Below are 55,434 nucleotides of genomic sequence, written 5' to 3' on the forward strand. Positions count from 1 at the left end.
GAGTCGATGACGAGCGACCAGACCAGGCCGGCGGCGAGGAAGCCGTTGTACAGGCCCTGGTTGGCGGCGAGGGGTGCCGTGAGGCGGGCGGTGTCCGCGTCGAAGCCGGACAGCGCGCGGCCGGGCGGGCGCTGCCACAGGAACATCTCCAGCACCAGGAAGTACGCGTGCAGGGCGGCGACGACGCCGATGAGGACCTGAGCGACGGTGTGCACGGCCGGCTCCACTTCTCGGAGGACTTGACTTCCTGGACAACTGTACAGGAAGTCAAGTCCTCTGCCGCGGGGCCGGTCAGGCCGGCCGGACCGAGATGGCGGAGACCGGACAGGCCCGCGCCGCCTCGCGGACCAGCGCGCTGCCGCCTCCGTCCGCCCGGCCCGGCAGCACCTCGCCGAGGCCGTCGTCGTCCTGGGTGAAGACCTCCGGCGCCGTCAGGGCGCACTGGCCCGCGCCGATGCAGACGCCGGTGTCGATGTCGATGCGCACGGGGCCGGCCGGCACGCCCCTCACCACGCCACGGGGAGTTCGATCAGGCCCTGGACGGTGTCCCCGGGCTTGAAGGGGATCCGGTCCGGCTCGGCCGCCAGCCGGAGCCCCGGCAGCCGCTCGAACAGCGTGCCCAGCGCGATCTCCAGCTCGGCGCGGGCCAGGTTCTGGCCCAGGCACTGGTGGATGCCGAAGCCGAAGGCCACGTGGTGGCGGGCGGGCCGGTGCCAGTCCAGCACGTCCGGCTCGGCGAACACGGACCCGTCGCGGTTGATGACGGAGGTGGAGAAGACCACCCCGTCGTCCCGGCGGACCGTCACCCCGCCGACCTCGATGTCCTCGGTGGCCACCCGTAGCATCCCGTCCGCGATCGACAGGAAGCGCATCAGCTCCTCCACCGCCCCCGACATCAGGGACGGGTCCGCGCGGAGCTCGGCCAGCTGCTCGGGGTGCCGCAGCAGGGTGAACGTACCGAGGGAGATCATGTTCGCCGTGGTCTCGTGCCCCGCGACCAGCAGGATCGTGGCGAGGGAGACGAGCTCCTCGACGTCGATCTCACCGGTCTCCAGCCGCTGCTCGACGAGCTCGTCGAGCAGTCCGTCGCCCGGGGTGCGGCGCTTGAGCGCGATCAGGTCCCGGAAGTAGGCGTGGAGTTGCCGCAGGGCCTCCTCCACGTCGGAGGCCTCCGGCCCGCGCAGCAGCCGGCGCGACTGGCTTTCGAAGAACTCGTGGTCCTCGTACGGGACCCCGAGCAGGGCGCAGATCACCATCGAGGGCACCGGCAGGGCGAAGTCGCCCACCAGCTCCGCCGACGGGCCCTTCGCGACCATGGCGTCGATCAGCCGGTCCACGGTCTGCTGGATCTGCGGCCGCAGGGCGGCGGTGCGCTTCAGGGTGAAGCGGGGGATCAGCATCCGGCGCTGGACGTTGTGCGCGGGATCGTCGACGCCGAGCAGCGCGGGGCGCAGGGTGCCCAGCGCCCTGGACCGCTCGGTGGGCCGAGGGAACGCCGCGTTCAGCCGGTCCGACGAGAGCCGGCCGTCGCAGAGCAGGGCCCGGGCCTCGGAGTGGCCGGTGACCACCCACACGGAGCGCCCGTCGAAGAGGGAGACGCGGGTGAGCGGGCGCCCCTCCCGCAGGGGCTCGTAGGCGGCCGGGGGGTGGTAGGGACAGGTCCGGTCCTGGGGGAAGGTAAGGGCAGCGGCTTCTGACATGTCGCACCTCGCACGTGCTGGTTCCGTCTTGCCGGACTCCATTACATGCCTGAGGCACCTATCTCATCTATGTCAGTTCCGGCCAGATCGCCCGGGTTCGCCCGAAGGGCTCAGAGACGGGCGTCGAGGAACTCCCGGAACTCCTCGCGCGTCATCGGCCCCTCCTGGGAGGCCACCGCCTCGCCGTCCATGAGGAGCACCGCAGTCGGGGCGCCGGTCACGGCGTACCGCCTGGTCGGCCCGGGGCAGCGGGTCATGTCGGTGCGCACGGCGGTGAACCGGGTGCCGTACTCCTCGGCCAGCTCCGCCACCACCGCGTCCATGGCGCGGCACGCCTCCAGGGCCTTGGGCCAGGACCCGCAGAAGTAGGCGAGGACCGGGCCCGGCGCCATGGCGAGGATGAAGTCGAACTCCTGGTCCTCCAGAGGCTGGTGTACCCGTCGTGCCATGCGTGGTGCTCCTCGTTCGTACGTCCCGCGGATCGGGAGGCGGTCTCCATCATCGCCGCTCCGCCGCAGGTCCCGTTGTCAGTGGTGGCTGGGAAGCTGGGTCCATGGACGACAGGATGCTGCGGCGCCGGGTCTACGGCGCCGACCACGAAGACCCCGACCCCGGCCCGCGCCCCGGCCACGTCTACGGCGAACTCGTGGGCGGGCCCCTGGACGGGCTCCTCCTGGACATCACCGGCTGGAGCGCGCCCCAGCTCGCCGAAGAGGCCCGACTCCCCACGGAGATAGGGCGCTACGGAGCGGGCGGCCGCGCCCACTACCGGCGCCGCGCGGCCGATCCGGGCCGCTGGGACTGGGCGGGGGACAGCCGCTGAACGGCAGGGCCCCCGGTCCGCCGACGTGTGACCGGGGGCCCCGTACCGCTCTTCCGGCGCAGGGCCCGGTCCGGATGCATCAGCGGGCGGCGGCCGCGCGGCTCACCCGATGGGCCCACACCACCAGCGGCACCTGCAGCGGCAGCCGGCCCAGTGCCGCCGCCCGTACGGCGGGGGAGCGGCGCCGGGCGTCGACGGCCATCTTCACGTTCGCCGGGAAGACGCCGACGAAGAAGGCGGCGGCGGCCAGCGCCGCGACGCGGCGGGTCCGCGGATGGGCGACCCCGGCGGCGAGCGCGAGCTCGGCCACGCCGCTCGCGTACGTCCACTGCCGTGGGCTGCCCGGCAGCGAGCGCGGCACGGTCGCGTCGAACTGCCTGGGCGCCACGGCGTGCGCGACCGCGCCTGCGGCCAGCAGGCCCGCGAGCAGCAGGGGGGAAGAGGGGACGCGCGACATGGAGGTTCCTCTCGGGCGGCGGCCTGGGACCGCAGATCCTACTCGCGGGTAAGGGTGGTGGGCGGGCCGGGGGACGACGCACCGGTGGCCGCCCCGGAAAAATCTCTGAAGAATTTCCTGGGAGCTGTCGATCCGGCCGTCTCCCGTTCGACGCAGGGGTGAGAGCAGGGAAAGCCCCCGCCCTCCCGACCGAGGAGTCACCATGCCGCGCTTCCTGACGATGATCCGCATCGACGAGCAGAACCTGCCCACCGAGGGCTTCCCCGCCGACTTCGAGGAGCGCATGGGCGCCCTCCTGGAGGAGATCACCAAGGCCGGGGTCATGCTCGACACCGCCGGCCTGCTGCCCACCTCCGAGGCCACCCGCCTCAGCTGGTCCGGCGGGAAGATCAGCTACACCGACGGCCCCTTCACCGAGACCAAGGAGGTCGTGGGCGGCTACTCCCTGTCCCAGTGCAAGGACAAGGCCGAGGCGATCGAGTGGACCAAGCGGTTCCTGGAGATCCACCCGGCGCACTGGAACGTGAGCGCCGAGGTGCGAGAGATCCAGGAGATGTGATCCCGCGCGGCCCGCGCCGCGTTTGCCCTGCCCGGTCACGGCTGCTCTGATGGGTGGCCGTGACGGCAGTGAGTACGGCCCAGGCGGTCGAAGCGGTGTTCAGGATCGAGTCGGCGCGGATCATCGCCGGTGTCACCCGCATCGTGCGGGACGTCGGCATCGCCGAGGAGATCGCGCAGGACGCCCTCGTCGCCGCGCTCGAACAGTGGCCGCGCGAGGGGGTCCCGGACCGGCCGGGCGCCTGGCTCATGACCACCGCCAAGCACCGCGCGATCGACCTCGTCCGCCGCAAGGAGACCTACGCGCGCAAGCTCGCCGAGGTCGGCCGGACCCTTGAGGACGTGCAGCCGCCCGCCGAGCCGCCGGACCCGGACGACATCGACGACGACCTGCTCCGGCTGATCTTCACCGCGTGCCATCCGGTGCTGGCCACCGAGGCCCGGATCGCCCTCACCCTGCGCCTGGTGGGCGGACTGACCACCCAGGAGATCGCCCGCGCCTTCCTCGCGTCGGAACCCACCGTCGCCCAGCGCATCGTCCGCGCGAAGCGGAGCCTGGCCGCGGCCGCGGTGCCGTTCGAGGTCCCGTACGGAGCCGACCGCGAGGCGCGGCTCGCCTCCGTCCTCGAAGTGATCTACCTCGTCTTCAACGAGGGCTACTCCGCCACCGCCGGCGACGACCTCGTGCGCCCGGCCCTGTGCGAGGACGCCCTGCGGCTGGCCCGGGTCCTGGCCGCCCTCGTCCCCGAGGAGCCCGAGGCCCACGGGCTCGCCGCACTCCTGGAGTTCCAGGCCTCCCGGATCGCCACCCGCACCGGACCCGACGGGGAACCCGTCCTGCTCGCCGACCAGAACCGGGCCCGGTGGAACCGCCTGCTCATCCACCGGGGCGTGGAAGCCCTGCAGCACGCGGGAAGCGGCCCGTACTCCGTGCAGGCGGCCATCGCGGGCTGCCACGCGGCCGCCGTCCGCTACGAGGACACCGACTGGTCCACGATCGCCGTGCTCTACGGACGCCTCGTGCAGCTCGTCCCCTCACCGGTGGTGGAGCTCAACCGGGCGGTCGCCGTCTCGATGGCCGAGGGCCCGGCGGCGGCCCTGCCGCTGGTCGACGCCCTCGCGGAGGAACCCGTCCTGCGCACCTACCACTTGCTGCCGAGCGTACGGGGGGACCTGCTGGAGCGGCTCGGCCGCCCGGCGGAGGCCCGCGCCGAGTTCGAACGGGCGGCGGCGCTGACCCGCAACGCTCAGGAACGCGCCCTGCTCCTGCGCCGTGCGGCCGGGACCGAGGCAGGGACCGCGACCTGAACCGCCCCGGGGCCCGGCGCGCCCCGACAACGGCCGGACAACGGCCGGAACCGGACCGGCCGGGAGGGCGCTCTTGTGCCCGCGCACCGGCCGGTGCACCCTGGCGAGCCCCCACACCCGGTCGACGAAAGGTCCAGGTGCACCGGAGATGAACGCCCCCAGACACGGCCGCCGCCTGCTCGTGTCCGCCGCCCTGCTCGCCGCCGCCACCCTCCCCTTCGGCCCGACGGCCGCCGCCGAACCCGCGCCCGCAGGGGAGTTACAGCTCGCGGGCCCCACCGAGACCGCGGTCCCCGACAGCTGGATCGTGGTCCTCAAGGAGCCCGCCGCGAACCGGTCGGTCCACGAACTGCTCGCCCGGGCGGACGGCGCCCGGCTCGGCCACGTGTACCGGTCCGCACTCCACGGCTTCTCCGCGCGGATGAGCCGCGCCCAGGCGGCCCGGCTGGCCGCCGACCCGCGCGTGGCCCGGGTCCACCAGGACACCCGGATCACCCTGGAGGACCCGGCCCGGCCGGCCCCGGCCGGGCTCACGCCGACGGCGACCCAGCCCGACGCCCCCTGGGGCCTGGACCGGATCGACCAGCGCCTGCTGCCGCTGTCCACCACGTACACCTACCGGACCACCGCCGCGGCCGTCCGCGTGTACGTGATCGACACCGGTCTGCGCACCACCCACACCGAGTTCGGCGGCCGGGCCTCCGTCGGGACCGACACCGTGGGCGACGGCCAGAACGGCAACGACTGCCACGGCCACGGCACCCACGTCGGCGGGATCGTCGCGGGCCGCACCTACGGAGTCGCCAAGGAGGCACGGCCGGTGGCCGTACGCGTCCTCAACTGCCAGGGCTCCGCCAGTACGTCCGGCGTCATCGCCGGCGTCGACTGGGTGACGGCGAACGCGGTCCGCCCCGCCGTCGCGAACATGAGCCTGGGCGGCGGCGTCAGCACCGCCCTCGACGCGGCCGTACGGGGCTCCATCCGCGCCGGGATCACCTACACCGCCTCGGCGGGCAGCTCAGGACGGCCCGACGGGGCCTGCTCCACCTCGCCCGTCCGGCTGCCCGAGATCATCGGAGTCGGAGCCAGCGACAGCCAGGACCGCCGGGCGTCCTCCTCCAACTACGGCAACTGCGTGACCCTGTTCGCGCCCGGGGTGGGGATCCCCTCCGCCTGGAAGGACGGCGACACCGCCACCGCCACCCTCAGCGGCACCTCGGCGGCGACCGCGCACACGGCCGGCGCCGCGGCCCTGCACCTCGCCCTGCACCCGGCGGCCACCCCCGGCCAGGTGAAGCAGGCCCTGGTCGCGGGCGCCACGACCGGCGTCCTGCAGGGCACCCCGCCGGTCGCGCCCGACCGCCTGCTCCACACCCTCTACCGGTAGCGGTAGCGGTACCGGATCCTGCTCAGCGCGGGCGGGCGAACGCCGCCACGTCGAGCGGGGTCCGGACGGGCCGCCGGGGCGGGGTCAGCGCGATGGGCCGGCGGAAGCCGCCGGAGCGCGCGATCTCCTGGACCGTCCCGCGCAGGGCGTCCTGGAAGTCGCCCATGGTGCGGCGGGCCGCCTGCGTGTCGACGTAGATGGAGTTCATGTGCAGGCCGTCCGCGTCCCGCTGGAACCAGGAACAGGCCCCGTTGGCGCGCGCCGACCACACGTGGGACGCGGGCTGCCACTCCTCGTGGCGCTCGGCGCCCCGGCACTTGCGCATGTCGATGTACGAGAAGAAGTTCACCGGGTAGGGCCAGGAGCGGGCGGCGAACTCGGCGGGCGCCAGCAGCTCCCAGGCCCGGACGAACGGCACGTCGATGTGGCCGATCATCTCCGTGAACCCCGCACGGACCGCGGCCATCACCTGGGCGAAGTCCCGTCCGGGGGAGGCGTCGAACTCGATGGGCATGGTGTTCACGAACCAGCCCACCGAGTCCGTCCAGGTCCCCCGGCCGCGCTCGCTGACCGGCATGAACCCGCGGTAGACCCCCGGGCCCCCCGCCTCGCGCAGACAGACGGCGACGGCGGCGAGCACCCCCATGAACGGCTTGCCGTCCACCGTCAGGCAGGCCTTCTCGAACACCTCCGCCTCGGCCGCGTCCAGCAGCATGGAGGCCTCGTTGACGATCGGGTACATCCGCTCCGGCTCGACACCGAGGTCGAGCGGGAAGCGGGGGAAGAACTCCCCGCCGCGCGCGATGAACTCCTTCCAGTAGTCCAGGCGTTCGTCACTCGCGTCGATGGACAGGTACCGGCTGCGCTGTTCCTCGGCGAAGTCGAGGTAGCTCGGAGCCGGGGGCAGCACGGCGTCCTCGCCGCGGCACAGGGCCTCGTACGCGGTCAGCACCTCGTGGACCACGATCGGCATCGACATGCCGTCGCACACGATGTGGTCGAAGGCGAGGTAGACCGTCGCCGAGTCCTCGCGCACGACCGCGCCCATGATGAACAGCGGCCAGGAGAGGGTGTCGATGCTGCGCCGGAACCGTTCGGCGAGGAAGCCGCCGAGGCGCTCCGAGGTCTCGTAGGTGCCCACCTGCTGTGCTTCCAGGCTGAGTCCGGCCGGGTCGAAGGGCTCGCAGGCCAGCTCGCCGGCCAGACGGCGGAACGCGCAGCGCAGCACCTCGTGGCGCTGGACGAACGAGAGCAGGGCCCGGGACAGGGCCGCCTCGTCCAGCGGGCCGCTCACCTCGAAGGTGACCGCGACCCACGAGGCGACGGGGTCGTCGGCGGCCCGGCTCTCCTCGGCGACGGTGAAGTGCTTCTCCTGGTTGAAGGAGGCCCTCCTGCCGGACTCGTCGCACGGTCCTTCCGCCTCCGCCTCGGCTTCCGCCGCCGTGGACCGCAAGCGCCACTCGACCACCCGACCGGGTGCCACGTGGTGCATCTCCAGAGGAAACTGCCGCATACCGTCATCCCTTCGCCCCCCGAGTCAACCCCCAGGCCCTAACGACCTCCGGCCCGGGGAGGTGACGGAACACGGGCGACCGGACACGACACCCCTGCGCGCCCAGCGCGTCCTGCACGCCGAGAACGTCCTACGCGTCCTGAGTGTCCGCATCGTCGCGGCGGACCTCGATGCGGTCGGCGGCGAGGTCGACCGCCACGCGGTGCTCCATGCCCAGGGCCTCCAGGAACTTCTGCGGCAGCTGGACCCGCCCGGTGCGGTCCAGCATCACGTACTCGCGCTCGCTCACCGACTCCGCGCCGTGCTCGTCGGTGACGGTGCGGCGCAGGACCTCGCTGCTGGTGCGGCCGTCGCGGATGGCCACGGTGCGGCGGACCTCGCCCGCGACGAGCGGGTCGTGGGTCACGATGACCACGGTGGCCCCGAGTTCCCGGTTCACGGTGCGGAAGGCCTCGAAGATCGCGGAGCCGGTCTCGGAGTCCAGCTCGCCGGTCGGCTCGTCCGCGAGCAGGACCGCCGGGTCGTTGGCCATGGCCACGGCGATGGCGACGCGCTGCTGCTGCCCGCCCGAGAGCTCGGCCGGCCGACGGCCCGCGAGGTCGGGTATCTCCAGGGCCTCCAGCAGCTCGGCGACCCGCTGCGCCCGGCGACCGGCCGCGCCCCGGGAGCCGCGGCCCCGCAACTGCATCGGCAGGGCGATGTTCTGAGCTGCCGTCAGGAACGGCAGGAGGTTGCGGGCCGTCTGCTGCCACACGAAGCCCACGGCCTCGCGCCGGTAGCGCAGCCGGTCCTTGGCGGACATCTCCAGCAGGTCGTAGCCGCCGACGGTGGCCTTGCCCGCCGTGGGGACGTCCAGGCCCGCCAGGATGTTCAGGAGGGTGGACTTGCCGCTGCCGGAGGCGCCGACCAGGGCCACCAGATCACCTTGGGCGACGGTCAGTTCGAGTCCCTGCAGGGCCTGCACCTCGACCCCGTCGGTGCTGAAGATCCGCACCAGGCGGTCGCAGACGATGGCCGTGCCCGCCCCGGCGGTACGGGGCCCGGCGGCGGCCAGGGCCTGCTGCCGCAACTCTTCGAAGGTCGGCTGGTCGGTGTTCACCGCTGGTCTCCCGCTCTCAACTCGGTCGTGATCTGTCGCCTGCCCGATATCGCCGCCTCCGCGAGGACGGCCGCGGCGACCAGCCCCGCCAGACCGAGCGCCTGGGCGAGCACCGGCCCTGCGTCGAGCCGTAGCCCCACCGGCACCTTGGCGCCGACCAGCGCGGACAGGTCCACGGCCGGGCCGAGCAGCGTCACGGCCGCGCCCGCGACCAGAGCGCCGCCACAGGCGGCGACCAGGGCCTGAGGCAGCGCCTCGGCCAGGATCAGGGCGAGGCCCTGCCGGGGACGCAGGCCCATGGTGCGCAGCCGCGCCAGCAGTGCGGCCCGTTCGGGCGCCGCGCGGACGAGGGTGAGCAGGACGGCCAGGAGGGCGAAGCCCGCGGCCCCCGCCACGGCCGCCCAGAACAGCCGGGCCGCCGAGTGCTGGAGGGGGTCGGCGGCGAGCTGCGCGACGGAGTCGGCGCTGGTCTTGACCCGGTGCTGGTCGGCCGTGCCGGGCGCCGCGGTGGCGCGCACCGCCTCCGCCAGCCGCTCCCCGTCGACCCGGCCGGTCGCGAACCACCGGTTGGGCAGGGCGGCCTGGGAGACGGCGGCGGTGGCGGGCCCGGCGGGGAGCACGACCACGGAGCCGCCCGTGCCCTGCAGGGCGGGTGTGCCCTCGACGACGGCGGCGGCCCGGACCTTCAGCTCCGCGCTGCCGATGCGCAGTTCGAAGGTGTCGGCGGTGGCCCGCGCGGCGAGTTCGCCGCTGAACAGGGCGGGTACGGGGGTTCCGGGTGCGCCGACGGCGAGTGCGTCCGCGTCGAACCGGCCGCGTCCGACGGTCCGGGCCAGTTCCGCGTACGCCACCGGGTCGGCCACGACGACCGTCACCCGGGTGGAACCCTCCTTGGTGCCGAAGAGGAACGAGTAGTCGTCCGTCCACACCGGGACCGCAGTCCGTACGCCGGGCAGTGCTCCGGCGGCGCGGACCAGCTCCGGTGCGAGCGAGGCGCCCGCGGGCGCCGCGATCTGGGCGTCGCCCCCGACCTCGTGCCGGACCGCCTTCAGCCGGGCGGCGTCCACCGAGCCCAGCACCGTGGCCCCGAACCCGCCCGTGGTGACGGCGAGCAGCAGGGCGACCAGCGGCAGCACCGACGGGCGGGTCCGGCGGCCGGTGCCCCGGGCGGCGCGGGCCAGTCCGAGGAAGCCGACCAGGCCCGGCCCCCGGCCCGCGGCCCGGGCCAGTGCGCCGACGAGGGCGGGCAGCAGCCGGGCCAGGACCAGCCCGCCGGACAGGGCCAGCAGCAGAGGGGCGGCGACCAGCAGGGGGTCCACTCCGCCCCCGTCCGGGGCGACCCCGCGGCGGCGGACCTCGAACACGGCGGCGGCGGTGGCGGTCAGGACGAGCAGTTCGGCGACGAGCCGGCGCCGCGGGCCGGGGCTGCGCGGCAGGGACAGCAGGACGGCGGCCCGTACGGGGAAGGCCAGCAGGGCCAGCAGCGTGACGGCCGCGGCCGCGGTCAGGGAGGCCGTCAGGCGCGGTGTGGGCACCAGCAGTACGGCGAGCCAGGTGGCCAGCGCGGACGCCGGGAGGACGGTGACGGCGCCCTCACCGAGCAGGCGGCGCACGAGGGAGCGGCGCGAGCCTCCGCGGGCGAGCAGCAGCCGCAGCTCGGCCTCGCGGCGGTCCCCGGCGAGACCGGCGGCGAGGCAGAAGACCACGAGGGCCACTCCGGCGACTCCGGCCGGGCCGACCGCGGCGAGCGGCGCGGCGGTCCGGCGGCGGGCCTCGGCCTGTTTGAACAGTTCGGGCAGCCGGGAGTTGATCCGCAGGTCGGGCCGGTGGGCGGCGCGCGTCAGTTCGGCCGAGGTGGGACCGGCCACGTAGGCGGCGATCTCCCGGGCGACGGCGGGCAGCCGGTCCGCCCGCAGGACGTCCGTGTCCACCGGCAGCCGCCAGAAGTCCTCGGCGCCCTCGCCCCAGAAGGCGAGCGGGTCGAGGGCGTCCGGGCCGACGACGGCGGCGGTCTCCCAGAAGCGCTGGGGAGGGACCGAGCCGGTGGTGCTCTCACAGGCCTTGGTCAGACAGGGCAGGCCGGTCCAGTAGACGTCGGCCCGGTCGGTGGCGTCGTACAGGCCGACGACCTCGGCGCGGGCCGTGCCGAGGCTGTTGGGCGCGGAATCCAGGACCGTGCCGAGGGGGATCCCGAGGGACTCCGACGCGCTGCGGGACAGCGCAACCGGAACCGGGACATCCGGGTTCTCGGCGTCCGGGCCGCTGCCGCCCGGCCAGCGCCCGGCCACGAGGGATGCGTGCGCGGCCACTTCGGGCAGGTGCACGAGATGGAGCCGTGGGTCGACCCCGTCGGGCCGGGGCAGCCCGGGGTTGGCGAGGCCGCGCGGTTTCACCCCGACGGAGCCGTGCACCGGACCGCTCGCGGCGAGCCGGAAGGCTCCGCCGGTACGGGAGCGCAGCGTGTCCAGTACGGAGTCCAGCTTCTGCGGGCTCTGCTGTCCGTAGCGGGCGGGCGCGGTGGCGAGCAGGCTCGTCGGGCCGGGGCCGCGGTCGTGCAGGAAGGAGCGCAGGGCCTGGTCGGAGGCCTGGTCCGCAGCGCGCGGCAGGGCCGCCGCCAGCAGGACGGCGACGAAGGCGAGGGCCGCGCCGAGCAGCGCGGTCAGCGGAGCGGCGCGCAGCCGGGTCCGCACCCACGGGGCGGGGCGGTGCCCGGCCGGACGCGGTCCGCGCCCCTCGGCGGCGCTCGGACGGGGGCGGGTCACATCTCCTCCAGACGCCGCAGCCGGGCACCGGCGCCCCGGACGGACCGGTCGCCCCGTGCGCCGGCGACGGCCGACAGCAGCGGCACCGCGGCGATCGCCGCGGCCAACAGCAGGGTCCGGCCGCCCGGCAGGTCCACCAGCACCGGGGGAACCGGCGGGCGTGCGGCGGGCGTCAGCACCAGCAGCGGCACCACCAGGTGCACGATGGCTGCGCCCAGCCCCACCCCCACGGCGGTCCCGAGCCCCACCAGCAGGCAGCTCTCTGCGGCGGCCGTCCGGACGAGGCTGCGGCGCGGTGCGCCCAGGGCCAGCAGGACCGCGAACTCCCGTGCCCGCTCCCGCCGGGCCGCGGCGGCGCAGGCCCCGAAGCCGATGGCGGCGAGCAGCGCGCTGGCCACGGCGAGGGCGGCGAGCGCGCTCTGCGGGCCCGCGCTCAGCGGATCGTCCAGCAGCCCGGCGGCCACCTCCTCGCGGACCTCGACGTGCTGGGCGCCAGCTCCTGCGCGCAGCTCGGCGGCGGCCCGCGCGGGGGCGGGGTCGTCGGCGGAGGCCGCGGGCAGCCACCATTCGGCGGCGGCGGGCAGGTCCCGGCCCCCGTCGGCGGCCAGCAGCCGCCCGGCAGCGCCCAGGTCGACGACCAGCGCGGTGTCCCCGGCCACGGGCAGCGATCCGACGGCCGCGGTGATCCGCACCTGCACGGTGGCGCCGCCCAGGGGCACCGGGACCAGGTCGCCGACAGCCGCCCCGACGGCGGCCAGGTAGCGGCGGGTCGCGACGCCGGGGATCTCGGCCGCGGGCGCGGCGCCGGGCAGCAGCCCGATCCGGACGCCGCCGAGGGTGTCGGCGCCGCCGCGGTAGCGCAGCCGCAGCAGGGCCGGGCCGTCCTGGCCGGCCGGCAGCAGTTCGGCGACGGGGGTGCCGCTGGTCAGGGCCGGGGTGTTCAGGCTCCAGGGCCGGGCTTCGCCGGGCAGGGGCACGGGGCGGGCCTCGCCGTCCGGGGCGTCGGCGACCGCGAACCGGCGTACGGTCAGCTCCCCGGCCGCGTCGGGGCCGCCGGGCCCGGGGTTCTCCGTGCCGTACGAGAACAGCAGTCCCGCCACGCTCAGCGGTGCGGCCGCGGATCCGACGGGGGCGCCGGCCAGCGCGTCCACGTCCACGGAAACGGCGCCGTCCCCCGATGAGGGCAGCTGGAGCATCGGCGTCCGGTAGGTCAGGCCGAACCGGTCGCGCAGCAGCAGCCCCAGGCCGGCGCGGCCGCCGTCCTTCGGCGCCCGTACCGACACCTCGACGTCGATGCGCCGCGGGACGCCGGGCAGCGCGATGCCGTGCGGGTCCGGCGCATCGGCCGTGGTGCCCGCGGCGGCGCCGGATGCGGTGGCGGATGCGGTGCCGGCTCCGGCGAGGGGTGCGAACAGGTCCCGTACGGGCCGCCCGTCCCGCAGGTCGGCCCGCAGCGGCACCCGCTCGGCCGCCGCGGCGGCGTCGAGCGCGAGCACCTGGGCGGCCCGCCCGCCCGGCAGCTCCTGCTTCGTCCGGACCACCGGGATCAGCCGCTCGCCGCCGGGCAGCGCCGCGTAACGGCCGCCCCGGCCCAGCGCGGTGAGCTCGCTGCCGGAGATCCGCAGGCCTCCGGCGGTGGCGAAGTCGGCCTGGTCCCGCTGGGAGGCGGACCAGGCGGTGTGCTGTCCGAGCGCCAGCACCCCGCTGGACACGGCGAGCACGAGCAACAGGACCGGTCCGGTGGCCCGTCCGGGACGGCGGGCCAGCTGCCAGCCGACGAGGGCCGGGCCGAGCGCGCGGCCGCGGGCGGCCATCCGTCCGCCCAGCCGCGCGGCGAACGGCAGCAGCCGCAGCACGAGCAGGGTGCCCGCGCACAGGGCCAGGGTCGGCGCCGCGACCAGGACGGGGTCGACGCCGGAGCCGTGGGCGGCCTCGCCCGCGGCCCCGGATCCGGCGCCGTCCCCGCTGTAGCGCGCGAGTTGCTGGTAGGCGAGGACGGCGAGTGCCACCAGCGCCAGGTCCACCCCGGAACGGGCGGCTCCCGCCACGAGCGCCTGCCGGCGCCCGCTGTGGCGCAGGGCAGCGGCCCCCGCGCCGCGCAGCACGGCCGGAAGCGCCGTCAGCAGGACGCAGCCCAGGGCGCAGAGGGCGGCCACCGGCCACAGCAGCCAGGTCCCGGAGGTGTCCAGCGGGATGCGGGCGAGCGGCCCGAACCCGGCCAGCAGACCCGTCAGGGGAGGTGCGAGCAGCGGTGCGAGGAGCGCTGCGGGCAGCGCCAGCAGCAGGGACTCGGCGGCGCCGAGGGCGCCGAGCCGGGGCCGGGAGGCACCCCGGGCGGTGAGCAGGACGCGTTCGCCCTCCTGCCGGTCGGTCAGCAGGCGGGAGACCAGCAGCAGCGCGGCCGAGGCCAGGACGGCCAGCTGGAGCGCACCGACCAGCAGGGTCGACCGGGCGACGGCCTGGCCCGAGCGCAGCTCCCCGAGGAGAGCGTCCAGTTCGGTCTTCACCTGGAACCCGGCCGGGACCTTCAGCTCCGGGCTGCGCGAGCCGGGCGCGAGTCCGGCCGCGCGGACGCGGATCTCCTCGGCCCCGGAGACCCGCACCGAGGAGAAGTCGGCGCCGAGCTGCCAGCCGCGGCTCTCCTGCGGGACCCCTCCGGCGGTGAAGGCGCTGTCGTCGACGAGCAGCGGTCCGTAGGTGGTGAAGCTGGCGACCTGCATCTCGCGGCCCCCCAGCGGGTCGAGCCGCCAGTACGGGTCCTCGGCGTCGGCCGCCTGGTAGACGCCGGTGACCAGCACGGTGAGCGGGGCTCCGCCGTACCGGTCCTCCAGGCGCACCTCGGCGGGCAGCGCGGCCTCCGTCAGCCCCAGCCGGACCAGAGCGGCCCGCGGTACGGCCACGCCCGGCCGGGCCCCGCCGCCCGCGGCGCCGTCCGGACCGCCGGCCGCCTGCGGCCACTGCCCCGCGAGCAGCCGTACGCGCTCCCGGTCGAGGGAGGCCAGCAGGGTCAGGTCGGCGGCGTCCTTGCCGGGGGAGGGCCGGCCGGGCAGCGCGTAGGGACGGCTGCGCGCCAGGGTCTCGACGCCGGTGGGCAGCGGTGCGAACAGCTCGTCCGCGAAGGTCCGTACGGTGCGGTCGTCCTCGGGGCGCGAGGACGCCGTGCGGTCCGCGGTGAGCAGGACCGCGGTGCGCTCGCGGCCCGGACCGCGCAGAGCCTCGCGGAGACCGGCCTCGCCCACGCCGCGCGTGAAGGCGAACAGCGCGGTGAGCACCGTCGTGGTGATCAGAACCGTGAGCAGTACGGCGGCCGCGAGCGGCAGACGCCCGCGCAGCCGACGCACGACGAAGCCGAGCATGTGCCTGTTCCTCCCCCGTCCGGACCATCGGCACCGGATAGCGGACGATGCTGTCATATTCGAACAGGCTGTGGAAGGGACTTGCGCGAATGATGTGACAGGTGAGCAAATGCGAAAAGAAGGCGTCCCAGGCGGCGCCCACCGGCCGATTCCAGGGGGAGCCCACAGCATGACGCAGCACCAGGACAGCCCCGCCGCACCCATGGTGGTGGTGGACGACGTCCACCGCAGCTTCGGCAGCGGCGCGCAGGCCGTGCACGCGCTGCGCGGTGTGTCGTTCGCGGTGCGCCGGGGGGAACTCACCGCCCTCAAGGGCCGGTCCGGCTCCGGCAAGACCACCCTGCTCAACCTCGTCGGCGGCCTCGACACCCCGACCTCCGGCACGGTGTCCGTCGACGGCACCGACCTGGCCGGCCTGGACGAGTCCGGACTGCTGGCGCTGCGCCGGGACCGGATCGGCTTCGTCTTCCAGTCCTTCGGACTGATCCCCGTCCTGACCGCCGCCGAGAACGTGGGCGTCCCCATGCGGCTGCGGGGGCTCCCGGCCGCACAGCGCGAGGAACGGGCCCGCACCCTGCTCGCCCTGGTGGGCCTGGCCGAACACGCGGGCCAGCGCCCCGGCGAACTCTCCGGCGGACAACAGCAGCGCGTGGCCGTGGCCCGCGCCCTGGCCAACGAACCCGACCTGATCATCGCGGACGAACCGACGGGCCAGCTCGACTCCGAGACGGGCCGCTCGATCATGCAACTGCTGCGCGCGGTGGTGCGCAGTGAGGGCGTCACCGCGCTGGTGGCCACCCACGACCCGGCCCTGATCGAGCTGGCGGACCGGGTCGTGGAGCTGCGTGACGGTCACATCGTCGACGAGCACCGGGTGGACGGGGCGGCTATCCGCTGAACGGGCCCCCCGGGACCGGGTGCCGTACGCGGGCCGCGGTGGTCAGCAGGAGGCGGACGGACCGGGAGACGGTGGCCAGTTCTACCCGGCCCCCGCCCCGGGCCCACTGGTCCAGTGCGTGGAGCAGGGCCGAGTCGCAGAAGGTGACCAGCGCCGTGTCGAGGACGAGGCGGCGGGCTCCGCGGTCGGCTCCTTCCCCGAGGAGCCGGCGCAGTGGGGCGGAGGTGTAGTGGTCGAACTCCCCGGCCAGGCTCAGGGCGAGGACGCCGCCCTGGAGCGTGGCCCGTATGCGGGGGAGAGGGTCGGGACCGCAATCCGCCGTGACTTCGGCCAAGGACCCCGGCGGAGCGGCGTCACAGGACAGGGCCGGAAGGTCCGCGGGGGCGTCTGCCGGGGCGTGTATCGGGGCGTTTATCGGAGTGCGCATGACCCCTGCAACGGACCGCGCCCCAGGTGGGAAGCGGAGGGACCCGGTCTTTCACCCGCGCGGGCCGCAGCACTGAGCCGTTCCGGCGATCTTCGTCCTTCCCCCGTGGCGCGGGTGCGCGTCCCTCGTCCGCGGGCGGTGATGACCGACAGTGGGCGGCGTGGATGTCGAAGAGGTCATCGATGCGCTGTACGCGCTGACGCCCGCGCAGTTCACGGCGGCGCGGGACGAGGCCGCGGCCGGGGCGAAGCGGGCGGGGGACCCGGCGGCGGCGAAACGGATCGCGGCGCTGCGCCGGCCCACGCGCGCGGCCTGGACGTCGAACCTGCTGGTCCGGGCGAATCCGGAGGAGGCCGGGCAGTTCTGCCAGCTCGGCGAGGCGCTGCGGGAGGCCCACCGGTCGCTGGACGGGGAGCAGTTGCGCGAGCTCTCGCACGAGCAGCACGTGGTGATCGGCGCGCTGGCGAGGGAGGCGGTGCGGCTGGCCGCGGAGGCGGGGACGCCGGTCTCCGAAACGGTGGTGCGGGAGGTCGAGCAGATCCTGCGGGCCGTCCTCGCCGATCCGGACGCGGCCGAGGCATGGACCTCGGGCCGACTGGTGAAACCTCCGGCCGCGGTGACGGAGTTCCCCGCCCTGGCCCCGGACGCGGCGCGGCCGGCCCCGCCACCGCCCGCGCCGGAGCCGGGGCCCGGTCACCGGGCCGCCGAGGCCGTGGCGGCGGCCCGGGCCGCGGCGCGGGAGGCGGAAGAGGCCGCGCAGACCAGGGAGGAGGAACTCCGGACCGCCGAGGAGGCACACGCGCGGGCGGCCGAGGAGGCGGAGCGCGCCGACGCCGCCCGGGACCGGGCGCACGAGGCCGAGACCACGGCCGCGGAACGGGTGCACACGGCAGCCCGGACGGCCGAGGAGGCCCGCCGCCGTGCGGACACGGCAGCCCGCCACCTCCACGCCCTGACGGACGGACCGATCCCCGAGGACCCCTGACCGCCCACCGCGCGGCTCCGGGCCCGCCACCCGCATGGCGTGAGGGGACGGGCCGAGCCCGGGGACCCTGACCGCCCACGGCGCCGTTCCGGGACCCGCAACCTGCACGCCCTGGCGGATGGGTCGCGCCTCAGGGACCCCTGACCGCCCACCGCCCACCGCGCGGCTCCGGGGCCCGCCACCTGTATGGCGTGAGGGACGGGCCGAGCCCCGGGGACCCCCGCCCGCCACCGTGCGGCTCCGGGGCCCCGGATGAGGGGGACCGGCGTCGGCGGGTTCCGACCTGGTCCCCGCGGGACGTCGGCGCGTACTGCGCCGGGGGACCGTGGAGCCCGACCGGTCGGCGGCCACCGGGCGTTGCCCGGCGACCGGCCCTTCGGCCCGGAGATGGCAGCGGCCGTTACGGTGCCGCAGCGGTGGGCGGCCGCCGCTCGGCGCAGCGGGTGACGAGCTTGTCCATCAGGGCCGTCGGCAGCGAGGGGTTGGAGGCCCCGGCCCGCGCGAGCGCACGGGAGGGTCCCGCCAGCAGGTCTGCGAGGACCGACGGCGCCAGCGCCGGGTGGGCGGCCGCGTACTGCCCCGCCCTGGAATCGGCCAGGCACGGCAGCAGTGCCTCGGCCGTCGCCCGGGGGTGCACGGCGATCTCGTACAGGGCCCGGCGTACGGGTGGCTCGTGGCGGGCCAGCTCCGCCAGCAGGGTGCCCGGCGCGTCCGGGCTGGCGGCGACCCGGGCCAGCACCTGTACGCCGTGCCGCGCGACCATGGCGCGCAGCCGCTCCTCGGACAGGCCCGGGTGCGGGGCCACGGCCTTGACCACCGAGGCGTCCGGGTCGGCGGCCAGCGCGTCCCGCAACTCCGGTGGCAGATCGTGCCGTTCGGCCACCCGCATGCGTACGGCCCCGTGCGGGGACGCGGCCAGCTCCGCCAGCTCGGCCGTCGTGGCGGCGCTGATCCGCGGTAGCGGTCCCGGCCCGGCCGCGCCCACGACGGCCGGCTGCGCGAGCAGGTCCAAGGGCAGCCGGGGGTGCTGGGCGACGCGCCTGCGGACCTCCCGCTCCGGGTCGGCGGCCAGCGCGCGGACCAGGGACTCGCCGATCGCTGGGTTCGCGGCGACCGCGTCCCGCACCTGGGGGGCCGGGTCCAGGGCGAGCCGCTCGTACAACGCCTCCGGCAGATCGGTGCGTTCGGCGAGCTCCCAGCGGACCGGCACCGAGGGGTGCCCGATCAGGGAGGCCGCCGCCTCGGCCGGGGTGCTCGGGTTCCGTGCCGTCCATTGCAGGGTCTCCAGGACGGTCGACCCGTGCGAGCCGTCACAGGCGGCGTCCGGGCGCAGCCGGCAGTCGGGCAGCAGGCAGTCGGGGTCGTGGCGGAAGGGGATCTCCTCCTGGTCGCAGACCAGGCAGGAGGTGGCCGCCGGGAGCCCGTCGCCGGTGATCAGAGCCGCGAGCGCCTCCGGCGGTACGGACTCGTTGCAGGACGCGGCCCGGCGGACCTCGGCGTGCGGGTGGCGGGCCAGACCGGCCGCCACCTCGGCGGGCGCCCACAGCGCGAGCTCCGCGACCACCGCCACCTCCGGGTCGGCGGCCAGGAGAGGCGCCGCCTCGGCCGGCAGGACCGGGCACGAGGCGAGCTTCTCCCGGACCAGGGGGTCCGGGTGCGCGGCGAGGAGGCGGGCCCACGCGGGCGGGGCGGTACCCGAGTCGAGCAGGGCGACCGCGACGTACGGCTGTGCCTCCAGGTCGATGTCGGCCGCCGCCGGCTTCCCCTCGTAGGCCAGGTGCAGAGCGGTGTGCTCCGCGTACGCGGCGAGCGCCACCGTCTGGGCGCGGCTGAGATCGGCGCGGTCGGCGAGCTCGTCCGCGAGCGCGTCCATGAAGTTTTCGTCGAAGTCCTCGTCGAAGTCCTCGTCCCCCGCCCCGGCAGCGGGCCCCGCGGCCAGGAGGGCGAGGAGCCGGTCCGTCAGCCGGGGCGGCAGCGCGGGGTTGGCGGCGAGCCCGAGCAGCAGGGAGTGGTTCACCGGCCGGCTCCGGGCTCCGGGGCGGCGTCCGCGGCGGCAGCGCCGGCGGCGGCGGCGGTCAGGGCCGAGGCGAGGGCCTCGGTGTAGGGCCGCGGGCGGCGCCGTCGGGCGGTGGCGACGCCGATGTGCCGGGCCGGGCGGGGCGCTGCGACCCGTACCGCGACGAGGCCCGGCCCCGGGGCCAGTGCGACCTCCGGGACCAGGGAGACGCCGACGCCCGCCGCGACCAGGGACTGCGCGAAGAAGTAGTCGGTGGTGGAGGCCGCCACCTGGAGCCCGAAACCGGCGAGTTCCGCGTACCGGCGCAGGAAGGTCTCGGTCTTCAGGCAGCCGAGCACCCAGCGGTCGCCGGAGAGTTCGGCCGGACCGAGCGAGGGCCGGTCCGCGAGGCGGTGGCCGCGCGGCAGGACCAGCCACAGCGGGTCCTCCATCAGCGGGGTCCAGTCCAGCCCGGAACGCCCGCCCGCCGGTACCGGCGGCGGCCCGTCGAAGTGATAGGCCAGGGCGAGGTCGGCGGTTCCGGTGCGCACCATCGGCAGTGCCGTCTCCGGTTCGCCCTCCAGCACGGTCAGCTCCACCTCCGGGTGCGCGGCGACGAAACGGGACAGGGCGCCGGGAAGGAGATGCCGGCCGCCGCTGGCGAAGGTGGCGACGGTGAGACGGGGCCGGTCCCCGGTCAGCCGGTCGATCTCGTGGCGGACCTGGTCCAGTTCGGCGGATATCGTCTCGGCCGCCTCGACCAGCAGCCGCCCGGCCGCGGTGAGCGTGATCCCGCGGGTGCTGCGCACGGCCACCGGATGGCCGAGGGTGCGTTCGAGCGCGGCGATCTGCTGGGACACGGCCGAAGGGGTCAGGAGCAGTGCGCCGGCGGCCTTGTTGAAGCTGCCGTGCTCGGCCACGGCCCGCAGGACGCGGAGCCGCTGAACATCGATCATCAGTTTTCCTTACGACGTGTTCAGCAGCTCATCGGTTCCGCTGGGGACGATACAACGGCAGGCTCGCAGCCATGGGAAAGATTCTGGTCATCGGAGGCAGCCGGTACTTCGGGAAGACCCTGGTCGCGCGGATGCGCGACGCCGGGGACGAGGTCACCGTCCTCAACCGGGGCTCCGCCGACCCGCCGCCCGGCGTCCGCCGGCTCGTAGCCGACCGTGACGACGAGGAGGTCCTGCGGGCGGCGCTGGGTCCACGGGATTTCGACGTCGTCCTCGACCAGGTCTGCTACACGCCGCACCAGGCCGCCGTCGCCCGGCGGGCCTTCGCCGGTCGCGCCGGGCGGTACGTGATGACCTCGACGATGGAGGTGTACGACCCGGCCACGCTTTCCGCCGGGGCCGCGTTCCCCGCCCCGGCCGCCGGCCGGGCCCCGCTCGCCGAGGACCGCCTCGACCCCCTGCGCACGCCGTCCGTGCCGGGACTTTCCTGGCAGGACCCCGCGCAGGTGGAGCGCGTCCTCGGCCCCGCGACCGCCTACGCCGAGGGCAAGCGGCAGGCCGAGGCGGTCTTCCTGCGCGATCCGGTCTTCCCGTACGTCAGCGTGCGCGCCGCCCACGTCCTCGGGGGCGGCCGCGAGGACTTCACCGGCAGGCTCGCCCACTACGTCGGGCGGATCGGGGCCGGAGTCCCGGTCGAGGTCCACGAGGCCCCGTACGCGACCTCGTTCATCCACCACCGGGAGATCGCGGGCTTCCTCCACTGGGCCGCGGGGGAGACCTTCACCGGGCCGGTGAACGCGGCCTCGCACGGTGCGCCGGACGTCACCGCCCTGTGCGAGGCGGTCGCCGCGCGGCTCGGGCGGCGACCGCACTACCGGCTCGTGGCGCAGGGCGCCCCCGCCTCGCCCTTCTCCTTCGACCGGGGGTACGCCATGGACAACAGCCGGGCCGCCGGGCTGGGCCACCGCTTCGGCCGGGTCGCCGACTGGCTGCCGAGCGCGGTCGACGCCGCCGCGCACGCCCTCACCGACCGGCCGGCGCGCTGACCTCTGCGGGACGGCCGGCAGCCGTGCCCGGACCGGGCCCCGGTCCGGGCACGGGGCAGTTACGTCGGCAGCCCGAGGATCTCCACGATGCCCTCGGCGTAGGCGGCGGTCACCGAGCCCGGGGTGCCCGCCGCCTCCCGGTGCAGCTCGGGCAGGGCCCTGCGGATGAACGCGGAGGACTGCCCGTACAGGCCCGCCTCGTGGGAGGTCCCGTCGTCCTCGGCGCCGAGCAGGACCAGCACCGTCCACAGCAGCGCCTCGCGGGTGGTCCGGCGCGGCGGGCCCGCGGACCACACGGCCATCAGCACCCCGGACACCGCCGGAGCGGGCGGGGCCAGCCGTTTCCCCGCGAAGGCGTGCCCCTCCAGTGCCCGGAACGCGGCCGGGTGCCCCTCGGCCGCAGCCCACAGCGTGTCCTCGAGGTGCTGCGCGGAACGCCCGCAGCCGCACTCGATGGACGCCCAGTCGTGCCGCGCGATCTCCGCCGCCACCGTGTCCGGTACCAACGGGCTGCTGCGCGGGTTGTCCATGCCTCTCATGGGAGGAGTATGCGTTTCGGCCACGCCGGGGACCAGAGGCACCCGGTGAGGTCCACCCGGCCGGGCCCGGAACCGGATTTCCCGGCCCCACGTCTGAGGTCCCGTGCGTATGAAACGAAGAATCCTCACGCTCCTGTTCGCCCTGCTCGTCACCCAGCTCGGCTCCCTGATCAGCCCGGCCTACGCATGCGGCTGCGGGGCGATGGTCCCCGACGGCCAGTCCGTGATCGGGGTCGACCGCGAGACCTCCGTCGTGCGCTGGGACGGCCGGACCGAGCAGATCGTGATGCGGTTCACCGTGGGCGGGGACGCCCGCAAGGCCGCCTGGATCATGCCGGTGCCCGGGCGGGCCACCGTGGAACTGGGCGATGCGGACCTGTTCGGCGAACTGGCTCAGATGACCAGGCCCGAGCGCAGGACGCGTACCTACTTCTGGCCGCGCGAGGACGACTGGCCGTTCTCCTCGGGCCGCCGGGACGGGGCCGGCGCCATGGCCCCCGGCACCGCCGACCCGGGCGTCGGCGTCGTCGGCCGCGAACGGCTCGGGGACTTCGACGTGGCCCGGCTCACCGCCACCGACCCGGACGCACTGAAGGACTGGCTGGAATCCAACGGCTTCCGGCTCCCCGACCGCCTCGCCGCGGAGGTCAAGCCCTACGTCGACCAGGGCTGGGAGTACGTCGCCGTGCGCCTCGCCCCGCGGGAGCAGGGCAGGCCGCTGCGCGGCGACCTCGACCCGCTGCGGATCCGCTTCGACAGCGACCGGCTCGTCTACCCGATGCGCCTGTCGCGGATGGCCCGCACCAGCCAGTCGCTCGGCCTGTACGTACTGGCCGACCACCGGATGGAGCCCGTCTCCGCGATCGGCGGGAACGCACCGAAGGTGACCTTCGCGGGCAGGATCGCGCCCGAGGACGGCCCGCTCGCCGAACTCACCGGCGGCAAGAAGGTCTTCCTGACCGCGATCGACCAGAGATTCCCCGAGCCGGGCCGCATCGACGCCGACCACGAGCTGCGCGCCACCGCCGAGGACACCCCGTACCGCCGGGCCGTCTACCGCGACGAACTGCTCACGGTGGGGGACGGCATCCCGGTGTGGCTCCTGACCGTCTCCGCCGCCCTGGTGGCCCTGGCGGCCGGAGCAGGCCTCACCGCGAGGGCCCGCCGCCGTCGCCGGGCCGCGGCGGCGATTCCGGCGTCGACCCCGGCAGGATGACCGTGACCCCGCGGCCCGGCGCGGTGCCCATCGCGGCCAGGGCCGCGGGGGCCGCGTCCAGCGGGATCGTCGAGGTGACCAGCAGGTCCGGGCGCAGCAGCCCGCCCCGGACCATTTCCATCATCGGCGGGTAGGCGTGCGCGGCCATCCCGTGGCTGCCGAGGACCTCCAGCTCCCAGCCGATCACCCGCTCCATCGGCAGCGGGGCCGGACCGGCCGCCGCGGGCAGCAGCCCGACCTGCACGTGACGGCCCCGCCTGCGCAGCCCGCCCACCGAGGCCGCCGCCGTGGCCGGGGACCCCAGGGCGTCGAGCGAGAGCTGCGCGCCCCCGCCGGTCAGCTCCCGCACCGCCGCGGCCGTGTCCGTCACGGCGCGGGCGTCCACGGTGTGCGCGGCGCCGAGCCTCCGTGCCAGCTCCAGCGCGCCGGGCGCGGTGTCGACGGCGACCACCCGGGCCCCGGCCGCGGCCGCGATCATCACGGCGGAGAGCCCCACGCCGCCGCAGCCGTGCACCGCCACCCACTCGCCCGCCGCCACCCGCCCCCGGGCGACCACGGCCCGGAACGCCGTCGCGAAGCGGCAGCCGAGTCCGGCGGCCGTCGCGTACGACAGCTCCTCGGGCACGGCCACCAGATTGACGTCGGCCCGGTCGAGGGCCACGTACTCGGCGAAGGAACCCCAGTGCGTGAACCCGGGCTGCGTCTGGTGCGGACACACCTGGTGGTCACCGGCCGCGCAGTCGGGGCAGGTACCGCAGGCGCTGACGAACGGGGCCGTCACCCGGTCGCCTGGCCGCCAGCCGGTCACGCCCGCGCCCACGGCCTCGACCACACCGGCGAGTTCGTGGCCGGGCACGTGCGGCAGCACGATGTCCGGATCGTGTCCCATCCAGCCGTGCCAGTCGCTGCGGCACAGTCCGGTGGCCTCCACCCGCACCACGACCCCGCCCGCCGACGGCACGGGATCCGCCACCTCCGTGACCTCGGGCAACTCCTCGTACCGTTCGAACACCACCGCGCGCACGGTCCCGCCCTCCGCTCGACTGCCCGTACGCTACCCGGCCTTGTCGGGCCCGCGGGGCGGTGGCAGGCTGCCGGGTACTGCCGCCTCGGGCGGCAGCCGACCGGACCAGAGCCCGACCACAGGGGGAACCATGAACCGCAAGCGGACAGCCGCCGTCGTCTCCGTCCTGCTCGCCTTCGCCGTCACCGTGCTCGGTGCGGGAGCCCAGGCCCACGCGGCCGCGGGGGAGAAGAAGGTCGAGGTCATCAAGTAGCCCCACCGGGGCGGCCCGGGCGGGGACGGCGGCGGCTCAGGGCGCGGCCTCCCCCTCCCGGGCCAGGGCGAACACCCCGGCGCAGATGAGGGCGATGCCGAGCAGTTGGGGCAGCAGCCACCAGTGGGCCCGCAGGTGTTCCTCGTACAGGACCACCCCCAGCGCGACGCTCACGCCCGCGTCGCCGAGGGTCAGCGCGGGCTGGGAGGCGACCAGCGGGCCTCCCTGCATGGCGTGTTCGAGCAGCAGCAGGGCCGCGATGCCGGTGACGCCGAAGGCGTAGGTCTGCCAGGTGGTGAGGAACGCGCCGATGCCCCGCTCGTCGAGGATGTGCACGGAGGACTTCATCAGGGCGGCCGTGAGCGCGTAGCAGACTGCGGTGGCGGCCCCGAGGCAGCCGGCCCGGGCGCGGCCCGGGGGACGGCGCAGCCCGGTCACGGCCAGGGCGGTGACCACGACCGCGCAGACGGCCAGGGACAGGCCCCACCGGTCGAGCGGTACGTGGGTGCGGTTGCCGTCGGGGGAGGCGGCGATCAGCACGATCCCGAGCCCGGCCACCACCCCGGCGACGGCCAGCCACAGGGCACCGGAGAGCCGCTGGCGGGCCATCAGCGAGGCGATGAGCAGGGCAAGGGGGAGTTCGAGCACGAAGAGGGGCTGTACGAGGGCCAGTGCGCCGGTGGCCAGGGCGAGGGCCTGTCCCACTCCGGCCGCGATCACGGCGAGGATCCCGGCGACCCACAGCGGGCGCCGCAGGAGGTCGAGGACCAGGCCGATCCGGAAGCCGTCGCTCTGGGGCACGGTGAGGGCGGCCCGCCGCTGGAGCACGGTGGCGAGCGCATTGCTCAGCGCCGCGAACAGCGCGAAGAGGACCGGCAGGACGACGCCCATGGCCCGATCCTCGTGGCGTCCGCCGCCCGTCGGCGCCGCGACACCGCCCCGGTCCCGGAGCGGAGCGCGCATTCCCCCTTCCGGTCCCGTCGGGTCACGTCCGGTCCCGGTACGGACCCGTCGGGGTCTTGCGGGTCTTGCGGGGCCGGTGCGCGGCCACGCTCGGCCGTTCAGGCCGTTCAGGCCGAACCGGCGGCTCCGGACGCGCGGTGCAGGGCCAGGGCCGCGAGGGCCTCGGGGGCGCCCTCCTGGCCGCGGATGCCGGGGAAGGCGTTGACGTCGACGATCAGCGGCTTCCCGGCGCCGGTGTCGATGAGGTCGACTCCGTAGACGTCCAGCGAGAACACCGCGCCCACCTCGCGCACCAGGGCGGCCCAGCCCGGCGGCAGCCGGTCGAGCGGGAGCGGCAGGGTGGGCCCGCGGCCCTGCGGGGACAGCTCCGACCGGCGCAGGGCCGCGAAGACCCGGTCCCCGACCGCCCACAGCTTGTGGTCCCAGCCGTCGTTGGGTGCGAACGCCTGGACCACGACCGGCTCCTGCGGCCACGCGGCCAGCAGCCCGGCCACGTCACCGGGCCCGTCCATCCGGGCGACCAGGTCGCCCCGGTGGCTGTGGCGGCTCTTGACCACCACGGGGGAGGAGGGCGGTCCGGCCTCGGCCCACCCGGTGAGGGAGCCGTAGGTGGCGGTCGCGGCGAAGGGCAGGCCGGAGCCCAGGGCGAGCTCGGCCATCCGGGTCCGGTCCTGGACCAGCGCGGTCGCCGCCGCGGAGTTCAGCACGGCCGCGCCCCGCTGCTCCAGGGACCGCGCGAGCTCCAGGGCCTGCGGGGTCCGCGACTTCAGCAGGTACACGTCGGCCGGTTGCCGCGGCGCACCGGCCGTACGCGGATCGAGGGCCTCGACGGTGTGCTCGCGGGCCAGCAGGGCGGTGGTCGCCGCCAGCAGCGGATGGCCGGGTTCCGGTGTGATCAGGCCGACCCTCACGCGCCGTCACCCGCCCCCGCCGTCGCCGTGGCGGCCGTCGCCTGCGCCGGGATGGACAGCGGCAGCGGTGCGTGCGGTCGCAGGTACGGGGCCGTGGAGCCGCCCTCCCGGGCCAGCTCCAGCACCGCCCGGGCCACCCGGGCGGCGGCGTCCGGTACCTGACGGAAGCTCGGGAAGTCGTTCACGTCGACCACGACCGGCCCTTCCGGGCCGAGCAGCACGTCGACTCCGTACAGGTCGAGCCCGTACACCGACCCCACCTGCGCGGCGATCGCGGCGACCTCCGCCGACAGCGGAACCCGGCGTTCGCGCACCGCGGGGTCCGGGTGCAGCGGGGAGCAGCGCTCGGTCGCGAACAGCTCGCCGCCGACCCCGTACACCTTGAGGTCGGTGCCCGCATTGGGCACGTACGGCTGGGCGATGAGCATGCCCTCGCCCGTCAGCCGGGGCAGCGTCGCCTCCAGCCGCTCCGGCGAGGACACCAGGTGCACGGCCCGGCCGGAGCTGCCGTCGGAGGGCTTGACCACCAGGGGGTACTCCGCCTCCGGTATCTCGCGGAGCAGTTCGGGGCGGGCCACCGCATAGGTGGGCGGCAGCGGGAGGCCGCGGCCGCGCCCGATGGCGGCGGCCAGGGCCTTGTCGCGCACGCCCCGGATCGAGCGGGCGTCGTTGACCGTGGTCGCGCCGGCCGCTGCGGCGGCCTCCAGGAGGGTCAGCCCGGGTCCGCCGGACACCGTCTTGAGCACCCAGGCGTCGTGCGCCCCCGCGTCCACGGCCTCGGACATGCGCAGCAGGGAGCCGCCCGGCCGCAGCACGTCCACGTGGTGACCCCATGAGGTCAGTTGCCGGATCACCTCGTTCGGCATGCCGTCGTGGCGGTAGTGCTCCTCCACCAGGAAGCAGAGCCTCATGGACCTTCCCCATATTCCCCGGACGTCCGCCGATTCCGTCCGGCGAGTTGTGACGCCACAGGATGTCATGGACCGCAATGTGCCGATCGGTCCGCGTCGGTCCCTCCTGTGCCCCCGGCGGTCGGCGGCCCGGGGCGGCCCGGCAGGGTCCGGCGGACAACCCGGGTGTCCCGCAGGGGTGGTTCGGACGTGCGAGGTCCGGTTGCCGGCCTCGAAGGTGGGTCAAAAATCGCTTCAAAACAACCCTTAGTGATCACTTCCTCACATGGAGATGGTCAAGGGCTTTTCAAATCGATCAATAACTCTCCTATAGTTGCCCCTGGTTACCCCAGGAAACCATTTTCCTCCGTTCCCGCCCGGTATGAGGCCTTGATCGATGACGGCGCCCCCTTCCCCCCTCCGCCCCTCCGCGCTCGCCCTGCTGGTCACCGCAGCGGCCACCGGCGCGCTCTGCACGGCGGCGGTGGCCGCGGCCCCCGCGTCCGTACGCGTGCCCCTCGCCTGGTTCTGCGGTGCGGGCGCGCTGCTGCTCGCCGTCGCCGCCTTCGCCGTGGTCTGGTCGACGCGCACCTCCCGCCTGCTGCGCCGCCGGGTCTCCGGCCTCACCGGGGAACTGGCCGCGCGTGACGCCCACATCGCCCGGCTGACCGCCGACGGAGCGCGCGACGCGGCAGCGCACACCGCCGAGCGGGGCAGGCTGCTGCACGTCCACGCCGCCGAACTGGAAGGCCTGCAGGCCACCCACGCCGCCGAGCTCGGCGCGCTCGCCGCCACCGGGGCGGCCACCCGCGAACACCTCGGGGAAGAACTGCGCCGGGCCCGCTCCGGCCGGGCCGCAGCCATGGCGGCCGCGGCCAACGCGGCCGGCCGCATGCAGGCCCTCGCCACCGGGATGCTCGCCGACCTGCGCGACATGGAGCACCGGCACGCCGACGAGGACGTCCTCGGCGACCTGCTCCACCTCGACCACCGCACCGCCCAGGCGGGCCGCCTCGCCGACTCCATCGCCGTGCTCACCGGGGCCCGTTCGGGCCGCCGCTGGGCCAAGCCGATCGTCATGGAATCGGTGCTGCGCGGCGCCATGGGCCGGATCGGCAGCTACCAGCGGGTCCGGCTGCACTCCACCAGCCAGGCCGCCGTCGCCGGGCACGCCGCCGAGGGCGTCATGCACGCCCTGGCCGAACTCCTCGACAACGCCGCGAACTTCTCCCCGCCCACCGCCGAGGTCCACGTGTACGTGGAGGAGGTGCCCGCCGGGATCGTCATCACCGTCGAGGACAGCGGACTCGTCATGAGCGAGGTCCAGCTGCGCCGGGCCGAACAGGCGGTCAGCGCCGAGTCGCTGGACCTGGCCGGGCTCTCGGGCACCCGACTCGGCCTCGCCGTCGTCGGCCGCCTGGCCCGCAAGCACGGCCTCACCGTCTCCTTCCGGCCGTCCGCCCGCGGCGGTACCGGCGCCCTGATGATGCTGCCGCACGAGCTGATCAGCCGTACCCCGGCCGAGACGGCCCCCGCACCGCAGGCCGCCGCCCAGCCGGAGCCCGCCGAGGCCCCGGAGCCCGCCGCCGCGCCCGCCGGCGCCGGCCGCGCGGGGGACCGTACGCCCGCCCCCGCGGGTACCCCCGCCCCGCAGGGGGGATCCACCGGAGCCGCCCCGGCTCCCGAGACCGGTGAGAGCGGGCTGCCCCAGCGGCGCCGCGGCCGCACCCTGGCCGCCGCCCACCCCGAAGGGCCCGCCACCGCGGGCCCGGCACCCCGTACGAACGCCACCCCCGCCGACGCGTCCCGGCCCGCCACCCGCTTCGGCAGCTTCCGGCAGGCCGTCCGCGGCGCCTCGGCGCACCCCACGAACCCCCAGAACCCGGAAGGCACCGCGCAATGACCGGCTCCACCACCGACGAGACGCTCAGCTGGCTCCTGGAAGGCCTCCTGGAGCGCACCCCCGGCGCCCGCCACGCCCTCGTGCTCTCCCGCGACGGCCTCAAGCTGTGCCGCACCCCGGAGCTCTCCGTCGACCAGGCCGACCAGCTCGCCGCGATCGCCGCCGGCATCCAGAGCCTCTCGCACGGGGCGTCCATCGAGTTCGGCGACGGGACCGGCGGAGTCCGCTCCGCCATGGCCGAGTTCTACGGCGGGATCCTCTTCATCGTCGAAGCCGGAGAGGGCGCCCACCTCGCGCTCGTCGCCTCCGAGGACGCCGACGCGGGCCTGGCCGGACACAACATGTCCGAACTGGTCGAGCAGCTCGGCGAGCACCTCGTCGCCCGGCCCCGGGGGTGAGCAGGGGCCGACCGGCCCGGGACGACTCCCCGGACCGGCTCTACACCCTCACCGGCGGCCGCAGCCGCTCCGGCTCCGACGCCTTCGACCTGGTCACCCTGATCGTCGCCGAATGCGACCCGGTCCCCGGCATGCAGTCGGAGCACACGGCCATCCTGCGCATGTGCCAGTACCCGACGGCGGTCGTGGAGATCGCGGCCGACCTCGGCCTGCCCGTGTCCATCGTCCGGATCCTCCTCGCCGACCTGCTCGGCACCGGGCGGATCAGCGCCCGCCACCCCCGCACGACGTACAGCCTTCCCGACCCCGACATCCTGGAGCAGGTGCTCGTTGGACTCCGCAGCCTCTGACGCGATCCCCGATCAGCGTCGCCAGACCCTGCACAGCACCGCCGACAACGGCCTGAAGATCGTGATCGTCGGTGGTTTCGGAGTCGGCAAGACCACCATGGTCCGCTCGGTCAGCGAGATCCGTCCGCTGAACACCGAGGAGACCATGACGCAGGCCGGCGAGGCCGTCGACGACACCGACCAGGTCGCCTCCAAGACCGCCACCACCGTCGCCTTCGACTTCGGCCGCATCACCCTCGACGCGCGCAACGTGCTGTACCTCTTCGGCGCCCCCGGCCAGGAGCGGTTCTGGTTCCTGTGGGACCGGCTGTTCGCCGGCACCCTCGGCGCCGTCGTCCTCGTCGACACCCGCCGCCTCGCCGACTCCTGGTACGCCATCGACCGCCTCGAACACCACGGCACGCCCTTCGTCGTCGCCTGCAACGACTTCGGCGGACCCGCGCACACCGAGGAACAGGTCCGGGCCGCCCTCGACCTGCCGCCCGAGGTCCCGCTGGTGTTCTGCGACGCCCGCTCCCGGGAGTCCAGCAAGCACGTCCTGATCTCCCTCGTCCAGCACCTGCAGACGGCCGCCCGCACGCACCAGCCGAAGACCCCGGAGCCCACCCCGTGACCACCCCCGCCGCACCGGCAGCCCCAGAGCCCGGCCCCGTCCCGCTCAGCGGCCCCCGGTTCCAGACCGACCCCATCGGGCTGTACCGCGAGATGCGCCGCGACCACGGCGCCGTCGCCCCGGTCGTCCTGGACGGCGACGTACCGGCCTGGCTCGTCCTCGGCTACCGCGAACTCCACCAGGTCACCAGCGACCCCGCGCTCTTCTCCCGCGACTCCGACCTGTGGAACCAGTGGGACCGCATCCCCGCCGACTGGCCGCTGCTCCCGATGATCGGCCGCAAGCAGCCCTCGATCCTCTACACCGTCGGCGAACGCCACCGCGAACGCGCCGCCCTGATCAGCGGCGCCCTGGAATCCATCGACCCCTTCGAACTCAAGGGCCACGCCGAGCGGTTCGCCGACGAGCTCATCGACGGCCTGTGCGGCAAGGGCGCCTGCGACATCGTCGGCGAGTACGCGATGCTCCTGCCGCTGCGCGTCCTCGCCCGGATCTACGGCTTCTCCGACGAGCAGGGCCCCGGGCTCGTCACCGCCATGAACGACATGATCAACGGCCGTGAGGGGGCCCTGGAGGGCCAGCGCCACCTCGGCGGTTCGATGTACGCGCTGCTCACCGCCAAGCAGGCTGCGCCCGGCCCGGACGTCGTCTCCCGGATGCTCGCCGACCGCGCGGACTTCACCGTCGAGGAGATCGCCCAGGACCTCATGGTCATGATGGCCGCCGGCCACCAGCCCACCGCCGACTGGATCGGCAACTCGCTGCGCCTGATGCTCACCGACCCCCGCTTCGAGGCCTCCCTGGCGGGCGGCCGGCACAGCGTCGGCGAAGCGATGAACGAAGTCCTGTGGGAGGACACCCCCACCCAGAACGTGGCCGGCCGCTGGGCCTCCCGCGACACCCACCTCGCCGGACGGCGCATCGCCCGCGGCGACCTGCTGCTGCTCGGCCTCGCCGCCGCCAACGCCGACCCGCAGGTACGCACCGACGCGGGCGCCCTCACCGGCGGCAACAGTGCCTTCCTCTCCTTCGGACACGGCGAACACCGCTGCCCGTTCCCCGCCCAGGAGATCGCCGAGGTCATCGCGCGCACCGGCATCGAGGTCCTCCTCGACCGGCTGCCCGACGTCGACCTCGCGGTACCCGCCGGCGCGCTCACCCGCCGGCCGTCCCCCTGGCTGCGCGGACTGACCGAACTCCCGGTGACCTACACCCCGACCCCCGCCCTTGGAGCCTCCAGATGACGTGCCCCATCGACCACTCCGCCGCCGCACCCCTCACGCTGGACCCCTTCGTCGCCGACCTCGACGCGGAGAGCGCCGCCCTGCGCGCCGCGGGCCCGCTGGTGCGGGTCGTCCTGCCGGGCGGCGTCGGCGTCTACGCCGTCACCCGCCACGCGGAGGCAAGAGCCCTGCTGACCGACTCCCGGGTGGTCAAGGACATCGAGGTCTGGGGTGCCTGGCAGCGCGGCGAGATACCCCTGGACTGGCCGCTGATCGGCCTCGCCAACCCCGGGCGTTCGATGCTCACCGTCGACGGCGACGAGCACCGCCGCCTGCGCACCCTCGTCGCGCAGGCCCTGACCGTACGGCGGGTGGAGAAGCTGCGGGCGGGCATCGAGGCCCTGACCACCGGCATGCTCGACCGGCTGGCGGCCCGGCCGGCCGGTGAACGCGTCGACCTGAAGGCCGAGTTCGCCTACCCGCTGCCCATGAACGTCATCAGCGAACTGATGGGCGTGGACGCCGCCCTGCACCCGCAGCTCAAGGGGCTCTTCGAGAAGTTCTTCTCGACGCAGACCCGCCCCGAGGAAGTGCCGCAGATGATGGCGGACCTCGGCGCGCTCTTCTCCCGCATCGTGGAGTCCAAGCGCGAGAACCCGGGCGACGACCTGACCAGCGCGCTGATCGCCGCCTCGGAGAACGGTGACCGGCTCACCACCGAGGAGATCACCAACACCCTCCAGCTCATGGTGGCGGCCGGCCACGAGACCACCATCAGCCTGATCGTCAACGCGGTCGTCGCCCTCCAGACCCACCCCGAGCAGCGCGCCCGCGTCCTCAAGGGCGAGGTCCCCTGGGAGAACGTGATCGAGGAGACCCTGCGCTGGTCCACCCCGACCTCGCACGTGCTGATCCGCTTCGCCGCCGAGGACGTCGAGGTCGGCGACCGGACCCTGCCCAAGGGCGAGGGCCTGATCGTCTCCTTCGGAGCCATCGGCCGCGACGAGGAGCAGCACGGCCCCACGGCGGGGGAGTTCGACGTCACCCGCACCCCGAACCGCCACATCTCCTTCGGCCACGGCCCGCACGTGTGCCCCGGCGCCGCCCTGTCCCGGCTGGAGGCGCTGGTCGCCCTCCCGGCGCTGTACGCCCGGTTCCCCGACCTCACCCTCGCCGTGGCGCCCGAAGAGCTCCGCAACAAGCCGATCCTGACCCAGAACGACCTCTTCGACCTCCCCGTCCACCTGTCCTGACCGGCGAAATTCGCATGTGCGCCCGCCCCGTCCCCTGTTAGGTTCATCGCGTGCCGAAGCTGAATCAGATCATCGCAGTGGAAAAGGGCGTCAAGTCCAAGTCCCTCCAAGAGCTCTCGCAGGCTCACCACGACGTCCAGAAGCCCGCCCTGCTGGCCGGCATCTCCCGGACCTACCAGCCCAAGGACGAGGAGGGCGAGCAACTGCCCCCGGAGTCCACGCGGGTGCAGGTCAAGGCCGAGGACGTGCTGCGGGCCACGGCGGGGACGCTGACGCGGCTGTTCGACGTGACGGCCACCAAGGACTGGGCGAACCGCACGGCCTCGGCCGACGTGGTCGTCGACGGCTCCGTCCTGCTGGAGCAGGTGCCCGTGCCGTACCTGCTGTTCCTGGAGAAGCAGCTCACGGACATGCACACCTTCGTGCGGAAGCTGCCGGTGCTGGACGCCTCGGAGTCCTGGAACCTGGACCCGTCCACGGACTCCTGGAAGACGGACCCGGTCCGCACCATCCGCACGAAGAAGGTGCCGCGCAACCACGTCAAGGCCGAGGCGACCGAGAAGCACCCGGCGCAGGTCGAGGTGTACTACGAGGACGTGCCCGTCGGCTACTGGACGACGGTGAAGTTCTCCGGAGCGCTGCCCGCGCGGAGGGTGAACGAGCTCCTCGACCGCGTCGAACGGCTCCAGCAGGCGGTCAAGTTCGCCCGCGAGGAGGCCAACAGCACCGAGGTCGACGACCAGCGGGTCGGTGACGCGGTGTTCGGCTACCTGTTCAGGTAGCCCCGAGATCGCCCCCCGTTCGAGCGGGGGGTGCGCGAGAGCGCAAGCTGAAACTGATGTTGAAGCTGAACCAGGGGTGACAGTTGGGGGTTCGAATCCCTCCCCCGGCACTGCGTGCCGGGGTGGCCCAAGCCCGGTAGAGGCGGCCCCGTCAAACTCAGATTCTCGCTCCAGTCTCAGTATTCGCCGCCGAACACCGGATCGACCGAGCGTGGACGATCATCGACGGATGGGGGTTCAAGTCCCTCCTGCGCCTCTTCCGTGGCGCGGTAGTTCAAAGGCAGAACACGTCGGTCTCAATATGATCCGCGGCTCTTAAACGCCGCCGGTGTGCGCAATTGGGTGGCAAACAGGGGCCCGGGAGCTGGACATGCTCCCGGGCCCTGTCACGTTCCGGGCCCCTTCCCCGCCGTCCGCGGGGCCGGGACCGCGGATCACACCGGTACGGACACGAACACCTTGCCCGCCTCGTTCTCGACGAGGACCGCCTTGACGTCGCCCGGGTCCACGGCCGCCGAACCGTCCAGCGCCGCCCCCTTGCCCTCGCCGTTCTGCTGGCCGCCCACGACCCAGCCGCCCGCGGTGCGGCGCGTACCGTCCTGGGCGACGACGACCAGCCGGCAGCGCTCGCCCTGGGGGATCCCCGTCACGGCGGCGTTCACCCGCACCCACTGCGGGGCCGGTGTCACCTGTACGTTCATCCGCGCACCCGTCACCCGGTCGGTGGCCGAGGCCACCTTGGTCCCGGCCGGGAGCGAGGGCGCCGCCGAGACCGACGGGGACGGCTCGGGAGGCAGCGCCCGGGCCTGCGGATCGGCGCCGCCCAGCTGCGCCCCCGCCCAGAACACGGCGGCCAGCGAGGCCGCGGCGGCCAGACCCGCCACACCCATGCGGCGGCGCCGATCCCCTGACCGTTCGCCGCGCATCTGCCGCAGCGTCCGCTGGAGCAGCAGGTCACCGCCCTGCGGCGGCCCGTCGAGGAACGCCTCCTCGGGCACCTCACCGAGCGCCAGCTCCATCTCGCGCAATGCAGTCACCTCCTCCCGGCACTGCACGCAGCCCTCGATGTGTTCCCCGATCCGAAGGGCTTCCTCGCCGTCCAGGACGCCGAGCACGTACGGGCCGAGCAGTTCCTCCTCGTGTCGCTGCCTGTTCATGCCACCACCTCACGCAGTCCGGCGGGCTGCTGGGGCGGCCTGCCGTTTCGTTTTCCTGTTCTCGAGCCGTTCTCCCTGGCCCTGTTGTCCGTGAAGACCTCGCGCAGGGCCTTGAGCGCGTAGTGCGAACGCGATTTGACCGTGCCCGCGGGGATGCCGAGGCTGTCGGCGGCCTCCGCGACGCTGAGCTGCCGGTAGTACAACTCCTTCAGCACGTCCCGGTGTTCCGGCGAGAGCTGGTCGAGGGCCCCCAGGACCGTCATCGAGTCCACGACGGAGTCGGCGTGGTCCTCCTCCACCGGGGGAGCGGCCGCTTCCCCGGAGACCTCCGGGGGACGGGCGGCCTTGGCCCGGTACCGGTCGGTGATGATGTTGCGGGCCACCGTCAGCAGCCAGCCGCGCACCGAACCCTTCCCGTTGACCAGGACATCGGAGTGCCGCCAGGCCCGGATGAGGGTCTCCTGGACCACGTCCTCGGCGGCGGCCCGGTCTCCGGTCAGCCGCGTGGCGTACGCGAGCAGGGCGTGGCCGTGCTCCTCGTACACCGATTTGATCAGTGCCTCATCGGTCGAGCCCCGCCGAGTGCGGGGCCACAGTGGTCCGGCCATCTCACCCTCTCCGTCTTCCTCGTTTACGTGGTGCGGACGGAACACGCCCTGGGGGCGCGGGCGGTTCACGTGACGTACGTCACTCAGGTCCGGCAGGTGCGGCCGGTGTTGAGGCAGTCGGTCACCGCGGCCATCTGCTGCTCGGTCATGGCGTTCACGAACATCGCGTGGTCGGTCTTCGGGCTGTGCCGCTGCTCGGGGAAGGAGTCGAGGGCGACCGGCGCGCCCGCGGGGACCTCGTAGGCCAGGGAGACGCGCAGTTCGGGCACGGGGAAGGTGCCCCGCGGACAGGCGCCGCCCGCGGCGGGGAACCGCAGGTGCGAGCGGTGCCCGGCGGAGGCGGTGTCGATGCCGTTCCAGCAGCTGGGGAAGGTCAGGGTGCGCGTGAGGAGTTCGCCCTCGGGGCAGCGGGGGTAGAGGGTGGTGGTCCGGTCGGGGGAGCCGGAGCAGCCCCAGCGGGCCCGTACGTCGGTGTCGCTGCCCGCGGTGCGGGCGACGGCGTCGCCGGTCATCCCGCGCAGGAACCGCGGCATGGGCACCACCTTGGTCGCCGGGTTCCCGCGGAACTCCACCAGGACCGAGGCCTCCGGCAGGATCTGCCCGGTGTTGCCGTGCCCCGCCGCGCTCTCGTACGGCCGCGTGCCCGGCCGGTCCGGGCGGCGCAGGACGGGCCAGTAGTACGTGGACCGGTCGCCGCCCGTACAGCTCGTGGGGGCCGCGGCCAGGGACTCGTCGCTCGACATGGCGTCGGCGGACAGGTTGCCCACGTAGGCGTGCGTGTGGTGGGCCCCGGTCCGCAGCCCGGGCGAGACCACGAGGTTGTCCTCGTTGTAGTGGCCCTCCGCGTTGCGGCCGCAGTCCACCACCACCGAGCCCGTCGAGGCGTCGGGCCCCGGGGCGGGCGGGCGGTCCGGGGTGCGCGGTACGTCGCGTATGTCCACGAAGTCGGAGGGTGCCGGACCGGCGGCTCCGGCCGCGTGCTGCGGACCCGCCGCCCGCGAGGCGCCGAGGACGGCGGCGAGCAGCCCGCCGCCCAGGACCAGGCAGACGACGAGCGCGAGCAGGCGGTGTTCGTTCCCCATGGCGGTCACGGTCGCCGGTGGCGCCACCGGCGTCAACCTGGCATCCGCATGGCGGGCGGCGCACCGCCGCTTTTCCGCCCACGTCGCGCTATATGGCCGGAACCACCGGCCCGTACCGTTCCCGGTGGTTGCCGGGCCCGGGGACGGCCCAGCACAGTACGCCGTATGACACCCGCAGAGCTCCTGCACGCATTCGCCCGCACCCGCGCCTCGCTCGACGGCCGGGAGGTGACCTACTGGTGGTCCGGAGACGTCTGGTCATGGGGTCCGGGAGAGCCCTACCGGCGCCTCTTCGGCTTCGAGGGCCTCAATGTCGCCCGCCTCGTGAGGGACGGGGAGGGCGACGGTTACCAACTGCTCACCCGGGAGGCTGCCTTCTACCTGGACCCCCTTACCCGGGAGATCCTGGAGACCTGGGAGGACGAGCCGGTCGTCCACGTCTGGAACGATCCGGCGAACCAGAAGTGGCGCCCCTTCCCCGTCCCCGTGACCGACCTCGGCGAGCAGGTCTGCTTCAGTCTGGAGATCCCGCTGGCCTACCCCTCCCCGCTGCCCGTCGAGGAGTTCCCGCAGAACTCGGCGGACGACACCTACCGGGCGCTGGAGCTCTTCCAATTCTACGCGCCCGCGACGGTCCTCACGACCGACGCGGACAGCGTCCCCGCCACCATGTCGTGGACCCGGATGTCCCCCTGGCTCCCCTGGATGGCACGGGGACAGCAGCCCGGCGGGCTCACCTTCCACTGCCGTGGCCGCAAGCTCGACTCCTACGCCGAGGTCCCGGAACGCACCCGCGCGTACATCGCGGCGCACCACCCGGAGTTCGCCCACGCCCCGGAGAAGTGGAGCGAGCCGAACGAGACCAGCTGGACCTACTTCCGCAGGCTCGCCGGGGACCACTGACACGAACCCCGCCCGGAAGCCTCCCCGGCCCCCGGACCTGCGGCTCCGCCCGCTGCACGGCCGGCCCCGGGAGACCCCGGGGGGACCCCCGGGGGAGCAGCAGGGGGCGGACAAGGGTTTTCCCCGTATCCAGTTCATTCCCGCGTTGCCTACTGTCTGCCCACCGGCGATCTTCCCCCTGCACGACCGCCACGCTCCAACCCCACATGGCGCGAGGCCGTCGGGCCGGGCGATCACCGGTCACGCCGTTGCCCTGCCCCGCCGTCGAGGACGGGCGACGTGGCGCGCAGCGGTGGCCGGGGCGGGATTGACCAGCCCGTTCCGGCCCCGCGGCCGCCGGTTCACCTCCCACACTGCACCGACCGGTCGCTCCGGCCTGCCCGGAAGCGGCCCGCGAAAGGGAACACCGTGCACGCATCCAGACGTAGGCTCATATCCGTGGTGGCGATGTCCGTCACCCTGCTCGCCGGTTCCGCCACCGCTTCGGTGGCCCTGGCCGCCGATGTCCCCGCCCCGGCCGCCGCCGAGGCCGCCGCCGCGCCGGTCGAGAACCTCATCGTCGGATACAAGTCCACGGCCACGGAGGCCAGCTCCAACACCGCGGCTGCCGACGACGCCGTCGCGAAGGGCAAGAAGGCCGGCAAGAAGGCGAAGTTCGACCGCCGCCTCGGCACCGGTGCCGCCCTCGTCAACCTGGGCACCGTCGCCCCGTCCGAGGCCGCCGACGTGATGGCGCAGTTCCGCGCCGACCCGGACGTCGCCTACGTCGAGCCGGACTCCCGGGCCTACGCCCTGGCCACCCCGAACGACACCGAGTACGCCAAGCAGTGGGACCTCTTCGAGCCCACCGCGGGCATGAACGTTCCCGCCGCCTGGGACAAGACCACCGGCAGCGGCGTCACCGTCGCCGTGATCGACACCGGCTACGTCGCGCACTCGGACCTCGCCGCCAACGTGGTCGCGGGCTACGACTTCATCAGCACCTCCAGCGCCGCCCGTGACGGCAACGGCCGTGACAACAACCCCGCCGACCAGGGCGACTGGAGCGCGGCCGGCGAGTGCGGCCTGAACTCCAAGGCCAGTGACTCCTCCTGGCACGGCACCCACGTCGCGGGCACCATCGCCGCGGCCACCGGCAACTCCAAGGGCGTCGCCGGCATCGCGTACGGGGCCAAGATCCAGCCCGTCCGCGTCCTCGGCAAGTGCGGCGGCGCCACCTCGGACATCGTCGACGCCATCACCTGGGCCTCCGGCGGCACCGTTGCGGGCGTCCCGGCGAACGCCACCCCCGCCAAGGTGATCAACATGAGCCTCGGTGGCTCCGGTGCCTGCACCGCCAGCTACCAGAACGCGATCAACGCCGCCGTCGGCCGGGGCACCACCGTCGTCGTGGCCGCGGGCAACAGCAACGCGGACGCGGCCAACTTCTCGCCCGCCAGCTGCAACAACGTGATCAACGTGGCCGCCAGCAACCGCACCGGCGACCGCTCCTTCTACTCCAACTACGGCGCGATCATCGACGTCGCCGCCCCGGGCGGTGAGACCCGCCGCGGCACCGACACGCCCGGCACCGTCACCACCCCCGAGAACGGCATCCTCTCCACCCTCAACGCCGGCGGCACCACCCCCGGCGCCGAGAACTACGAGCCCTACCAGGGCACCAGCATGGCCGCCCCGCACGTCGCGGGCCTCGCCGCGCTGCTGAAGTCGGCGAACTCCGCGCTGACCCCGGCCCAGATCGAATCGGCGATCAAGGCCAACGCCCGACCGCTGGCCGGCACCTGCACCGGCGGCTGCGGCACCGGCCTCGCCGACGCGGCGGCCACCGTCGCCGCCGTGACCTCCGGCCCGGTCACTCCGGCCTTCGAGAACACCACGGACTTCGCCATCGGTGACAACGCCACCGTGGAGAGCCCCATCACCGTCAGCGGGAAGACCGGCAACGCCCCGGCCTCCCTCCAGGTGGGCGTGAACATCGCGCACACCTACATCGGTGACCTGAAGGTCGACCTGGTCGCCCCCGACGGCAGCGTCTACACCCTGCACAACCGCGCCGGCGGCAGCGCCGACAACATCGCCACCACCTACTCCGTCAACGCCTCCTCCGAGGTCGCGAACGGCACCTGGAAGCTGCGCGTGAACGACAACGCGGGCGGCGACACCGGCAAGATCGACTCCTGGAGCCTCGGCTTCTGATTCCGGCCCCACCGGCCGGATCCGGCTCCCAACTCGGTCTGACAGGCCGATAGTACGGACCAATCCCACTCCGCGGACCTGCCGATACAGCTCGTATCGGCAGGTCCGACGGCTTTTCCAGCGGGCTGACTGATTTCTGCGTCACAATCCGGGTCCACCCGGCATCTGACCTCGTATTGTCGCGTCTCACAGGAAAGGCACAGGAGCTGGGGACCGAGAGGCTGGTGGCTGTGCGTGGTGGCGGCGGGGCACGCTGACACGAACATCGGGCACGATGAACTGATCAAGGCGGTCGACCGCGCGCTGACCACGCACGGCCGGGCGCTGCTGACAGGACCCGCCGGAGCGGGCAAGACCGAGCTGGTCCGCGCCGTCGCGGCCGCGGCCGCGGCCCGCCGCGAGACCGTGCTGCGCCTGGCCCCCGAGGCCGCCGACCGATGGATACCGGAAGCCTCCGCCGCCGCCCTCCTGGCCTCCGTCCCGGGCACCGCACTGGAACGGCTCTCCGGCCCCCAGCGCACCGCCATCGCCCAGCTGTGCCGGGAGGCCGACGCGCCCCGGGCGGGCCGCGACCACGTCGCACTGCGCCTCGCCGTCGTCGAGGTGCTCCGCACCCTCGCCGCCCGCCAGCCCGTCCTCCTCGTCCTCGACAACGCCCAGTGGCTCGACGCGGAGAGCACCGACCTGCTCCGCTTCGCCCTGCGCCTCACCCCGCCCCGGGTACGGGTCCTGGTGGCCGAATGCGTCCAGGGCGGAGCCGCGGTGGGCGAGGCCCTCTGCGGTCCGGGCACCCCGGCCGTCCCGGTCCCCGCGCTCGGCGCCGACGAGGTCGCCGAGCTGCTGGTCCGCCGGGGCCTGCCCGCCCGCCTCGCCGGACGGATCCACCAGGCCAGCGGCGGGAACCCGCGCCTCGCCCTCGCCCTCGGCCAGTCCCTCGCCGGGGCCCGCGACGGCAGCGCCGACCACGCCGACACCCTGCCCGTCTCCGGCCAGGCCCGCGAAGTGGCCCGCCGCCTCCTCGCCGCGGCCCCCGCCCGCACCCGCCGTACCCTGCTGCTCGCCGCTCTCGCGGCCCGGCCCACCACCGCACTGCTGCGCCGCGCGGGCCGCCCCGACGCGGAGGCCGAGCTGGCCGAGGCGGAACGGGCCGCGCTGGTCAGCGTGGGCGAGGACGGGGCGGTGGAGTTCACCGCGGGCGCGCTGCCCACCGCGCTGGCCGCCGATGCGGGCTGGCCCGAACGCGCCGCCGGACACGCCGCCCTCGCCGCCGCCGTCGACGATCCCGTCCAGGCCGTACGCCACCGCGCGCTGGCCGTGGACACCCCCGACCAATGGCTCGCCGCGGAGATCACCGAGGCGGCCGCCTCCTGCCGCCGCCGCGGCCAGCGGGCCCTGGCCGCCGAGCTCGGGCTGCTCGCGGCCGAACGGACGCCGTCCCACCTGGCCGGGGAGGAGCTGGCCCGGCTCGTGGCCGCCGCCGAGGACGCGGGCTGGGCGGGCCGCGCCGACCTCGCCCGCCGCGCCACCCGGGCCGTCCTGGCACGGGACGCCTCCCCGGCCGACCGGGTACGGTCCCGGCTCGCCGTGATCGACGCCGCCGGGCAGGCGCTGGGCACCCTGGAGGAGACCTTCGCCCACGCCACGGACGATGCCGCGGGCGATCCCGCCCTGGAGGCCGCCGTCCAGCTGCGCATCGCCTGGAAGCACAACCTGAGCGACGGCGACCCCGTCCGCTCCCGCGACGCGGCGGCCCGGGCCGGTACCCTCGCCGCCGCGGGCGGTGACCCGGTCGCCGAGGCCATGGCCCTGACCGTACGGGCCCGGATGGGCCGGATCCTGGGGGACCCCGACGCGGAGGACATCCTGGCCGAGGCGCTCGCCCTGCCCGCCCCCGAGGTGCCCCTCGGCATGCGCAACGCCCCGCGCTACCTCGCCGTCCGCCACGCCCTCTTCGACGACCGCCTCGACGACGCCCGCCGCCGGCTCATGGTCCTGCTGCCCGCCGTCCAGCGCACCGGCTCGGCAGAGGACGTCTTCGAGGTGCTGCGCAGCCTCGCCGAGGTCGAACTGCGCGGAGGCCGGTGCGAGGCAGCGTCCGCCCATGCCCGGCGGGCCCTGGAGCTGACGATCGAGGCGGGCCTGTCTCCCGGCCCCGCCTGGTACGTGGCGGCCATGGCCGAGGCCATGGGCGGCAGTTTCACACGGGCCGCCGGATACGCCCGGCGCGGCATCCAGGCCTCCGAGGAGGAGCACGACCAGGTGTTCCTCTCGCGCAGCCTGCACGCGCTCGGGCTGGTCGAACTGGCCACGGGCGAGGCGGCCAAGGCGGTGGCCACCCTGCGCCGGGTCGCCGCACTGGAAGGCGCCCAGCAGGTGGTGGACCCTTCGATCCTGCGCTGGCACGGGGACCTGGCCGAGGCGCTGGTCGCCGCGGACGCACCGGAGGAGGCAGCGGCCCTGCTGGACTGCGTCGGCGCCACGGCCGCCTCCCTGGGACGGGCCGGGGTGGTCGCCGCCCTCGGCCGGGCCCGGGGCCTGTGCCTGGCCGCGCAGGGCGACGCCGATGCGGCCGTGACCGTACTGGAGGCCACGGAGCAGCAGTTCGCCGCCCTGGGGCTGCCCCTGGAACGCGGCCGTACGCTGCTGGCCCTGGCCCGGGTGGAACGGCGCCGCCGCAGGCGGGCCCCGGCCCGCGCGGCCCTGCTGGCCTCGGCCGCGGTGTTCGAGCGGGCCGGGGCGGCACCCTGGACGGAACTCGCCGGGGAACCGGCCGCCGCCCCGGGCGAGGCGAGCGCGGCGGACGCGGTCGCCTCCCTGACCGAGGCGGAGGCCCGGCTCGCGCTGCTCGTCGGCCAGGGGGCCAGCAACCAGGAAGCCGCGGCGAAGCTGTTCCTCAGCGTCAAGACGGTCGAGGCCCGGCTGACCCGCATCTACCAGAAGCTGGGCGTACGCTCACGGGCCCAGCTGGCCACCGCCCTGCGCGGCAGCCGCTGAGATCCGGCCGGCCGGGCCGGGCCGTCAGCAGCTGAGGTTGTTCCCGGGGGTCACCCCGAGGAGCTGCGTGAAGCGCTGATAGGTGGAGATCCGGCTCTGGACCTGCGCCGGATTGCCTCCGTTGCACTCCAGCGCACCGTTGATGGAGCGGATGGTCTCGCCGAAGCCGGCGCCGTTCACCATGGCGTTGTGGGCGGTCATCGTGCCGGGCCCGTTCTGCGTGTTCCAGTACCAGAGCGCCGTCTTCATCGCGACGGCCGGGTCCTGTTCGACGAGGTAGGGGTTGGCCAGCAGGTTGATGCCGAGGGCGTCACCGGCCGCCTTGTAGTTGAAGTTCCAGCTCAGCTGGATCGGTCCGCGCCCGTAGTACGCGGCCTGGCCGGCCGGACAGCCGTAGGGCTGCGTCGCGTCGCAGTAGTGCGGGTAGTTGGCGGTGTTCTGTTCCACGATGTGCACCAGACCGCCCGTCTCGTGGGAGACGTTCGCGAGGAAGGCGGCCGCCTCGCGGCGCTTGACGGTGTCGTCGCCCGTCTGCGCGAAGGCCGGGTAGGCGGACAGCGCCGCGACGAGCCCGTTGTAGGTGTAGAAGGAGTTCCGGTTCGGGAACATCTGGTTGAACTGGGCCTCGGAGACCACGAACCCGGACGGGTTGCCGGTGCCCGGGTCGGGGTCCTGGCCCCCGCCGCCACCGCAGGCGCCCTGGTCCGACCAGACGCCCCACTGTCCGGTGGTGCCGGGCGTCTCGCCCTGGGTCCACCACTTGGCCTGCCAGTTGTGTCCGTTGTGCGAGGCGCTCTGGCCGTTCGTGTAGACGGCGGAGGAGGTCCACGATCCGGCGCAGGCGGCGGCCGCGGCGGCGGGGGAGGAGGGGAGGGTCAGAGCCAGGCCGGCGGTGACGGCTGCGGCGGCGGCCAGGGACAGGGCGCGGCGGCGAAATGCGCGTATCACGTAACTGCTCCTTCAGTGGGGGGAGTTGCCGTGGGGGCGGCGACTACGCCACTGAAGCGAAAATGGTCTGGACCTGTCAAGGTCTAGACCAAGGAGATATCGTGTGGGGGCATGCCCCGGCCCCGGCGCGAGTGATCGCGCCGGGGCCGGGGCGGGCGGTCAGCTGCCTGCGGAGAGGTTGCCGGAGAGCACCGGGATGTTGCTGAGGATGTGCGAGGCGGAGTCGTCGCCCTTGGCCTGAGTGGAGTTCTCGGCGCACTGCTGGTTCTGCGGGTTCGCCAGGACGTTGACGTCCTGGACGCCGACGTTGGCGATGACCGCCAGCAGGGACTGGGCGTTGACCTTCGCGGGAAGGCCGATGCACAGCTTGTTCAGGGAGCCCTGGACGGCGCTGAGCTGCGGGCTCATCTTGCCGTGGGTCTCCTGGTTGCCGTAGATCTGCGCGGCGTTGTTCCCGTTGACCGTGTTGACGCCGTTGTCGTTGCCGATCGCCATCGCCGGGGTGGCTACGGCGGCGCCCGCACCCAGGACGGAGGCGGTGACCGCAGCGGTGGCCATGAGCTTCTTGAGCATGTGGGGGATCCTTCTGTCGCACTGTCGCATGAGATAGCTGCCCTCGGCGGGACGCGCTGATCAACTGCTGTAGGCGCCTGTGGTTATCCCCAGTCACCCGGGTGGCTCAATCCCGGGGTGCACCGGCCGCTCGGGGTGGCCCGGTCCCGCCGCCGTGGCGGCGAGACTGAGCTCCTCGGGTCCGAGGGTCAGCCGGTCTTGCGGCGGACCTTCTTGTTCTTGCCGCCGGCGCCGCTGCTGGCGCCCTGGACCTTCGCCCGGCTCTGGTGCGCCTGCTGGGACTGGGCATTCGCCGCGTTGCGCTCCAGCGCCTCCCGGAACTTGCGCTTGGCCGCGTCGGCCGGCGACTCGTCCTGCGGGGTGTCTGTTTCGTCTGCCATTCGTCCTCCTGGGGTGATCAAGCCGTTTCAGTCTGTCAGCTCGGGTGCCCGCTGACCAGCGAGTTCCCCGGGAGCGGCGCTCACCGGGCCCGTTCGGCTCCGGTGGGGCGCGGGCGGAGCCGGAGCCCCCAAGGATTGCTTGGGGGTGTCATAAGTTCTAATTATGAGGCCATAAACTGCCACCCGGTGCTGGATTAGGGTTACCTCAGTTTAAGGTCGTCCTTGATCAAGCTTGTTGTCGCTCGAAGGGAAACTCGTCATGCCTCGCCCCCTGCGGGTCGCAATCGTCGGTGCCGGTCCCGCAGGGATCTACGCGGCGGACGCGCTGCTGAAGTCCGAGACCGCCGCCGAGCCCGGCGTGTCCATCGACCTCTTCGAGAAGATGCCCGCGCCCTTCGGGCTGATCCGGTACGGCGTCGCCCCCGACCACCCCCGCATCAAGGGCATCATCACCGCCCTGCACCAGGTGCTCGACAAGCCGCAGGTCCGCCTCTTCGGCAACGTCGACTACCCGAACGACATCAGCCTCGACGAGCTGCGCTCGTTCTACGACGCCGTGATCTTCTCCACCGGCGCCACCGCCGACCGTGAGCTGAAGATCCCGGGCGTCGACCTGGAGGGCTCCTACGGCGCCGCCGACTTCGTCTCCTGGTACGACGGCCACCCGGACGTCCCCCGCACCTGGCCGCTGGAGGCCGAGAAGGTCGCGGTGCTGGGCGTCGGCAACGTCGCCCTCGACGTCGCCCGGATCCTGGCGAAGACCGCCGAGGAACTGCTGCCGACCGAGATACCCGCGAACGTCCACGAGGGCCTCAAGGCCAACAAGGCGCTCGAGGTGCACGTCTTCGGACGCCGCGGCCCGGCCCAGGCCAAGTTCAGCCCCATGGAGCTGCGCGAACTGGACCACTCGCCCAACATCGAGGTCATCGTCAACCCCGAGGACATCGACTACGACGACGGCTCCATCGCCACCCGCCGCGCCAACAAGCAGGCCGACATGGTGGCCAAGACGCTCGAGAACTGGGCGATCCGCGACATCGGCGACCGTCCCCACAAGCTCTTCCTGCACTTCTTCGAGTCCCCCACCGAGGTGCTCGGCGAGGACGGCAAGGTCGTCGGACTGCGCACCGAGCGCACCGAACTCGACGGCACCGGCAACGTCAAGGGCACCGGCCGGTTCACCGACTGGGACGTCCAGTCCGTCTACCGGGCCGTGGGCTACCTCTCCGACGAACTGCCCAAGCTCCCCTGGGACGTGGCGTCCGGGACCGTCCCCGACGAGGCCGGCCGCGTGATCGAGGCCGGGTCCCACCTCCAGTCGACGTACGTCACCGGCTGGATCCGGCGCGGCCCCATCGGTCTGATCGGCCACACCAAGGGCGACGCCAACGAGACCGTCGCCAGCCTGCTCGCCGACCACGCGGAAGGCCGCCTGCACGCCCCGGCGGAGCCCGGCCCGGAGGCCGTCGAGGCCTTCCTCGCCGAGCGGAGCGTGCGCTACACCACGTGGGAGGGCTGGTACCGCCTCGACGCCGCGGAGAAGGCCCTCGGTGAGCCCCAGGGCCGCGACCGCGTGAAGATCGTCGAGCGCGAGGACATGCTGGACGCGAGCGGAGCCTGACCGCGGAGGGGGCCGGGACCCGGACGGGGTCCCGGCCCCCTCGCGCGTTCAGTCCCTGACGGACACGATCTTGCGGGTGGCGAGGTCCGCCTGCACGAACACCTGGGTCGTGTCACTGCCCCAGGTCAGCGTGACCGTGGCAGCGGCCTTGCCCATCCCGTTGCCCGTGGAGGTCACCTTCCACTTCAGGGGCACGTTCTGGGCGCGCAGCACACCGTCGGCGTGGTTGTTCTCCTCCCACTGCGCCAGCTCCGCCCGGAGCGGCTCGGAGAGGTAGAAGGTGCGCAGCTGCTCCGCGGTCCGCCCGTCGCCGTCGTACACCGCGTCGATGTAGGCGCCGTAGAAATCGGCGATCCGGGTGAAGGCACCCTCGGGGCTGCCTGAGACGGACGGAGCGCCGGCCGCGGCCCGCGGTGCGGCGGCCGGGGCGCCCCCGGCGTCGGCGGACGCCGAGGCGCCCGTGAAGAGGGCGAGGGTGAGTGCGGCCGCGGCCGCGGTGGCCGTGAGGGCGACGGCAGTGGTGCGCCGGGCGGGAAGCTTGGGCATGGTGCGGAACCTTTCCCCGTGGTGGACGACTGCCCCCAGTGACGCCGCCGAGCTCCCGCCCGGTTTGCGGAATGTGTGAAATGGCCGGATTATGCCTCCGGTGGGGCGGCCAGGCAGGTGAGGGCCGCCGCCGTCAGCGCCCGCACGCCCGCCGGGAGCGCCGTGCGCACGTCCGGCGCGAAATCCGGCGCGTGGTTCGCGGGGAGCGCCGCCAGTTTCTGCGCCGCGTCCGCGCCCGGGGCGGCCGACCAGGCCGCGGGCCCGATCACCCCCAGCATCCAGTAGGCGAGGCGCACCCCTTCCGCGCCGTGCAGCTCCCGCCCGGCGTCGCCGAACAGCGCGAAGTCCTCCGTGGCCAGCGACGGCGGCCACATGGCCACCCGCCCGGGGCCGAATTCCGCCAGGTGGGCGGAGCGGACCGCGGCCGTCGTCGCCGGATCGGGATGCGTGACGGGCGAGGAGGACACGCGCACGACCTCCGGCTCCCGGGGGCAGTCCGCCGCCGCGCACTCGGCGCGGACGATCCGCTCCACCGCCGCTGCCGCCCGCGCGAGCGCCGCCTGACCGGCCGCCCGTACGGTGACGGCCAGCTCGGCGCGGTCGGGGACCACGTTGGCCCGGTCGCCCGCGTGGAACGCCCCGACCGTGACGGCCACCTGTTCCGAGGGCGCAGCCTCCCGGGCCACCACCGTCTGCAGCCGGGTCACCACGTGGGCCGCGGTGACCACCGGGTCCACGGTCAGGTGCGGGGCCCCCGCGTGCCCGCCCCGGCCGTGCACCACGATCGCGAAGGTCACGCTCCCCGCGGTCATCGGCCCGTACCCGTGGGCCACCATCCCGGAGGGCAGCGGCGCCGCGTGCTGGGCCAGGACGGCGTCCGGGCGCCCCGTCCGCTCGTACAGCCCGTCCGCCAGCATGGCCCGGGCGCCCTCCAAGGTCTCCTCCGCGGGCTGGCCCACGACGATCAGCGTGCCCCGGCGGGCCTGCGGCGAGCGGGCCAGCAGCGAGGCCGCTCCCGCCGCCGCGGCCAGGTGCAGGTCGTGCCCGCAGGCGTGGGCCGCCTCGCCCTCGCTCGCGTACGCCAGCCCGGTGGTCTCCCGCACCGGCAGGGCGTCCAGCTCCGCCCGCAGCACGACCGTCGGGCCCTCGCCGCCGCGCAGCACCCCGGCCACGCCGTGTCCGCCGATCCCGCGCGTGGTCTCGTATCCCGCGGCCTCCAGCCAGTCCGCGAACCGGCCGGCCGTGCGCTCCTCGGCGCCCGACAGCTCGGGATGGCGGTGCAGGTCCAGGTAGAAGGTCGTCAGTGGCCGTACGAGAGCGGCCAGTCCGGGGAGTTCGGCGCGTTCGGCTGGTTCGGCTCGCTCGGTCATGCCGTCCATGATCGGGCAGGGTCCCGCGGGGCGGGCCGCCAGGGCGCTGACACTTCCTGTCAGCGAGGTGACAGCGGTACGCCGGGTCCGGTGCAGGTGCGAGCGGTTCTGATGGGAGGGCACCACCAGCAGCACCCACCGACCGCACCAGTTGAAGGAGTCACCATGGAGAAGTCGCCGCTCGCCTCGCTCGCCGACGAGATCCTCGAGCTCGAGTCCGAGACCTTCGAGATCTCCGACTACTCGGACGCCAGCGAGGTCGTGCTCGCCGGTTCCACGAGCTGCAGCTCGACCTCGACCTGTTCCTCGACCACCAGCACGACCTCCTGCAGCGCCTGACCCGTCACGGCGTACGCACACCGGTGCCCCGGCCCCCGCGCGAGCGGGGACCGGGGCACCGGCCGTACTGCACCCCGGCCGGGCGGGGCCGGGTCACGGGAAGGGATGGGGCACCATCCGGACCTCCCCGTCGGCCAGGTCCGTGCCGCGCAGCCCCGCCCGGCGGGGCGCCGTGCGCAGCCGGGGCATGTACGGGGCCCGCTGCCGCGACCAGCCGAAGTCGATCGGCAGCAGCCCCGGCACGAGCGCGCACACCGTGCGCAGCCCGATCCGCCGCTGCTCCGGAGTGGTCTGGTCGACGACGATCACCTCGTGTCCGGAGTGCGTCAACTCCTCGACGCAGTACATGAGATCGTCCCGCAGGTCCGCAGTCCGCGGCCGGCCCTGCGCGTTCCACGACCGGTAGACCTCGGCCATCGGCCGCACGGCCGCCGGTTCGAGGTACGGCCGCACGTACGGGGCCATCACCGGGAGCCCGTACAGCTGGGCGTGGTCCTTCAGGTGCCGCACCTGCCGGAAGTCCCCGGCCATCGCCTCCAGTTCCGTACGCCGCTCCGCCACCTGCCGGGGCAGGTGCGGAATGTAGGTGAGGACCTCCGACAGCGCCGCCTCGGCCGCAGCCACCGGGTCCAGGGCCGCGCCCGCGCCGAAGGAGAACAGCCCCGGCCCGCCGTCGCGCCGCACCGCGAGCGCCGTCACCACGGGCACCGACAGGTCGATCCGGTTGTCGAAGACGTGCACGTCGTAGCCCTGGAGGGCGGCCCGGTCGGCCATCATCCGCACCGCCGGACCCGGTACGGAGGCCAAGTCGATCTCCGTCAGCGGCAGTCCGGCGTACCAGGCGACCAGGAAGGCGTCCCGCTCGATCAGTTCGAGCAGCGCCCCCAGCAGCGCCTCCTCCGTGCAGCTGCCGATCGCGCAGCCGTTGGAGCACTCGAAGACGAAGTTGTCGGCGGCCAGCCCCGCGCTGTAGTGCACCAGCCGCGCCGGCACCAGCACCGGGCGGTCGTCGCGCAGCGAATGCCCGTACACCCAGGGGATCGGCCGGTCCGGGTCGAAGGGCGACACCATCGGGTCGTCGCGGTAGGTCTCGGGCGGGTAGACGCCGCACAGGGCCGGGTCCAGGGCGCGCTCGCCCAGCTCCGCGTACGAGGCCGTGAGCAGGGAGCCGCCGGTGCGCCGGTGGGTGCCCGCGTACCGCTCCAGGCCCTCCAGGTAGGCCAGGTCGCGGCTGGCCGTGAAGCTGTTGGCCTGCCCGCTCCAGGTCACGTCGGTCAGGCCCGCGTAACCGCGCATGAACACGCTGCCCGCCACGGGAGCCGTCGTCGGCGAGGTGACGTTGATCCAGGTGCCCCCGCCGAGCACCCCGGTCTCCGGGTTCGCCAGCGCCGCGTGCGGCATGGGGTACGAGGACGCGGCGCGCAGCCGCTGGGCACCCGGCGAGGGCGTCGGCCGGGAGGCCGGGACGAAGGGGACCGGGGCGTCGCTCCCGCGCGGCCCGCAGTCGGGGCACAGCGGGTCGGCGGCCAGCGGGTAGCTCCGCACCTGGAGGGTCTCCAGGTCCAGCCGGGACACCTGGGGCAGGGCCCGGTCGGCCGCGCCGGGGCCGGGCGCGGCCGCGGAGCCGCCGAACACGGCCCCGTGCAGGGCCCGTACCGCGTCCGCGAGGTACGGGGTGAGCCGCGGCCAGTCCCCGGCCACCGGGGTGAGGGGCCCGCTGCCCGTCTCCAGGGCGTCGCGCTCGCTCCGGCTGCGCAGCCGCTGCCGGCGCATCGCGAGGCACTGCCCGCAGGCGGGCGCGGTGCCGTCGCCGCCCCAGGGGCCGACCAGGACGGCGCGCGCGCCGAGATGGACGGTCGCTGCCGCCCGTACGGGCGCGAACGGGTCCGCGGCGCGCGGCCCCAGCGCGTCGTGGACGCCCACGGTGACCACGCGGGCGCCGAGGTCCTCCAGGGCCGCGGCCAGCTCGCGCCGCGCCGCCTCCATCGGGGTGCCGTCCGGGGCCTGGACGGGGCGCGTGCGCACGGGAGTCGGGGTCATGTCCGGTTGCTCCAGCGGAAGGTCTTGAGCCCGATCGCGCCGAACACCACGGCGAAGCCGAGGAGCACCGCGCAGCCGATGCCGATGGACGACAGCGAACCCGAGCCGGTCAGCGCACCGGTCGCGGCGTCGTTGAGGTAGCGCAGCGGGAGGATGCGGGACACCGACTGGAGCCACGACGGCATCATGTCCAGCGGCAGGAAGGAGCCGGACAGGAACGCCATCGGCACCATCATGCAGTTGGCGATCGCGGCGACGGCCTCGGGCGTGTTCGCGTAGGTGCCGACGATCACCCCGATCGCCATGAACGCGGTGATGCCGAGGACCAGGGCGGGCAGCACCAGCGGCCAGCGCCCGTCCAGTTCCAGCCCGAACCCGGGCAGCATCGCCACCGCCACGAACACCGCGGCCTGCACGACGCCGACGACGAGCGCCAGCACGTACCGCGAGGCCAGCACGGTCGTCAGCGGGGTCGGGGTCAGCCGGATCAGCCGCAGCAGGTCGTCGCGCCGCCACTGCATCAGCGTGAACGCGATGCCGAACACCGCGGCGTTGGCCACGCCCCACGACATCACGCCGGGCGCGATGTACGAGATGTAGGGGCGGCCGCTCTCCTCGACCTCCTGCCCGCTGAAGATCAGCCCGAAGACGACGAGGAAGAGCAGGGGGAAGGCGAAGGTGAAGAAGAGGGTGGCCTTGTCCCGGACCTGCGCCCGGTAGCCGGCTGCGGTCAGGGCCGTGTACGCGCTCATGCCTGGTGCTCCGTGGGGTGGTCTGCGGCGTGGTCGGCGGCGTGGCCCGCGGCCGCACCGGTCAGTTCGAGGTAGACGTCCTCCAGGGTGGCCGTACGGGTCATCACGCCGTCGAGCCCGGTGAGTGCGTCGACGGCCTGGAGCACCTTGCCCGGGGAGGCGGTCTCCAGGACCAACGAGCCGCCCTGGAGCACGGCCCGGTCGACGCCCGGCAGCGCGGCCGCGTCGTCGAGCGGGATCCGGCCCGCGGGCAGCAGCAGCCGGGCCGGGGCGCCCGCGGCGGTGACGAGCCGGTGCGGGGAGTCGAGGGCGGCGACCGTCCCGTCGACGAGGATGGCCACCCGGTCGCACAGGGCCTCGGCCTCGTCGAGGTGGTGGGTGGTGTAGACGATGGTGCGGCCCTCGCTCTTGAGGGTGCGCAGCACCTCCCACAGATCGCGCCGGGCCTGCGGGTCGAGGGCCGCGGTCGGTTCGTCCAGGAAGATCAGCTCCGGGCTGTGGACCAGCGCGGAGGCGATGGCCAGCCGCTGGCGCTGCCCCCCGGACAGGTTCTCGACGAGGACGTCGCGCTGCCCGGTCAGGTCCACCGTCTCCAGCGTGCGGTCCGCGGCGCCCCGCTCGGCCCGGTACAGCCCGGCGACGGTCAGGAGGTGCTCGCGGGCCGTCTGCCGGACGAAGAAGGCGGAGGCCTGGGTCTGTACGCCGATCCGCGGGAGCAGCGCCGTGTTGCGCGGCCAGGGGCTCTGGCCGAGCACGCGGACGGTCCCGGAGTCGGCCTGCCGCAGCCCTTCCATGATCTCGATGAGGGTGGTCTTGCCCGCCCCGTTCGGCCCGAGGAGGCCGAAGAACTCCCCGCGGTGGACTTCGAGGGAGACCCCGTCCACCGCGGTCCGGTCGCCGTAGCGCTTGCGGACCTCCGAGACGGTGACGGCGGCATCGGGGCCGGTGCCGGGAGGCTGGGTGGTGCTGTCAGTGGTCATGGGGCGTGCGGTTCCCTCGTTCTCGATGGGGGTGGGGGGAGGAGAGTGGCCGGTGGTGGTCGGCGGTGGTCAGGGCGTGGCGGCCACCGCGTACCAGATCGCGCCCGCCGCACCGGCGGCGAGCAGCAGGACGAGTACGGCCGAGCCCGCGCCGTACGCCATGTAGAGCCGGCGGGCCCGCGCCGGATAGGCGGCGGCCGCCGTCCGGTCGCGCATCCTCAGCCGCAGGTACGCGGAGCTCGCGGGCGCGAGCCGGGTCACGCGCAGGGCGTGGCCGAGCATCGTGTACCCGTCGAGCGGGGGCAGCGGCAGGAGGTTGACCAGGGCCTGCGCACTGCCGAGCAGCAGCAGCGCGCCGAGCACGCGGCCGGTCGGGTCGGCCTCGGGCAGGGCCGCCCACCAGCCGAAGAAGGGGAGCAGGAAGAGGAGGTTGGCGAAGGCGCCGGCCGCGGCCACGGCCAGCTGCCGACGGCGGCGGCCCAGATAGCGGTAGTTGTCCACGGTGCAGTACATGATGGCCACCGGCAGCCGCCAGCGCAGCCCGATCTCCCCGACCGTACCGCCGACATGACGGGCGGCCACCCCGTGCGCGAACTCGTGCAGGGCCGTGCTGAACCAGAGCAGCGTGGCCACGGCCAGCAGCGGGACCGGACGGGACAGCAACCACCACAGGTCGCGCAGGAGACCGCCCGCCGAGGCGGCCAGCACACCCTCCATGGCGAGGCACACCAGCAGCAGCGCCCCCAGCACCACCGGGTGCAGGGCGGGCCGCAGGAAGCGGTGCAGCCGGGCCGTCGTGGCGTCGGCGTCCGCGACCAGGCGCAGCGTGCCGCGCAGCAGGGTCCCGCTGCGCGGCGGCCCCGGCGGCCCCGGCGGGCCGGGCTCCTGCGGTCCCGGGCCGCCCGCGAGCAGCCGCCGGCTCCCGAGGAGGGCCAGCAGCTGCTGCCAGTTGCCCTCGCCGAGCCTGCGTCCGAAGGCCTCCCCGTACGCGGCCCCGATCTCCGCGAGGCTGCGGGAGCCGTCGAGGCGCGAGACGAGGAAGTACTCCTTCGGCCCGATCTCGAAGGAGGCCCCCGACACCGGGTCCTTGACCAGGTGCACGACGGCCGGCCCGTCGAGCAGCGGCGGGGACAGCAGGATGCCCGGCCGCAGCGCGGGCCGGTGCCCCAGCAGCCCGGCGGGGCCGCTCACGCCCGCACCGCCCCGGCGTCCTCGCGCAGCACCCGCCCGAGCAGGTGTGCGAGGTAGGCCTCGTCCCGGATCGTCACGTGCAGCCGGTTGTTGGTCATGTGCATGTAGGGGGAGAGGAGCAGGGGCAGCGCCGCGGCCGGATCGGTGACCTTCTCGTCCCGGGTGCCGTCCCAGGAACGGAAGACCAGGTCACCGGCGAGCGCCAGGGACTCGGCGCGTGCGCGCAGCTCCCGGCAGTGCTCCGCCCACCCGGCCAGGAACGCGGGCAGCCGGCCGGTCTCCCCGGAGGCGAGGGCCTCCCGGACGGCCGAGAACCGCCGTGCGAGCCCGGGACCGGTCTGCTCGAAGGTGCGGTCGTACTCGGCCGAGCCGATGAATCCGGTCCCCGGGAAGGCCGTGTGCCAGAACTCGTAGTAGCGGTCCAGATATCCGCCGAGTTCCTCCCGGTCGGGCAGGAACACCCCCGCCATCACCATCATCAACTGCGCCGAGGTGCCCAGCAGTACGGTGCGCAGGTGGAGGTTCATGCTGCCCAGGGCGTCCATGACCAGATCGCTGGAACGGGCGAAGTGCCATTCGGCGAGCTCGATCCCGGCCGGGCCGCCGTATTTGCCGAATTCGGGCTCGTAGGGCTCGTACGCGTAGGAGTTGTTGGGCCGCAGGTTCATCCGGCCGTCGGCCCCCATGAAGGCGGCCCGGTCACCCTCGGGGAACTCGATGTCGAAGAGGGTGTTGTAGAACTCGTTGAGGAAACCGGAATCCACCTCGTAGAGGGCGGGCCGGGCCTTGAGGAAGGCCGAGACGGCCTCCTCGGTGCGTCTGCGCACCTCGGGGGCGGACCCCTCGTCCGCGGGCCGCAGCCGCAGGCGCACGTGCGGGCCCTCCAGCCAGTAGTTGATGAAGAAGTGCCCGGCGAGCAGTCCGTCCGCCTTCAGCGAGGCGATCAGCGGGCGTACGCAGTTCACCAGCAGGGGCTGCGGATTGGCGGCGTAGAAGATGTGCACGGCCTGCCATGCGCCGCGCCGGTCCGTACCGGGGTCGCTCAGCTCTGACATCGGGGTCCGCCTTCCGGGCGTCGCAGGATCGGGGTACGGGTGGTGAAGGTCTCGACGGCGAGCTCCGCGACGTGCGCGCCGCGCGCGGACACCGCGTGCAGGGCGTCGGGGGCGGGCAGCATCTCGCGGAAGACGACCCGGTGGCCCGGATCGCGCAGCAGCGACTCGAAGGCGCCCAGCGAGAGCAGGCTCTCGAAGTCCACGTACTGCGGTTTCGCGCCCAGCGCCGAGGGCCCGGCGGACACGGTCGCGAAGACCTGCCCGGGCAGGCCGTGGGCGCGGCGCCACCGCTGCCACTCCAGGAAGTGCCCGGCCTCGCGGGCGCCCGCCACCGGCAGGGCTGCCACCGCGGTGGTCCAGCTCCGGCGGCTCAGCACGACGTCCCCGTGCACCACCCGGGGCCGGGAGGTCACCCCGCCGTGCGGAGCGCCCTGCGGCACTCCCGCCCAGACGTCCAGCGGCGACATCGAGGACGGCGAGAGCAGCAGCAGCGTCCGCGGGATCGCGGGCAGCGCCAGCGGCACCAGGTAGCCGAGGTAGACCGGGATCACCTCCAGGCCGAGGCGGCGCGAGCGCAGCACCACCCGCCCGGACTCGGGGACGTGCTCCGCGTACAGGTCGTCCAGCCGCAGCCTGCGGTCCTCGGGCAGGGTGCCGGCCTCGCCCGGGCAGACGATCTCGTAGTCGGTCAGCGGCCCGTGCAGATTGAGGTTGGTGGTGACCGGACCACCGGTGACCTCGGCGAACACCGCCCCCTGCGGGGTGACCCGGGCGGCCGTCCGGCGCAGCTCGGCTGCGAGGGCGCCCCCCGCGTCCGGGCCGTCCGGCCCGTCCGGCCGCTCCGGCCCGGCAGACTCCTCGTAGACGTGGGTGAAGCGGCTGAAGGGGAAGGACAGGCCGCCGTAGGAACGGTTCAGCACGGTCAGCGGCGCACCGCCGTCCGGGCCGTGGGCCAGCTGTACGTGGTGACAGCGCGGCGCGAACCCCGCCGCCACCGGCTCCAGTTCGGCGGCGACCGCCTCGATGTCCGCCCCGGTCAGACGCACCTCGGGGCCGCCGCCCCCCGCCTCCTCGTACGCCGCCCAGTGCGCCCGCATCAGGCCGACGAAG

Annotated in this window: 52 protein-coding genes (2 of these 52 running past the window's edge); 21 read left to right on the forward strand and 31 right to left on the reverse strand. The window is 74.4% G+C overall.

Annotated elements, in window-relative coordinates:
* The 4 genes from IO30_RS0138650 to IO30_RS0138665 all read right to left on the reverse strand — a co-directional run.
* Window positions 1–215 carry the 5' portion of a DUF1304 domain-containing protein gene (locus IO30_RS0138650; RefSeq protein WP_031151197.1) on the reverse strand. 139 nt of this gene lie to the left of the window's left edge, so only the first 215 of its 354 coding nucleotides appear in the window; the start codon lies at window positions 213–215; the stop codon falls past the left edge of the window.
* Between the two features lie 76 nt (window positions 216–291).
* The gene (locus IO30_RS0138655) at window positions 292–486 is read right to left on the reverse strand and encodes a ferredoxin (protein WP_031151199.1); all 195 of its coding nucleotides are present in this window, start codon (window positions 484–486) and stop codon (window positions 292–294) included.
* 20 nt (window positions 487–506) lie between these two features.
* A complete protein-coding gene (locus tag IO30_RS0138660; RefSeq protein ID WP_031151201.1) occupies window positions 507–1,700 on the reverse strand; it encodes a cytochrome P450 in 1,194 nt (397 codons plus the stop codon).
* A 110-nt stretch (window positions 1,701–1,810) separates the two neighbouring features.
* Window positions 1,811–2,149, reverse strand: coding sequence for a thioredoxin family protein (locus IO30_RS0138665; RefSeq protein ID WP_031151202.1), 339 nt, complete (start codon window positions 2,147–2,149; stop codon window positions 1,811–1,813).
* Between the two features lie 104 nt (window positions 2,150–2,253).
* Between IO30_RS0138665 and IO30_RS0138670 the strand changes: the two genes are divergently transcribed.
* Window positions 2,254–2,523, forward strand: a complete 270-nt coding sequence (locus tag IO30_RS0138670) for a hypothetical protein (protein ID WP_031151204.1) — start codon at window positions 2,254–2,256, stop codon at window positions 2,521–2,523.
* A gap of 79 nt (window positions 2,524–2,602) precedes the next feature.
* On the opposite strand, the gene IO30_RS0138675 is transcribed toward IO30_RS0138670, so the two are convergent.
* Window positions 2,603–2,980, reverse strand: a complete 378-nt coding sequence (locus IO30_RS0138675; protein ID WP_031151205.1) for a DoxX family protein — start codon at window positions 2,978–2,980, stop codon at window positions 2,603–2,605.
* A 202-nt stretch (window positions 2,981–3,182) separates the two neighbouring features.
* Between IO30_RS0138675 and IO30_RS0138680 the strand changes: the two genes are divergently transcribed.
* From IO30_RS0138680 to IO30_RS0138690, 3 genes are all read left to right on the forward strand, one after another.
* Window positions 3,183–3,539, forward strand: coding sequence for a YciI family protein (locus IO30_RS0138680; RefSeq protein WP_031151207.1), 357 nt, complete (start codon window positions 3,183–3,185; stop codon window positions 3,537–3,539).
* A gap of 68 nt (window positions 3,540–3,607) precedes the next feature.
* On the forward strand, window positions 3,608–4,846 hold the full coding sequence (locus IO30_RS0138685; RefSeq protein WP_031151209.1) for an RNA polymerase sigma factor: 1,239 nt from the start codon (window positions 3,608–3,610) through the stop codon (window positions 4,844–4,846).
* Window positions 4,847–4,994: 148 nt separating this feature from the next.
* Window positions 4,995–6,233 carry a S8 family peptidase gene (locus IO30_RS0138690; protein WP_031151210.1) on the forward strand — a complete coding sequence of 413 codons (1,239 nt, stop codon included), beginning with the start codon at window positions 4,995–4,997 and terminating at the stop codon, window positions 6,231–6,233.
* Window positions 6,234–6,255: 22 nt separating this feature from the next.
* Here IO30_RS0138690 and IO30_RS0138695 read toward each other — a convergent pair whose 3' ends face one another.
* The 4 genes from IO30_RS0138695 to IO30_RS0138710 all read right to left on the reverse strand — a co-directional run bounded on the left by IO30_RS0138695 (window position 6,256) and on the right by IO30_RS0138710 (window position 14,963).
* A complete protein-coding gene (locus IO30_RS0138695; protein ID WP_051858827.1) occupies window positions 6,256–7,746 on the reverse strand; it encodes a condensation domain-containing protein in 1,491 nt (496 codons plus the stop codon).
* Window positions 7,747–7,876: 130 nt separating this feature from the next.
* A complete protein-coding gene (locus IO30_RS0138700) occupies window positions 7,877–8,845 on the reverse strand; it encodes an ABC transporter ATP-binding protein (protein WP_031151214.1) in 969 nt (322 codons plus the stop codon).
* Entirely contained in the window at window positions 8,842–11,607 is a 2,766-nt protein-coding gene (locus IO30_RS0138705) for a hypothetical protein (protein ID WP_031151216.1), read from the reverse strand. Before IO30_RS0138705 ends, IO30_RS0138700 begins: the two co-directional genes overlap by 4 nt.
* Window positions 11,604–14,963, reverse strand: coding sequence for an FtsX-like permease family protein (locus IO30_RS0138710; protein WP_031151217.1), 3,360 nt, complete (start codon window positions 14,961–14,963; stop codon window positions 11,604–11,606). Before IO30_RS0138710 ends, IO30_RS0138705 begins: the two co-directional genes overlap by 4 nt.
* 169 nt (window positions 14,964–15,132) lie before the next feature.
* Here IO30_RS0138710 and IO30_RS0138715 point away from each other — a divergent pair, with 169 nt between their 5' ends.
* On the forward strand, window positions 15,133–15,861 hold the full coding sequence (locus IO30_RS0138715; protein ID WP_031151219.1) for an ABC transporter ATP-binding protein: 729 nt from the start codon (window positions 15,133–15,135) through the stop codon (window positions 15,859–15,861).
* Here the strand turns inward: IO30_RS0138715 and IO30_RS0138720 are convergent.
* A complete protein-coding gene (locus tag IO30_RS0138720; RefSeq protein ID WP_051902854.1) occupies window positions 15,851–16,195 on the reverse strand; it encodes an STAS domain-containing protein in 345 nt (114 codons plus the stop codon). The genes IO30_RS0138715 and IO30_RS0138720 overlap by 11 nt on opposite strands.
* A gap of 253 nt (window positions 16,196–16,448) precedes the next feature.
* Here IO30_RS0138720 and IO30_RS42510 point away from each other — a divergent pair, with 253 nt between their 5' ends.
* The gene (locus tag IO30_RS42510; RefSeq protein WP_063768499.1) at window positions 16,449–17,273 is read left to right on the forward strand and encodes a hypothetical protein; all 825 of its coding nucleotides are present in this window, start codon (window positions 16,449–16,451) and stop codon (window positions 17,271–17,273) included.
* A gap of 400 nt (window positions 17,274–17,673) precedes the next feature.
* Here the strand turns inward: IO30_RS42510 and IO30_RS0138730 are convergent, their stop codons facing one another.
* Together IO30_RS0138730 and IO30_RS0138735 are read right to left on the reverse strand one after the other, a co-directional pair.
* On the reverse strand, window positions 17,674–19,290 hold the full coding sequence (locus tag IO30_RS0138730; RefSeq protein ID WP_031151224.1) for a hypothetical protein: 1,617 nt from the start codon (window positions 19,288–19,290) through the stop codon (window positions 17,674–17,676).
* Window positions 19,287–20,225 carry a LysR family transcriptional regulator gene (locus IO30_RS0138735; RefSeq protein WP_031151225.1) on the reverse strand — a complete coding sequence of 313 codons (939 nt, stop codon included), beginning with the start codon at window positions 20,223–20,225 and terminating at the stop codon, window positions 19,287–19,289. The genes IO30_RS0138730 and IO30_RS0138735 overlap by 4 nt, the downstream gene beginning before the upstream one ends.
* A gap of 71 nt (window positions 20,226–20,296) precedes the next feature.
* Between IO30_RS0138735 and IO30_RS0138740 the strand changes: the two genes are divergently transcribed.
* Entirely contained in the window at window positions 20,297–21,271 is a 975-nt protein-coding gene (locus IO30_RS0138740; protein WP_031151227.1) for a Rossmann-fold NAD(P)-binding domain-containing protein, read from the forward strand.
* A gap of 59 nt (window positions 21,272–21,330) precedes the next feature.
* Here the strand turns inward: IO30_RS0138740 and IO30_RS0138745 are convergent, their stop codons facing one another.
* Window positions 21,331–21,810, reverse strand: coding sequence for a hypothetical protein (locus IO30_RS0138745; protein WP_157853462.1), 480 nt, complete (start codon window positions 21,808–21,810; stop codon window positions 21,331–21,333).
* Window positions 21,811–21,919: 109 nt separating this feature from the next.
* Here IO30_RS0138745 and IO30_RS0138750 point away from each other — a divergent pair, with 109 nt between their 5' ends.
* Window positions 21,920–23,026 carry a DUF2330 domain-containing protein gene (locus tag IO30_RS0138750; RefSeq protein ID WP_031152049.1) on the forward strand — a complete coding sequence of 369 codons (1,107 nt, stop codon included), beginning with the start codon at window positions 21,920–21,922 and terminating at the stop codon, window positions 23,024–23,026.
* Here the strand turns inward: IO30_RS0138750 and IO30_RS0138755 are convergent.
* Entirely contained in the window at window positions 22,959–24,050 is a 1,092-nt protein-coding gene (locus tag IO30_RS0138755; RefSeq protein WP_051858824.1) for a zinc-dependent alcohol dehydrogenase family protein, read from the reverse strand. The two genes, IO30_RS0138750 and IO30_RS0138755, sit on opposite strands and share 68 nt — an antisense overlap.
* A 130-nt stretch (window positions 24,051–24,180) precedes the next feature.
* On the opposite strand from IO30_RS0138755, the gene IO30_RS47795 reads away from it, so the two are divergent.
* Window positions 24,181–24,303 carry a hypothetical protein gene (locus IO30_RS47795; RefSeq protein WP_267886440.1) on the forward strand — a complete coding sequence of 41 codons (123 nt, stop codon included), beginning with the start codon at window positions 24,181–24,183 and terminating at the stop codon, window positions 24,301–24,303.
* 36 nt (window positions 24,304–24,339) lie between these two features.
* On the opposite strand, the gene IO30_RS0138765 is transcribed toward IO30_RS47795, so the two are convergent.
* The 3 genes from IO30_RS0138765 to IO30_RS0138775 all read right to left on the reverse strand — a co-directional run bounded on the left by IO30_RS0138765 (window position 24,340) and on the right by IO30_RS0138775 (window position 27,088).
* Complete coding sequence (locus IO30_RS0138765; RefSeq protein ID WP_031151234.1) at window positions 24,340–25,194, reverse strand: DMT family transporter; 855 nt, start codon at window positions 25,192–25,194, stop codon at window positions 24,340–24,342.
* 179 nt (window positions 25,195–25,373) lie between these two features.
* Entirely contained in the window at window positions 25,374–26,177 is an 804-nt protein-coding gene (locus IO30_RS0138770; RefSeq protein ID WP_031151235.1) for an ATP-grasp domain-containing protein, read from the reverse strand.
* Window positions 26,174–27,088: an ATP-grasp domain-containing protein gene (locus IO30_RS0138775; RefSeq protein ID WP_031151236.1), complete on the reverse strand. Its 915-nt coding sequence runs from the start codon at window positions 27,086–27,088 to the stop codon at window positions 26,174–26,176. Before IO30_RS0138775 ends, IO30_RS0138770 begins: the two co-directional genes overlap by 4 nt.
* Before the next feature lie 376 nt (window positions 27,089–27,464).
* Here IO30_RS0138775 and IO30_RS0138780 point away from each other — a divergent pair, with 376 nt between their 5' ends.
* Genes IO30_RS0138780 through IO30_RS0138810 form a run of 7 tightly spaced genes read left to right on the forward strand, consistent with a single transcriptional unit; the run spans window position 27,465 to window position 33,589 of the window.
* Window positions 27,465–28,970, forward strand: a complete 1,506-nt coding sequence (locus tag IO30_RS0138780) for a sensor histidine kinase (RefSeq protein ID WP_031151237.1) — start codon at window positions 27,465–27,467, stop codon at window positions 28,968–28,970.
* Entirely contained in the window at window positions 28,967–29,368 is a 402-nt protein-coding gene (locus IO30_RS0138785) for a roadblock/LC7 domain-containing protein (protein ID WP_031151239.1), read from the forward strand. The genes IO30_RS0138780 and IO30_RS0138785 overlap by 4 nt, the downstream gene beginning before the upstream one ends.
* Window positions 29,365–29,718: a DUF742 domain-containing protein gene (locus IO30_RS0138790; RefSeq protein WP_031151241.1), complete on the forward strand. Its 354-nt coding sequence runs from the start codon at window positions 29,365–29,367 to the stop codon at window positions 29,716–29,718. The genes IO30_RS0138785 and IO30_RS0138790 overlap by 4 nt, the downstream gene beginning before the upstream one ends.
* Window positions 29,699–30,331, forward strand: coding sequence for a GTP-binding protein (locus tag IO30_RS0138795; protein ID WP_031151242.1), 633 nt, complete (start codon window positions 29,699–29,701; stop codon window positions 30,329–30,331). The genes IO30_RS0138790 and IO30_RS0138795 overlap by 20 nt, the downstream gene beginning before the upstream one ends.
* Entirely contained in the window at window positions 30,328–31,575 is a 1,248-nt protein-coding gene (locus IO30_RS0138800) for a cytochrome P450 (RefSeq protein ID WP_031151244.1), read from the forward strand. Before IO30_RS0138795 ends, IO30_RS0138800 begins: the two co-directional genes overlap by 4 nt.
* On the forward strand, window positions 31,572–32,807 hold the full coding sequence (locus IO30_RS0138805) for a cytochrome P450 family protein (RefSeq protein WP_051858822.1): 1,236 nt from the start codon (window positions 31,572–31,574) through the stop codon (window positions 32,805–32,807). Before IO30_RS0138800 ends, IO30_RS0138805 begins: the two co-directional genes overlap by 4 nt.
* Window positions 32,808–32,857: 50 nt before the next feature.
* Entirely contained in the window at window positions 32,858–33,589 is a 732-nt protein-coding gene (locus IO30_RS0138810; RefSeq protein WP_031151247.1) for a DUF7873 family protein, read from the forward strand.
* Between the two features lie 434 nt (window positions 33,590–34,023).
* Here the strand turns inward: IO30_RS0138810 and IO30_RS0138815 are convergent, their stop codons facing one another.
* The 3 genes from IO30_RS0138815 to IO30_RS0138825 form a co-directional block, all read right to left on the reverse strand.
* Window positions 34,024–34,746, reverse strand: coding sequence for an anti-sigma factor family protein (locus IO30_RS0138815; RefSeq protein ID WP_031151248.1), 723 nt, complete (start codon window positions 34,744–34,746; stop codon window positions 34,024–34,026).
* Window positions 34,743–35,354 (reverse strand): sigma-70 family RNA polymerase sigma factor, encoded by a 612-nt coding sequence (locus IO30_RS0138820; RefSeq protein WP_031151250.1) that lies wholly within the window; start codon window positions 35,352–35,354, stop codon window positions 34,743–34,745. Before IO30_RS0138820 ends, IO30_RS0138815 begins: the two co-directional genes overlap by 4 nt.
* 83 nt (window positions 35,355–35,437) lie before the next feature.
* A complete protein-coding gene (locus IO30_RS0138825; protein WP_031151251.1) occupies window positions 35,438–36,436 on the reverse strand; it encodes a DUF1996 domain-containing protein in 999 nt (332 codons plus the stop codon).
* A 165-nt stretch (window positions 36,437–36,601) separates the two neighbouring features.
* On the opposite strand from IO30_RS0138825, the gene IO30_RS0138830 reads away from it, so the two are divergent.
* The 3 genes from IO30_RS0138830 (at window position 36,602) to IO30_RS0138840 (ending at window position 42,529) form a co-directional block, all read left to right on the forward strand.
* Window positions 36,602–37,339 (forward strand): DUF1838 family protein, encoded by a 738-nt coding sequence (locus tag IO30_RS0138830; RefSeq protein WP_031151253.1) that lies wholly within the window; start codon window positions 36,602–36,604, stop codon window positions 37,337–37,339.
* A gap of 447 nt (window positions 37,340–37,786) precedes the next feature.
* A complete protein-coding gene (locus IO30_RS0138835; RefSeq protein WP_031151255.1) occupies window positions 37,787–39,535 on the forward strand; it encodes a S8 family peptidase in 1,749 nt (582 codons plus the stop codon).
* Between the two features lie 234 nt (window positions 39,536–39,769).
* Window positions 39,770–42,529 (forward strand): helix-turn-helix transcriptional regulator, encoded by a 2,760-nt coding sequence (locus tag IO30_RS0138840; RefSeq protein WP_031151257.1) that lies wholly within the window; start codon window positions 39,770–39,772, stop codon window positions 42,527–42,529.
* Between the two features lie 24 nt (window positions 42,530–42,553).
* Here IO30_RS0138840 and IO30_RS0138845 read toward each other — a convergent pair whose 3' ends face one another.
* The 3 genes from IO30_RS0138845 to IO30_RS0138855 form a co-directional block, all read right to left on the reverse strand.
* Entirely contained in the window at window positions 42,554–43,477 is a 924-nt protein-coding gene (locus IO30_RS0138845) for a glycoside hydrolase family 19 protein (protein ID WP_051858820.1), read from the reverse strand.
* A 159-nt stretch (window positions 43,478–43,636) separates the two neighbouring features.
* Window positions 43,637–44,050, reverse strand: coding sequence for a rodlin (locus IO30_RS0138850; protein ID WP_031151261.1), 414 nt, complete (start codon window positions 44,048–44,050; stop codon window positions 43,637–43,639).
* Window positions 44,051–44,238: 188 nt separating this feature from the next.
* On the reverse strand, window positions 44,239–44,430 hold the full coding sequence (locus tag IO30_RS0138855) for a DUF5302 domain-containing protein (RefSeq protein ID WP_031151263.1): 192 nt from the start codon (window positions 44,428–44,430) through the stop codon (window positions 44,239–44,241).
* A 259-nt stretch (window positions 44,431–44,689) separates the two neighbouring features.
* Here IO30_RS0138855 and IO30_RS0138860 point away from each other — a divergent pair, with 259 nt between their 5' ends.
* Window positions 44,690–46,051 (forward strand): FAD-dependent oxidoreductase, encoded by a 1,362-nt coding sequence (locus IO30_RS0138860; RefSeq protein WP_031151265.1) that lies wholly within the window; start codon window positions 44,690–44,692, stop codon window positions 46,049–46,051.
* Window positions 46,052–46,099: 48 nt separating this feature from the next.
* On the opposite strand, the gene IO30_RS0138865 is transcribed toward IO30_RS0138860, so the two are convergent.
* Window positions 46,100–46,597 carry a hypothetical protein gene (locus tag IO30_RS0138865; protein WP_031151266.1) on the reverse strand — a complete coding sequence of 166 codons (498 nt, stop codon included), beginning with the start codon at window positions 46,595–46,597 and terminating at the stop codon, window positions 46,100–46,102.
* A gap of 89 nt (window positions 46,598–46,686) precedes the next feature.
* On the reverse strand, window positions 46,687–47,967 hold the full coding sequence (locus tag IO30_RS0138870; protein ID WP_031151268.1) for an amidohydrolase: 1,281 nt from the start codon (window positions 47,965–47,967) through the stop codon (window positions 46,687–46,689).
* Window positions 47,968–48,132: 165 nt separating this feature from the next.
* Between IO30_RS0138870 and IO30_RS0138875 the strand changes: the two genes are divergently transcribed.
* Complete coding sequence (locus IO30_RS0138875; RefSeq protein ID WP_007268044.1) at window positions 48,133–48,306, forward strand: thiazolylpeptide-type bacteriocin; 174 nt, start codon at window positions 48,133–48,135, stop codon at window positions 48,304–48,306.
* A 93-nt stretch (window positions 48,307–48,399) separates the two neighbouring features.
* Here IO30_RS0138875 and IO30_RS0138880 read toward each other — a convergent pair whose 3' ends face one another.
* From IO30_RS0138880 to IO30_RS0138905, 6 genes are all read right to left on the reverse strand, one after another.
* Window positions 48,400–50,346 (reverse strand): TOMM precursor leader peptide-binding protein, encoded by a 1,947-nt coding sequence (locus tag IO30_RS0138880; RefSeq protein ID WP_199920954.1) that lies wholly within the window; start codon window positions 50,344–50,346, stop codon window positions 48,400–48,402.
* The gene (locus IO30_RS0138885) at window positions 50,343–51,098 is read right to left on the reverse strand and encodes an ABC transporter permease (protein ID WP_031151272.1); all 756 of its coding nucleotides are present in this window, start codon (window positions 51,096–51,098) and stop codon (window positions 50,343–50,345) included. The genes IO30_RS0138880 and IO30_RS0138885 overlap by 4 nt, the downstream gene beginning before the upstream one ends.
* Complete coding sequence (locus tag IO30_RS0138890) at window positions 51,095–52,078, reverse strand: ABC transporter ATP-binding protein (protein ID WP_031151274.1); 984 nt, start codon at window positions 52,076–52,078, stop codon at window positions 51,095–51,097. Before IO30_RS0138890 ends, IO30_RS0138885 begins: the two co-directional genes overlap by 4 nt.
* Window positions 52,079–52,147: 69 nt before the next feature.
* Window positions 52,148–53,269: a hypothetical protein gene (locus IO30_RS0138895; RefSeq protein WP_031151276.1), complete on the reverse strand. Its 1,122-nt coding sequence runs from the start codon at window positions 53,267–53,269 to the stop codon at window positions 52,148–52,150.
* The gene (locus tag IO30_RS0138900; protein WP_031151278.1) at window positions 53,266–54,324 is read right to left on the reverse strand and encodes a lantibiotic dehydratase C-terminal domain-containing protein; all 1,059 of its coding nucleotides are present in this window, start codon (window positions 54,322–54,324) and stop codon (window positions 53,266–53,268) included. The genes IO30_RS0138895 and IO30_RS0138900 overlap by 4 nt, the downstream gene beginning before the upstream one ends.
* Window positions 54,312–55,434: the 3' portion of a lantibiotic dehydratase gene (locus IO30_RS0138905; RefSeq protein WP_031151279.1), read on the reverse strand. The gene runs 1,694 nt beyond the window's last position; the window shows 1,123 of its 2,817 coding nt (coding positions 1,695–2,817); its start codon lies off the right edge, out of view; the stop codon is at window positions 54,312–54,314. The genes IO30_RS0138900 and IO30_RS0138905 overlap by 13 nt, the downstream gene beginning before the upstream one ends.

The organism is Streptomyces xanthophaeus, from assembly GCF_000725805.1.
In the GTDB taxonomy this organism is placed as follows: Bacteria; Actinomycetota; Actinomycetes; order Streptomycetales; family Streptomycetaceae; genus Streptomyces; species Streptomyces xanthophaeus.

Excerpts from the sequence above, each read along its gene's own strand:
- IO30_RS0138885 (WP_031151272.1), bottom strand. The coding sequence starts at position 51,098 with ATGAGCGCGTACACGGCCCTGACCGCAGCCGGCTACCGGGCGCAGGTC.
- IO30_RS0138740 (WP_031151227.1), top strand. The coding sequence starts at position 20,297 with ATGGGAAAGATTCTGGTCATCGGAGGCAGCCGGTACTTCGGGAAGACC.
- IO30_RS0138830 (WP_031151253.1), top strand. The coding sequence starts at position 36,602 with ATGACACCCGCAGAGCTCCTGCACGCATTCGCCCGCACCCGCGCCTCG.
- IO30_RS0138805 (WP_051858822.1), top strand. The coding sequence starts at position 31,572 with ATGACGTGCCCCATCGACCACTCCGCCGCCGCACCCCTCACGCTGGAC.
- IO30_RS0138695 (WP_051858827.1), bottom strand. The coding sequence starts at position 7,746 with ATGCGGCAGTTTCCTCTGGAGATGCACCACGTGGCACCCGGTCGGGTG.
- IO30_RS0138865 (WP_031151266.1), bottom strand. The coding sequence starts at position 46,597 with ATGCCCAAGCTTCCCGCCCGGCGCACCACTGCCGTCGCCCTCACGGCC.
- IO30_RS0138690 (WP_031151210.1), top strand. The coding sequence starts at position 4,995 with ATGAACGCCCCCAGACACGGCCGCCGCCTGCTCGTGTCCGCCGCCCTG.
- IO30_RS0138680 (WP_031151207.1), top strand. The coding sequence starts at position 3,183 with ATGCCGCGCTTCCTGACGATGATCCGCATCGACGAGCAGAACCTGCCC.
- IO30_RS0138745 (WP_157853462.1), bottom strand. The coding sequence starts at position 21,810 with ATGAGAGGCATGGACAACCCGCGCAGCAGCCCGTTGGTACCGGACACG.
- IO30_RS0138825 (WP_031151251.1), bottom strand. The coding sequence starts at position 36,436 with ATGGGGAACGAACACCGCCTGCTCGCGCTCGTCGTCTGCCTGGTCCTG.
- IO30_RS0138675 (WP_031151205.1), bottom strand. The coding sequence starts at position 2,980 with ATGTCGCGCGTCCCCTCTTCCCCCCTGCTGCTCGCGGGCCTGCTGGCC.
- IO30_RS0138855 (WP_031151263.1), bottom strand. The coding sequence starts at position 44,430 with ATGGCAGACGAAACAGACACCCCGCAGGACGAGTCGCCGGCCGACGCG.
- IO30_RS0138880 (WP_199920954.1), bottom strand. The coding sequence starts at position 50,346 with ATGACCCCGACTCCCGTGCGCACGCGCCCCGTCCAGGCCCCGGACGGC.
- IO30_RS0138670 (WP_031151204.1), top strand. The coding sequence starts at position 2,254 with ATGGACGACAGGATGCTGCGGCGCCGGGTCTACGGCGCCGACCACGAA.
- IO30_RS0138775 (WP_031151236.1), bottom strand. The coding sequence starts at position 27,088 with ATGAGGCTCTGCTTCCTGGTGGAGGAGCACTACCGCCACGACGGCATG.
- IO30_RS0138870 (WP_031151268.1), bottom strand. The coding sequence starts at position 47,967 with ATGACCGAGCGAGCCGAACCAGCCGAACGCGCCGAACTCCCCGGACTG.
- IO30_RS0138750 (WP_031152049.1), top strand. The coding sequence starts at position 21,920 with ATGAAACGAAGAATCCTCACGCTCCTGTTCGCCCTGCTCGTCACCCAG.
- IO30_RS0138780 (WP_031151237.1), top strand. The coding sequence starts at position 27,465 with ATGACGGCGCCCCCTTCCCCCCTCCGCCCCTCCGCGCTCGCCCTGCTG.
- IO30_RS0138900 (WP_031151278.1), bottom strand. The coding sequence starts at position 54,324 with ATGTCAGAGCTGAGCGACCCCGGTACGGACCGGCGCGGCGCATGGCAG.
- IO30_RS0138665 (WP_031151202.1), bottom strand. The coding sequence starts at position 2,149 with ATGGCACGACGGGTACACCAGCCTCTGGAGGACCAGGAGTTCGACTTC.
- IO30_RS0138785 (WP_031151239.1), top strand. The coding sequence starts at position 28,967 with ATGACCGGCTCCACCACCGACGAGACGCTCAGCTGGCTCCTGGAAGGC.
- IO30_RS0138860 (WP_031151265.1), top strand. The coding sequence starts at position 44,690 with ATGCCTCGCCCCCTGCGGGTCGCAATCGTCGGTGCCGGTCCCGCAGGG.
- IO30_RS0138875 (WP_007268044.1), top strand. The coding sequence starts at position 48,133 with ATGGAGAAGTCGCCGCTCGCCTCGCTCGCCGACGAGATCCTCGAGCTC.
- IO30_RS0138660 (WP_031151201.1), bottom strand. The coding sequence starts at position 1,700 with ATGTCAGAAGCCGCTGCCCTTACCTTCCCCCAGGACCGGACCTGTCCC.
- IO30_RS0138850 (WP_031151261.1), bottom strand. The coding sequence starts at position 44,050 with ATGCTCAAGAAGCTCATGGCCACCGCTGCGGTCACCGCCTCCGTCCTG.
- IO30_RS0138820 (WP_031151250.1), bottom strand. The coding sequence starts at position 35,354 with ATGGCCGGACCACTGTGGCCCCGCACTCGGCGGGGCTCGACCGATGAG.
- IO30_RS0138765 (WP_031151234.1), bottom strand. The coding sequence starts at position 25,194 with ATGGGCGTCGTCCTGCCGGTCCTCTTCGCGCTGTTCGCGGCGCTGAGC.
- IO30_RS0138890 (WP_031151274.1), bottom strand. The coding sequence starts at position 52,078 with ATGACCACTGACAGCACCACCCAGCCTCCCGGCACCGGCCCCGATGCC.
- IO30_RS47795 (WP_267886440.1), top strand. The coding sequence starts at position 24,181 with ATGAACCGCAAGCGGACAGCCGCCGTCGTCTCCGTCCTGCTCGCCTTC.
- IO30_RS0138815 (WP_031151248.1), bottom strand. The coding sequence starts at position 34,746 with ATGAACAGGCAGCGACACGAGGAGGAACTGCTCGGCCCGTACGTGCTC.
- IO30_RS0138835 (WP_031151255.1), top strand. The coding sequence starts at position 37,787 with ATGTCCGTCACCCTGCTCGCCGGTTCCGCCACCGCTTCGGTGGCCCTG.
- IO30_RS0138715 (WP_031151219.1), top strand. The coding sequence starts at position 15,133 with ATGACGCAGCACCAGGACAGCCCCGCCGCACCCATGGTGGTGGTGGAC.
- IO30_RS0138710 (WP_031151217.1), bottom strand. The coding sequence starts at position 14,963 with ATGCTCGGCTTCGTCGTGCGTCGGCTGCGCGGGCGTCTGCCGCTCGCG.
- IO30_RS0138735 (WP_031151225.1), bottom strand. The coding sequence starts at position 20,225 with ATGATCGATGTTCAGCGGCTCCGCGTCCTGCGGGCCGTGGCCGAGCAC.